General features: G+C 69.7%; 33 protein-coding genes and 1 other RNA gene. 8 read left to right on the top strand and 26 right to left on the bottom strand.

Annotated elements, in window-relative coordinates:
• The 3 genes from CS062_RS26270 to CS062_RS17995 all read left to right on the top strand — a co-directional run.
• A partial coding sequence (locus CS062_RS26270; protein WP_158238828.1) for an anti-sigma factor family protein occupies window positions 1-658 on the top strand: 658 nt, incomplete at its 5' end.
• 40 nt (window positions 659-698) lie between these two features.
• A complete protein-coding gene (locus tag CS062_RS18000) occupies window positions 699-2450 on the top strand; it encodes an ABC transporter ATP-binding protein (protein WP_099862957.1) in 1752 nt (583 codons plus the stop codon).
• A complete protein-coding gene (locus CS062_RS17995) occupies window positions 2437-4224 on the top strand; it encodes an ABC transporter ATP-binding protein (RefSeq protein ID WP_233218124.1) in 1788 nt (595 codons plus the stop codon). Before CS062_RS18000 ends, CS062_RS17995 begins: the two co-directional genes overlap by 14 nt.
• A 162-nt stretch (window positions 4225-4386) precedes the next feature.
• On the opposite strand, the gene CS062_RS17990 is transcribed toward CS062_RS17995, so the two are convergent.
• The 21 genes from CS062_RS17990 to CS062_RS17890 form a co-directional block, all read right to left on the bottom strand.
• Window positions 4387-4893, bottom strand: coding sequence for a type II toxin-antitoxin system PemK/MazF family toxin (locus tag CS062_RS17990; protein WP_158238827.1), 507 nt, complete (start codon window positions 4891-4893; stop codon window positions 4387-4389).
• Between the two features lie 129 nt (window positions 4894-5022).
• The gene (locus CS062_RS17985; RefSeq protein WP_099862954.1) at window positions 5023-7011 is read right to left on the bottom strand and encodes a S1 family peptidase; all 1989 of its coding nucleotides are present in this window, start codon (window positions 7009-7011) and stop codon (window positions 5023-5025) included.
• A 170-nt stretch (window positions 7012-7181) separates the two neighbouring features.
• The gene (locus CS062_RS17980; RefSeq protein ID WP_091725981.1) at window positions 7182-7367 is read right to left on the bottom strand and encodes a hypothetical protein; all 186 of its coding nucleotides are present in this window, start codon (window positions 7365-7367) and stop codon (window positions 7182-7184) included.
• Between the two features lie 19 nt (window positions 7368-7386).
• A complete protein-coding gene (gene lpxC / locus CS062_RS17975; RefSeq protein WP_099862953.1) occupies window positions 7387-8322 on the bottom strand; it encodes a UDP-3-O-acyl-N-acetylglucosamine deacetylase in 936 nt (311 codons plus the stop codon).
• 24 nt (window positions 8323-8346) lie between these two features.
• The gene (locus CS062_RS17970) at window positions 8347-10263 is read right to left on the bottom strand and encodes a sensor histidine kinase (protein ID WP_158238826.1); all 1917 of its coding nucleotides are present in this window, start codon (window positions 10261-10263) and stop codon (window positions 8347-8349) included.
• A gap of 532 nt (window positions 10264-10795) precedes the next feature.
• A complete protein-coding gene (gene ftsZ, locus CS062_RS17965) occupies window positions 10796-12031 on the bottom strand; it encodes a cell division protein FtsZ (protein WP_091725997.1) in 1236 nt (411 codons plus the stop codon).
• A 123-nt stretch (window positions 12032-12154) separates the two neighbouring features.
• On the bottom strand, window positions 12155-13384 hold the full coding sequence (gene ftsA / locus CS062_RS17960) for a cell division protein FtsA (RefSeq protein WP_099862951.1): 1230 nt from the start codon (window positions 13382-13384) through the stop codon (window positions 12155-12157).
• 8 nt (window positions 13385-13392) lie between these two features.
• Window positions 13393-14229, bottom strand: coding sequence for a cell division protein FtsQ/DivIB (locus CS062_RS17955; RefSeq protein ID WP_099862950.1), 837 nt, complete (start codon window positions 14227-14229; stop codon window positions 13393-13395).
• 45 nt (window positions 14230-14274) lie between these two features.
• Window positions 14275-15282: a D-alanine--D-alanine ligase gene (locus tag CS062_RS17950; RefSeq protein WP_099862949.1), complete on the bottom strand. Its 1008-nt coding sequence runs from the start codon at window positions 15280-15282 to the stop codon at window positions 14275-14277.
• A complete protein-coding gene (murC, locus tag CS062_RS17945; protein ID WP_099862948.1) occupies window positions 15279-16709 on the bottom strand; it encodes a UDP-N-acetylmuramate--L-alanine ligase in 1431 nt (476 codons plus the stop codon). Before murC ends, CS062_RS17950 begins: the two co-directional genes overlap by 4 nt.
• A complete protein-coding gene (murG, locus tag CS062_RS17940; protein WP_099862947.1) occupies window positions 16706-17824 on the bottom strand; it encodes an undecaprenyldiphospho-muramoylpentapeptide beta-N-acetylglucosaminyltransferase in 1119 nt (372 codons plus the stop codon). Before murG ends, murC begins: the two co-directional genes overlap by 4 nt.
• Entirely contained in the window at window positions 17821-19095 is a 1275-nt protein-coding gene (ftsW, locus tag CS062_RS17935) for a putative lipid II flippase FtsW (protein ID WP_099862946.1), read from the bottom strand. Before ftsW ends, murG begins: the two co-directional genes overlap by 4 nt.
• On the bottom strand, window positions 19092-20966 hold the full coding sequence (gene murD, locus CS062_RS17930; protein ID WP_233218123.1) for a UDP-N-acetylmuramoyl-L-alanine--D-glutamate ligase: 1875 nt from the start codon (window positions 20964-20966) through the stop codon (window positions 19092-19094). Before murD ends, ftsW begins: the two co-directional genes overlap by 4 nt.
• 16 nt (window positions 20967-20982) lie before the next feature.
• Window positions 20983-22161: a phospho-N-acetylmuramoyl-pentapeptide-transferase gene (gene mraY, locus CS062_RS17925; RefSeq protein ID WP_099862945.1), complete on the bottom strand. Its 1179-nt coding sequence runs from the start codon at window positions 22159-22161 to the stop codon at window positions 20983-20985.
• The gene (locus tag CS062_RS17920) at window positions 22151-23587 is read right to left on the bottom strand and encodes a UDP-N-acetylmuramoyl-tripeptide--D-alanyl-D-alanine ligase (protein ID WP_099862962.1); all 1437 of its coding nucleotides are present in this window, start codon (window positions 23585-23587) and stop codon (window positions 22151-22153) included. The genes mraY and CS062_RS17920 overlap by 11 nt, the downstream gene beginning before the upstream one ends.
• A gap of 56 nt (window positions 23588-23643) precedes the next feature.
• A complete protein-coding gene (locus CS062_RS17915) occupies window positions 23644-25155 on the bottom strand; it encodes a UDP-N-acetylmuramoyl-L-alanyl-D-glutamate--2,6-diaminopimelate ligase (RefSeq protein ID WP_099862944.1) in 1512 nt (503 codons plus the stop codon).
• Window positions 25156-25168: 13 nt separating this feature from the next.
• Window positions 25169-26953, bottom strand: a complete 1785-nt coding sequence (locus CS062_RS17910) for a peptidoglycan D,D-transpeptidase FtsI family protein (RefSeq protein WP_099862961.1) — start codon at window positions 26951-26953, stop codon at window positions 25169-25171.
• 20 nt (window positions 26954-26973) lie between these two features.
• Entirely contained in the window at window positions 26974-27294 is a 321-nt protein-coding gene (ftsL, locus tag CS062_RS17905) for a cell division protein FtsL (RefSeq protein WP_221211089.1), read from the bottom strand.
• Entirely contained in the window at window positions 27291-28298 is a 1008-nt protein-coding gene (gene rsmH, locus CS062_RS17900) for a 16S rRNA (cytosine(1402)-N(4))-methyltransferase RsmH (protein WP_099862943.1), read from the bottom strand. The genes ftsL and rsmH overlap by 4 nt, the downstream gene beginning before the upstream one ends.
• A 5-nt stretch (window positions 28299-28303) precedes the next feature.
• The gene (gene mraZ / locus CS062_RS17895) at window positions 28304-28744 is read right to left on the bottom strand and encodes a division/cell wall cluster transcriptional repressor MraZ (RefSeq protein ID WP_233218122.1); all 441 of its coding nucleotides are present in this window, start codon (window positions 28742-28744) and stop codon (window positions 28304-28306) included.
• 373 nt (window positions 28745-29117) lie between these two features.
• Window positions 29118-30356, bottom strand: a complete 1239-nt coding sequence (locus CS062_RS17890; RefSeq protein ID WP_233218121.1) for an MBL fold metallo-hydrolase — start codon at window positions 30354-30356, stop codon at window positions 29118-29120.
• Between the two features lie 167 nt (window positions 30357-30523).
• On the opposite strand from CS062_RS17890, the gene CS062_RS17885 reads away from it, so the two are divergent.
• Window positions 30524-31132, top strand: a complete 609-nt coding sequence (locus tag CS062_RS17885) for a TetR/AcrR family transcriptional regulator (protein WP_199174276.1) — start codon at window positions 30524-30526, stop codon at window positions 31130-31132.
• A 191-nt stretch (window positions 31133-31323) separates the two neighbouring features.
• Here the strand turns inward: CS062_RS17885 and CS062_RS27310 are convergent, their stop codons facing one another.
• The 3 genes from CS062_RS27310 to CS062_RS17870 all read right to left on the bottom strand — a co-directional run bounded on the left by CS062_RS27310 (window position 31324) and on the right by CS062_RS17870 (window position 35712).
• A complete protein-coding gene (locus CS062_RS27310) occupies window positions 31324-33144 on the bottom strand; it encodes a methyl-accepting chemotaxis protein (RefSeq protein WP_099862941.1) in 1821 nt (606 codons plus the stop codon).
• A gap of 253 nt (window positions 33145-33397) precedes the next feature.
• Complete coding sequence (locus CS062_RS17875) at window positions 33398-34363, bottom strand: carbonic anhydrase (RefSeq protein ID WP_099862940.1); 966 nt, start codon at window positions 34361-34363, stop codon at window positions 33398-33400.
• Window positions 34364-34494: 131 nt separating this feature from the next.
• Window positions 34495-35712 (bottom strand): multidrug effflux MFS transporter, encoded by a 1218-nt coding sequence (locus CS062_RS17870; protein WP_099862939.1) that lies wholly within the window; start codon window positions 35710-35712, stop codon window positions 34495-34497.
• Between the two features lie 234 nt (window positions 35713-35946).
• On the opposite strand from CS062_RS17870, the gene CS062_RS17865 reads away from it, so the two are divergent.
• From CS062_RS17865 to CS062_RS17850, 4 genes are all read left to right on the top strand, one after another.
• Complete coding sequence (locus tag CS062_RS17865; RefSeq protein ID WP_143742404.1) at window positions 35947-36918, top strand: Gfo/Idh/MocA family protein; 972 nt, start codon at window positions 35947-35949, stop codon at window positions 36916-36918.
• 27 nt (window positions 36919-36945) lie between these two features.
• Window positions 36946-37385, top strand: an RNA gene (gene rnpB / locus CS062_RS17860) — RNase P RNA component class A.
• Between the two features lie 87 nt (window positions 37386-37472).
• Entirely contained in the window at window positions 37473-37937 is a 465-nt protein-coding gene (locus CS062_RS17855; RefSeq protein WP_099862937.1) for a GNAT family N-acetyltransferase, read from the top strand.
• Between the two features lie 126 nt (window positions 37938-38063).
• On the top strand, window positions 38064-39161 hold the full coding sequence (locus CS062_RS17850; protein WP_099862936.1) for an acyltransferase family protein: 1098 nt from the start codon (window positions 38064-38066) through the stop codon (window positions 39159-39161).
• Window positions 39162-39227: 66 nt separating this feature from the next.
• On the opposite strand, the gene CS062_RS17845 is transcribed toward CS062_RS17850, so the two are convergent.
• Window positions 39228-40247: an FHA domain-containing protein gene (locus CS062_RS17845; protein WP_158238825.1), complete on the bottom strand. Its 1020-nt coding sequence runs from the start codon at window positions 40245-40247 to the stop codon at window positions 39228-39230.
• The coding region (locus CS062_RS17840) for a S1 family peptidase (RefSeq protein WP_099862934.1) at window positions 40235-41554 on the bottom strand (1320 nt) is incomplete at its 5' end. The genes CS062_RS17840 and CS062_RS17845, both read right to left, overlap by 13 nt.

The following is a 41554-nucleotide window of genomic DNA, read 5'->3' as shown; positions in this document are numbered from 1 at the left end:
CTTGCAACGTTGGCGCGCCTGGGCCGCCGGACTGCTGGTGGCGCTGGGCCTGGGCGCCGGCGCGGCCGGCGGCTGGGGGGGCCACCGCTGGTGGCAGGGCAAACAGCAAGCCGCCGAGCTGGCCGCCGCCCAGGCGGCGGCGCGCGCGGCGGGCCGCGATCCGACGGTGCCCGAGTACGTCCGCGATGCCGCCATCGCCCACGTCGTCTACCAGCCGGAGAAGCGCCATCCGGTCGAGGTCGGCGCCGATCAGGCCGATCACCTCGTCCAATGGCTGAGCAAGCGCCTGGGCGCGCAGCTGTACACGCCGGTGCTGCGCGACTACGGCTGGAAGCTGGTCGGCGGTCGACTGCTGCCGGCGAGCGACGACCCGTCCGTCGGCGACGCGCTGGCCCGTGCGCAGTTCATGTACGAGAACGACCTCGGCGAGCGCTTCACGCTGTACGTCAGCACTGGCGCGGCGTCGCCGCAGGCGCCGGTGGCCTTCCGCCTGACGCGGCGCACCGAGGGCGGTCGCACCACGCGCAGCCTGTACTGGATCGACGGCAAGCTCGCCTACGCGCTCAGCGGGGACTTCGACGAGAAGCGCCTGCGGGTGCTCGCCGACCTGGTCCATGCCCGCATGGGCATGATTGCCCGCGCGGCCTCATCGCCCTGACCTTTCGATGTGAAAAGTCCGGCGGGCACAATGCGCCGCCATGTCGCTCACACGCCTGATCGCCGGCCACATCCGTGGTCATTGGCGGCCCTATGCCGCCAGCGCGCTGATGCTCAGCACCATCGCCGTCCTGACGGTCTGGATCCCGCGGCAGGTCGGCCATGTCGTCGACGCGCTGGTCGCGCACCGCCTCGCCGGCTGGGACCTGATCGCGCAGCTGGGCCTGCTGGTGCTCGCCGGCCTGGCGATCTACCTGCTGCGCGTGGGCTGGCGCCTGGCGCTGTTCCGCACCGCCTATGAGCTCGGCCGGCAACTGCGCACCCGCCTCTATGCCCAGTTGACCCGCCAGGGTCCGGCCTTCTTCCACGCCCAGCGCACCGGCGACCTGATGGCGCTCGCGACCAACGACGTCGATGCCATCGAGATGGCCGCCGGCGAGGCGCTGCTCGCCGCCTTCGACGGCACGCTCACCCTGATCCTGGTGCTGGGGATGATGACCATCGGCGTCGACTGGCGCCTGGGCCTCGCCGCGCTGGTTCCCTTCCCCTTCATGGCCTATGCGTTCTGGCGCATCTCGACGCAGGTCCATGTCGCCTGGTCCGATTCGCTGTCCCGCTTCTCCGCGCTCAACCAGCAGGTGCAGGACAGCCTCGCCGGCGTGCGCACCGTGCGCGCGCTCGGCCTCGTGCGGCGCAGCCGGGCGCAGTTCGGCGAACTCGCACGCGACGCCGGCGCCGCCGCCTACCAGGCGCAGCGCTGGGAAGCGATGTTCGAGCCCGCCGTCGGCCTGTCGCTCGGCGCCGCCACGGTCATCGCGCTCGGCGTGGGCGCCTGGCTGGTCGGCACCGAGCTGATCACCATCGGCCAGCTGACCGCCTTCACGATGTATCTGGGACAGCTGATCTGGCCGATGTTCGCGGCGGGCTGGGTGCTGTCGCTGCTCGAGCGCGGCCGCGCCGCGTGGTCGCGGCTGCAGCCGGTGCTCGACGCCCCGGCCGGTCTCGTCGACACCGGCACGCGGGAGATGCCCGCGCATGCGGACATCGCCTGGGACCGCGTGTCCTTCCGCTATCCCGGCATGGCGCAGCCGGCGCTCGAGGAGATCGCGCTGACGCTGCCACCGGGCCGCACGCTGGGCATCGTCGGCGCGACCGGCTCGGGCAAGTCGACGCTGCTGCGGCTGCTGCTGCGGCAGTACGAACCCGATGCCGGCAGCGTGCGGCTGGGCGGCGTGCCGGCGCCGGAGATCCGGCTCGACGCGCTGCGGCGCGCGCTGGCCTGGGTGCCGCAGGAGCCCTTCCTGTTCTCGGCCTCGGTCGCCGACAACATCGCCCTGGCCCGACCGGACGCGACCCGCGAGCAGGTCATCGCCGTGGCCGAGCTGGCTGCGGTGCATGACGACATCGCGCGGCTGCCCCAGGGCTACGAGACCCTGGTCGGCGAGCGCGGCGTGACGCTGTCCGGCGGCCAGCGCCAGCGCGTGGCGATCGCGCGGGCGCTGTTGGCGCAGGCGCCGGTGCTGCTGCTGGACGACGCGCTGTCCGCCGTCGACAGCGGCACCGAGACGCAGATCCTGGACCACTGGCGCGCGCTGCGCCGGCGCCATCCGGAACGGAGCCTGGCGATCGTCAGCCACCGGCTGTCGGCGGTGATGGAAGCCGACGAGATCGTCGTGCTCAGGCAGGGCCGGATCGTCGAGCGCGGCCGGCACGAGGACCTCATCGCGCTGGGCGGCTGGTATGCCGGCCAATGGCGCTATCAACAACTGGAGGCCAGCCTTGACGCCGCCTGAGACCGCGTCCGTCAAGGACGGCAAGACGCAGCCCGAGTCGCATTCGCCGCGCGAGGCGCTGGCGCTGCTGGCGCAAGCCGCCGCGCCGGAACGCCGCGGCTTGACCAAGGGACTGGGCTGGCTGGTCGTGGCGGCCGCGCTGGAGGCCATCGGGCCGATCCTCGGCAAGCACTTCATCGATGCCCACGTGCTGCCGCGCGATTTCTCGCTCGCCCCGATGGCGCTGCTGCTGGGCGCGATGCTGCTGGCAGGCTGGACCGCGAGCCTGCTGCGTTACGCGCAGCTGCGACGCATGGCCGCGGTCGCGCAGCGCTCGGTGCTGCGCCTGCGCGAGCAGGTCTACGCCCATGTCCTGGCGCAGCCGATGGCCTTCTTCGACCGCAGCATCACCGGCCAATTGCTGAGCCGCATCACCAACGACACCGACGCGGTCAACAACCTGTACCGGCAGGTGCTGTTCGTGATGCTGGACTCCAGCATCGTCGTCGCCGGCGCGCTGGTCGCGATGGCCTGGCTGGACTGGCGGCTGATGCTGATCGTGCTGGCGCTGGTGCCGGCGAGCTCCGGGATCATCTGGCTCTACCAGCGCGCCAGCAGCGGCCCGGTGCAGAAGGCACGGGCGCTGCGGGCCGAACTCAACGCGCAGATGGCCGAGAGCATGGCCGGCATGGCGATGCTGCAGTCCGCGGGCGCCGCGCAGCGCTTCGCCTCGCGCTACGAGAGCGCCAACCGGGCGCAGCTGCAGGCGCGGGTGCAGGAGCTGCGCGCCAATGCCTGGCTGCTGCGACCGGCGCTGGACCTGCTCAACGTGCTGCTGATCGTCACGGTGATCTATGGCTTCGGGCAGCGTGAGTTGTCCGGCATGGAGGTCGGCCTGCTGTATGCGTTCCTGGCCTACATCGCGCGGGTCGTCGAGCCGCTGATCCAGATCACGATGCAGTTCAGCCAGCTGCAGCAGGCGCTGGTGGCGGCATCGCGGGTGCGTGCGCTGCTGCGCGAGCCGTCCGAGCCGCGGTCGCATCGACCGGACCTGGTCGTTGGCGCCGGCGCCATCCGCTTCGAGCACCTGAACTTCGCCTACAAGCCGGAGCAGCCGGTGCTGCGCGACCTGGACCTGGACATCCCGGCCGGCAGCTTCGTCGGCATCGCCGGCCACACCGGATCGGGCAAGTCGACGTTGCTGGCGCTGCTGCTGCGCTTCTACCCGCCGCAGCAGGGGCGCATCCTGATCGACGGCCAGCCGCTCGACCAGTTGCCCGACGAGACCTTCCACGAGGCGCTCGGTCTGGTCCCGCAGGAGCCCTACCTGATCGCCGGCAGCGTGCGCGACAACATCCGCATGGGCCGGGCGATCCCGGACGCGCAGGTCGAGGCGGCAGCCCGGGCGGCGCGGGCGCACGACTTCCTGAGCGCGCTGCCGCAGGGTTACGACAGCCGGCTCGGCGACGGCGGGCTGGCGGTGTCGACCGGCCAGAAGCAGCTGATCGCGCTGGCGCGCGCGCTCGCGGGCAATCCGCGCATCCTGCTGCTGGACGAGGCGACGGCCAACATCGACAGCGCGACCGAGGCACAGGTCGGCGAGGCCCTGCGGGCGCTGCGCGGCCGCGTGACGGTGATCGCGATCGCGCACCGGCTGTCGACGATCCGCGAGGCCGACCAGATCGTGGTGCTCAACCACGGCCGCCTGTCCGAACGCGGCACGCACGAGGCGCTGATGGCGATCGACGGCGGGATCTACCAGCGCCTGGTGCAGTTGCAGGCGCTGGAGGAATGAGCCGGCCTGTGCGGAGCCACGGCTGAAACGATAGAAGCCCGGTCTCTCGACCGGGCTTCCAAGGGCCTCGAAGGGCGGGTTTCCAGAAGGTTCCCCAAAGGGCTGGAAGCTAGGAATGGCCTCAAAGGGCAGGACGGATTCTGCGCTTGGCGCGGGTCGGCATCAAGACAGTGGTTCGAGTGGCTGCCTCGCATCGATGTGCAGGGCCTGTTCCCCTATCGGAACAAGCAGCGCACTGGCATTCAGCGCCTTGATCGCTGCGCGCTGGATGCGCCGGACCAGTGCCGAATCCACCACCCACTTCACCGCGCCTTTGGCGTCCGTTGGCAGATGCAGCCGGCGATTGCTGACGGTGTGAATGCAATCGGCCTTCGCCCATCGGCGACATGGCGTGAAGTAGTCGAGCGGACAGATCGCATCGGAAGCGACCTCGACATGAACGCCCGTGCAGGACTTCGACGGATCGTGTGAGCGCGAGAGCGGAACCACGATGCAGGATTGGCGGCTCAATCGGCCATTCAAGACGATGACCAGCCTGTTCTTCACCATCTCCGGCGGGATCCGCCGATTGAAGTCTGAATGTCCCGACGATTGCTCACCCGATCCACCGAATTGCCCGAAATGGCATTGGAGGACCTGACCGACCGTCGGCGAAAAGTTGATCGCCATGAGACCCTCTTCGGGCGTTGCAGTGGCGAGGCAGTGTTGCCAACGCCGCCACGGTCGGGAATCGGAGAGAAGAGGGATGTCGCATGTCATTCACAACCGTTTGGGGGTGATGTATGCATCCCCGCGGAATCAGTGCTCGGTGACCTGCGCCGCCTGCATCAGCAGGTCGAGCTTGGCCTTCATCTGGTCCTGCGGCGTGCCGGTCTCCGCCCGGTACTGGAAGGTGTAGAGCACCTCCGGCGCCGGCTGGGCGTCGGGGACGCCGGGGATCGCGCTGATGATCTGCCGGTCGTTCGCGCTCACCGCGACGCCGTCGTAGGGATGCGCGTGGCGCAGGCGCTTGCTCCACTCGCGCTTCACCGTCTCGCTGCCGGACTCGGCGGGCGTTCCATGCCGGAAGACATCGATCTCGGTCTTCTCGTCGGGGTTGTAGGCCACGACCCCGGCGATGCGGAGCTCATCCCCGGCGGGTTCGTGCAGGAAGGCCAGGTCCAGGCGCAGCCGACCACCCGGTTCGATCTTCTGCAGCTCGGGCCCGTAGGTGAACGCCAGACGGCGGTCGTCGAACGCGAAGCTGCGTCCGTAGTCGACCTTCAGCACCGGCGCCGCCAGCGGCTTCGGCAGCAAGGGCCCTTGCTGCAGGAAGCGGTTCCAGTCGGACAGCTTGCCTTCGTAGGAGGCCGCGAAGAAGCCGGTCATCCGCTTCATCCGGTCGATCTGCCCGGCCAGGCCCAGCGCTCCCGCGCGGGCCTCGAAACCGACCGAGCCATCGGGCACCGGCAGGTCGAAGGCCATCAGCCAGTCGCTGCCGAACCAGGTCGTGACGTGCCAGAGGCGCACCTGCCAGATCCGACCCCAGGCATCGGTGAAGCGGCTGTCCTTGACCGGGTCGCCCAGCGAGACGACCTTGACCGTCTCCGCATTGACGTGGATGGTGCCCGGCGACGCCTTGAGCACCAGGTCCCTGACCATGCGGGGATCGGCGTACCAGGTGGCCGGGTCGATGCCCTGCGGCCTGTGCCGGTGGAACACCAGGTAGCCCTTGAAGTCGGCCGAGTCCTGCCAGCCTTCGTGCCCGAGGTCGAGCCGCGTGTAGTGCGGCTGAGTGATCACCCAGTCGCCATTGCCGTTCTGCACGACCAGCCCGGGCGCGCTGCGCTCGTAGAAGCCGTGCAGCAACCGGTCGCTGCCGCTGCCGCGGGGGAAGGTCTCGCTGGCGTTCTCGGCGAGCAGCTCGCGCAGCTGGGTGGCGTTGAACTCGTCCGCCGCCTTCATGTAGGCATCCGACAACTCGGCGAAGCGCTTCGGGGTGGGGATGTCGGCCTTGAAGCGCGCCGACCGCGTCTTGTCGAAGACGACGAATCCGGTGGATCCGCGCGCGTTCACGCTGACCACGCCGTCGGGGGCGCTCCTCACGAGCGCGATGGGGACGGCGATGTTCAGCGTGTTCTCGGTGGTGCGCATCGCCCGCACGATGCCGATCACCCGGCCCGAGGCGTCGACCAGCGGCCCGCCGCTGTTGCCGCCCGAGATCGGCGCGGAAAAGCGCATCCAGGACCAGCGGCCGCTGTCTTCCTCCGGCGTGTCCGAGGTGTAGTTCCCCTCCCGCATGACGACGCCCTCGCCCAGCGCGTTGCCGACCGCATAGACCGTCCCGTTGAGGACCGGCTTCTCGTTGAGCGGCAGCGCGGCGACGTTGTCCGGCGGATTCGCGAGCGTGAACACGGCGAAGTCCTGGTCGACGGAGCCCTTGGTGACCTGCGCGATCGGGTAGAGCTTGCCAGCCGCGTCGCGCAGCATCGGCTCGCCGCGCGAATCGCCGAACGAGGCGATCAGCACATGCATGGCGGTGGCGTAGGTGTTGTCGCCGATCGCGAAGGCGGTGCCGACCGACACGTACTTGTCGGCGCGCATCTGATAGGGCAGCAGCTCGTGCCAGGACTTGTCGTAGCGGATGGACTCCTCGGCCGGCTTGGGCACGACGACCTCGAAGGTGGCCTCGCGCACCTGGCGCTGGATGTCGGGCTCCAGCGGCGCCGCGCTGGCGACGACGCACAGTTTCAGCCCCAGGATCGCCACGCCACCGATGCGGACCGCTGCCGCCAGTGCCTTCTGCATACGCCTCCCTCTGACGGCCGAAGCAAGCGCGGCCGCGGAAGGATGCTGGCGTCGAGAAGCTGCCCGGTGGTGTCGAGCGGGTGAAGAAGGATGAAGCGAACAGACCTGCGCGGCTTCCCGCTGTTCCGTGACGGCGCGGTGAGCGCGCAGAAACGCAGTCGCTCAGGCGCTCACACCAGCAGGATCAAGCGCTCCAGGATCAACACCGAGAACGCGCCGATGCCGGCGATCACGGTCCACTTGATCAGCAGGATCGCGCGGCGGCGCCAGACCGGGCGCTTGGTGGCGATGTAGAGCGCGAAACACAGCAGCCCCGCCACGAGCAGCAGGGCGATCACGGTGCGGACGATCAGCATGCGCGGAGGTCCGGTCTCGTCACCACGCCGGCGCCAGCTCGGCGAAGCCGGCAGGCGCGTCGCGCTCGTCCTCGAAGGTCACGATCTCGTAGGCCTCGGCATCCGCCAGCAGCTCGCGCAACAGCAGGTTGTTCAGCGCATGCCCGCCCTTGAACGAGGTATACGCCGCCAGCAGCGGGTGCCCGACGACCTGCATGTCGCCGATCGCGTCCAGGATCTTGTGCTTCACGAACTCGTCGTCGTAGCGCAGGCCCTCGGCATTGAGCACCCGGTAGTCGTCAACGACGATCGCATTGTCCATGCTGCCGCCCAAGGTCAGCCCGCGCGAGCGCATCAGCTCGATGTCCTTGGTCATGCCGAAGGTGCGCGCCCGCGCGATCTCACGCTTGTACTGGCCGCTGCCCATGTCGAAGACGTAATGCTGGCCCGTCGCCGACACCGCCGGGTTGTCGAACTCGATCTGGAAGCTCAGGGTGTAGCCGTGGTGCGGCACCAGCCGCGCCCACATCAGGCTCTTGCCCTCGCCCTTGCGCACCTCCACCGGCTTCTTCACCCGCAGGAACTGCTTGGGCGCGTTCTGCAGCTCGATGCCGGCGCTCTGCAGCAGGAAGACGTAGCTCGCCGCCGATCCGTCCAGCACGGGCACCTCGTCCGCGTTGATGTCGATCAGCAGGTTGTCGATGCCCAGGCCCGCGCAGGCCGACAGCAGATGCTCGATCGTCTGCACCTTGGGCTGGCCGGGATCGCCGCCGGGGCTGATCGTCGTGGCCATGCGGGTATCGCAGACGCTGTGCGTGTTGACCGGGATGTCGACCGGCTGGGCCAGGTCCACCCGACGGAACACGATGCCGGTGCCGGGCGCCGCGGGCCGCAGGGTGATCTCCACCTTCTGGCCGCTGTGGATGCCGACCCCGACCGCGCGGGTCAGCGATTTGATGGTGCGTTGCTTGAGCATGGGCGGCATTCTCCCAAATCGGGGTCAACCCTGCTGGACCACGGCCTCATGATCGGCGCGCGCCACCGGCAGCCGCAGCGTCACCACCGTGCCGTGCCCCGGGCTGCTGTCCACCCGCAACGAACCGCCCAGCACCTTGGCCCGGCGCTGCAGGCCGCGCAGGCCGCGTCCGTGGGCGATGGTGGCGACGTCGAAGCCCTCGCCGTCATCCTCGACGCGGATCTCCACCCGCCGGCCCAGGTCGCGCGTCACCACCCGCACCCGCGACGCCCGGGCATGCTTGAGCGCGTTGGTCAGGGCCTCCTGCATCAGGCGGAGCACATGCAGCGCATCGGGCGGCTCCAGCCATTCCAGCGGCGGCAGGTCGTGCACGTCCCATTCCAGCTTGAGGCCGCCGAGCTGCAGCCGCTTGCCCAGCCGGTAGCGCATCGTCGCCAGCAGCGACACCAGGTCGTGGCCGACCGGCTCCAGGGAATCGATGACCAGCCGCAGGTCGTCGACGCATTCGCGCAGCACGTCCACCACCTGCTCCTGGGGCATCGTGCCCTGCTCCACCGCGACCATCGCCGACAGCAGCGAGGATCCCAGCCCGTCGTGCATGTCCTGCATGATCCGCTGCCGCTCCAGCAGCAGGGCCTGCTGGCGCTCCACCTCGCGCAGCTTGTCGTGCTGGGCGCGCAGTTCGACGCTGCGCTCCTCCAGCCGCTGGGCCAGGTCCTCGTTGGCGCGCTCGACCTGACGCAGCGCCTCCACGTAGCGGAACTGCACCGCATAGAGGAAGCTGGCCAGGATCACCAGCGTCGCGAACGGCATCAGATAGACGTGCTCCGGCCACCACCAGCCCGCCAGCAGGCCCAGGTCGTGCACGCCGAGGGCGACGCCGATCACCAGCGCCGCGGCCATCACACGGAGTTCGCGCGTGCCCTGGCGCCAGGCGACGCTCGCCACGAAGGCGGTGCCCGCCAGCCCGACCACCGCATTGCAGATGTGCAGCAGCACCAGCGCGTCGAAGCCGCGTCCCCACAGCGGCATCGACGCCAGGCTGGACACCAGCACGAACAGGGCCATGCCGCGCTCGAAGCGCGCGAAGCGTTGCCGCGCGAAGCGCAGCGCGAAGAGGAAGGTCAGCAGCATCACCCACGACATCGAGGCGTGGGTCACCCACCAGAACCACTCGAGCGCGTCACGCGTGCGGGGCAGGTCCAGGTGGTAATGGAGATTGCGGACCAGCCAGGCGACGGTGGCCAGCGAGAACAGCAGGTAGGACGAATCCTCGCGACGCTTGAGCCAGAGCAGCAGCGCGAACAGGCCCAGCGTCACCAGCGTCAGCCCGGTGGCCTGCGGCACGCCGATCTGCAGCACCCAGCGGCGATCATGGCGTGGCTCCAGGTCCTCCCGCGCCCCCAGCCAGACGCTGGAGACGGAGTAATAGCCGGCCTGCATCACCGGCACGGCGATGACGACCTCGATCTCGCGGGCCTGCTGGATCTCGGTCAGCGCCGCCGGCAGCACCACCCACAGCGGGCGCACCCATTGCTCGCGCGCGCCGGACTGGTTGTCGAAGACCGGCCGCCAGCCGTCGTCGGTCTTCACCAGCACCGCGGCGGCCAGCGCCACCAGGCGCGGCATATAGAGTGCGACGCTGGTCGGCCAGCGGCCGTTCGGCGCGGCGTAGCGCAGGCGGTACCAGCGCATCTGGAAGCGCGCGTTGGCGCTTGTGCTCGTGGCTGCCTCGCGCTGCTGGAACTCTGGCAACTGGACGGTTTTCCAGGCCGCGGGATCCGACGGCGGCAGCAGCGCCTGGGGCAACGCGCCGTCCTGTCCGTCCATCACGCGCAGCGCCCGCCACCAGGCCTTGAGCTGATCCTGGGTCCAGTCGCTGGTCGCGACTTCGGCTTCGGTGGCGCGCTGGGCACCGGTGGCTGGTCCACTCTCGGGCACGGGCCGCGCCGGTCCCAAGGGCGACGCGCGGGCGACCTGTTTCGCGGCTGCCGCGTCGATGGCGGGGCCCTGAGCGGTGCCTTGCGCGCGGACCGGTTGAGGAATGAGCAATGGAAGCGCCAGCGTCAGCCAAACGGCCAATGCCAACAAGGCCGCGACCGACCGGGAGACCACTCCCGCACGCGCGCCTCCCGGTTTCCATAGCGTCATATCACCCATGCCTGGCCCATGAATCCGTTTCTTCTTGTGATCGGGCGCCAGTGTGCCGAACTTCACGAACCGACACGAGCCTTCAATTGCAACAACGGGGCGTCCGCCAAGGACCTGAAAACGAAGCGCTCGAATCCCGCAGGCGCCACGGCTGTGCGGTGGGATGCGTCGCTAGGCGCAAACCGCAGCCATAGCGGTGCTATGGCGAGGATTTGCAACAACGCGACGCGCCCACCGCACAGCCGTGGCGCCTGCGGGATTGAAAAAGGCCGTGTCCGGGGGGACACGGCCTGAAGGCTGATGGCGTTCGGTGCGGTCGGTCTCAGTCTGCCTGCTTGCGCAGGAAGGCCGGGATCTCGATCTCGTCCATGCCGTTGGACGACAGCGCCTCGACCTTCGCGGCGGCGGTGCGGCCATGGCGCCAGACGCTGGGCACGCTCATGCCGCCGAAGTCGGAGGCCGTCATCGGCGCGGCGGCCGGGGCGCCCTGTGCGGCGGCGCTGCCCGGCATCACCACCGGTTGCGTCAGCACCGGCATGTTGTCGGTGCCGGTGCGCAGCTGCGGCTGCTGCACGACGAGCTGCGGCTGCTGACGCGCGGCGGAACGCTGGCTCAGGCCGGTCGCGATCACGGTGACGCGCAACTGGTCGCCCAGCGATTCGTCATATGCGGTGCCATAGATGATGTGCGCGTCCTCAGCGGCATAGCGCTTGATCGCGGTCATCGCGTTGCGGCTCTCGGCCAGCTTGAAGTTGTTGCGGCTCGCCGCGATCAGCACCAGCACGCCGCGCGCGCCGGACAGATCGATGCCTTCCAGCAGCGGGCAGGCCACGGCGCCTTCGGCGGCCTTGGTCGCGCGGTCCGGACCGGCCGCGACGGCCGTGCCCATCATCGCCTTGCCCGGCTCGCTCATCACGGTCTTCACGTCTTCGAAGTCGACGTTGACCAGGCCCGGCATGTGGATGATGTCGGAGATGCCGCCGACCGCGTTCTTCAGCACGTCGTTGGCGTGCGCGAAGGCCTGGTCCTGGGTGACGTCGTCGCCCAGCACTTCCAGCAGCTTGTCGTTCAGCACGACGATCAGCGAATCGACATTCGCCTCGAGCTCCTGCAGGCCCAGGTCCGCGGCCTTGCCACGGCGGTTGCCTTCGAACTCGAACGGCTTGGTGACCACGCCGACGGTCAGGATGCCCATCTCCTTGGCCACCCGGGCGATCACCGGCGCCGCGCCGGTGCCGGTGCCGCCGCCCATGCCCGCCGTGATGAACAGCATGTGCGCGCCGGTGATGGATTCACGGATGCGGGCTTCCGCTTCCTCGGCGGCCGACTTGCCCACCTCGGGTTTCGCACCGGCGCCCAGGCCGGTATGGCCCAGTTGCAGGAGTTGATCGGCCTTGGAGCGATTCAGGGCTTGGGCATCCGTGTTGGCCACGATGAATTCCACGCCCTGGACACCTTGGCTGATCATGTGCTCGACCGCGTTGCCGCCGCCGCCGCCCACGCCGATCACCTTGATCTGGGTGCCCTGATCAAACTCTTCGATCATCTCGATCGCCATATCAAACCTCCTGTCCATATTGTGCAGTTGCCATCAGCAAAATAGAAGTGGGATCGGCCCTTTTTTAGGGGGCAAAACCCTCGAACGTCGTAAAGAAAGCGTGAGCCGATGAGTTCCGGCTTCTTAGAAATTCCCCAGGAACCAGTCCTTGGCACGGCCGAACAGGGTCTTCACCGAACCCGCCTGCTGCGCCGCCTTGAATCCCCGCGTGCGCGACAGCCGCGCTTCCTCCAACAATCCCATCACGGTCGCCGAACGGGGATTGGCGACCATGTCGAACAGCGCGCCGCTGTAAGTCGGATTCCCTCGGCGCACCGGTTTCAGGAAAATGTCCTCGGCCAGTTCGACCATGCCCGGCATGACCGACGAACCGCCCGACAGCACGATGCCCGAGGACAGCAGTTCCTCGTAGCCGGAATCCCGGATGACCTGGTGCACGAGCGAGAAGATTTCCTCCACGCGCGGTTCGATCACCCCGGCCAGCGCCTGTTTGGAAAGCATGCGGGGGGCGCGGTCGCCCAAACCCGGCACTTCCACCTGGTCGGCGGGATCGGCCAGCAATTGCTTGGCCACGCCATGCTCGACCTTGATTTCCTCCGCATCCTTGGTCGGGGTGCGCAGCGCCATCGCGATATCGCTGGTAATCAGGTCGCCGGCAATTGGAATCACCGCGGTATGGCGGATCGAGCCGCCGGTGAAGATCGCCACGTCGGTGGTCCCGGCGCCGATGTCGACCAGCGCCACGCCCAGGTCCCGCTCGTCGGAAGTGAGCGCAGCCAAACTGGAAGCGCTCGGATTCAGCACAAGTTGCTCGACCTCCAGGCCGCAGCGGCGGACGCACTTGACGATGTTTTCCGCCGCGCTCTGGGCGCCGGTCACGATATGGACCTTGACTTCCAGCCGGCCGCCGCTCATCCCGATCGGCTCCTTGACCTCGTGGCCGTCGATGACGAATTCCTGCGGTTCGACCAGCAGCAGCCGCTGATCGTTCGGGATATTGATGGCCTTGGCGGTTTCCACCACCCGGGCGACATCCACCGGCGTGACCTCCTTGTCGCGCACGATGACCATGCCCGTCGAGTTCTGGCCGCGGATATGGCTGCCGGTAATCCCGGTGTAAACCCTCGAAATCCGGCAGTCGGCCATCATTTCGGCCTCTTTCAGCGCCTGCTGGATGGACTGGACGGTGGCGTCGATATTCACCACGACGCCACGTTTCAGGCCATGGCTGGGCGCCACGCCCAGGCCGGCGATGCGCAATTGGCCGTCCCCCATCACCTCGGCCACCACCGCCATGATCTTGGCGGTGCCGATGTCCAACCCGACGACCAAATCCTTGTATTCCTTGGCCATGCCTGTCCTCAATTCTTCTTGGCGCCCTTGGGCGCAGTGGTAACCGTCGTCACGCCCGCGAGCCGGACCGCATATCCGGACTCGTGGCGGAGGTCCGCCGATACCAGCGAACTGCGGTATCTGGCGGTGATCTGGGGAATGCTGGCGATGAACTGGCCAAACCGGGCCACCACCTCGGCCTCGCTGCCGCGGCCAAGTTCGACCACCGCTCCCTTTTCCAGCGTGGCCTTCCAGGAGCCGCGACCCGACAAATCCAGCCGGGCCACCCCCTCGTCCAGTTTCCGGTGGGTCATCGGATCGAGCTGGCGCCACATCGCCAGCATGGCCGCCGACGATTTGGCCGGCCCGGCCAGCGTCGGCAGGTCCTCGTCCTCGACATCGCCCAGATTCGCCTCGAAGACCTCGCCGAAACTGTTGACCAGCCGGGTATCGACGACCGCCTCGCTGTCGGCGTCGGCGTTCTCGGCCTTGGTTTCCCAGTAGGCGGCGGGGCGGTGCTCCTCGAGCGCGACCACCAGGTGCAGCGGCCAGACGCGGCGCACCGTCGCATGACGCACCCAGGGCACCGCCTCGAAGGCGGCGCGCGCCTGCTGCAGGTTCATCGTCAGGAAGTTGCCGGACAGCCGGGGCAGCGCATTCGCCCGCAGCGAGGCGCTGCTGTTGCGGCTGACGTCGCCCTCGACCGTGATGGACTTGATCGAGAACGCCGGCTGCCGCGCCAGCCAATGCACGCCCACCGCCGCCGCGGCCAGCGCCACGGCGAGCAACAGCAGGCCAGCCACCCCGTTCATCACTCGGATGTCCGGCGGCAGCGGGCTGGCGGTGTGGGTGAAGGTGGCGCCCATTGGGATGGTCGTGGCGGTGGCTCGGGGTGTCCTGTCAGCAGGGATTCAGGCCTGGCTGTCCAGCCGTGCCTGCGACAGCAGGTACAGGCACAGCTTGGGATAGGAGATGCCGACGGCCGCGGCCGCCTTGGGCACCAGCGAGTGGGAGGTCATGCCCGGCGAGGTGTTGATCTCGAGCAGGAACAGCTGGCCGTCCGACTTGCGTCGCATCACGTCGACCCGCCCCCAGCCGCGCGCGCCGAGCGAGCGGTAGGCCGCCAGCACCAGCTGCTGCACCCGGGCCTGCTCCTCGGGCGGCAACTGGCCGACGAGGTATTGCGTGGTGTCGGTGAAGTACTTGTTCTGGTAGTCGTAGTTGCCGCCCTCGGCCCGGATCTCGATGACCGGCAGCGCGATGGCGCCGACGCCCTCGCCCAGCACCGGGCAGGTCAGCTCGGCGCCGTCGACGAACTCCTCGCACAGGACCTCGGCGTCGTACTTCGCGGCGAGCTCGACGGCCGCCTGCATGTCCGAATAGCCCATCACCTTGCTCGCGCCGATCGACGAGCCCTCGTGCGGCGGCTTGACGAAGACCGGCAGCCCGAGCTCGTCAGGGACGGTGCGCACGCGCTCGGGCTGCAGCTCATCGCGTCGGAGGCTGACCCAGCGGGGCGTGGACAGCTGGTCGGCCAGCCACACGCGCTTGGTCGTGATCTTGTCCATCGCGATGGCCGAGGCCATCACGCCGGAGCCGGTGTACGGGATGCCCATCAGCTCGAGCGCGCCCTGCACCGTGCCGTCCTCGCCGTGGCGGCCGTGCAGCGCGATGAACGCGCGCTGGAAGCCTTCGGCCTTGAGCTCGAGGAGGTTGCGCTGGCCCGGATCGAAGGCATGGGCGTCGACGCCCTCCGACTGCAGCGCGGCCAGCACGCCGCCGCCCGACATCAGCGAGACCTCGCGCTCGGCCGAGTCCCCGCCGAAGAGCACGGCGACCTTGCCGAGCGCCTTGGCATCGATGCGGCCGATGGCCAGTTGCTGATAGAGCGCCGAGGCGGTGTCGAGGTCTGCGGTCATGCGCGGCCTCCCTTCATCATGAGTTCAACGGTGCGCGCGGGGACGGCGGCGATCGAGCCGGCCCCCATCACGATCACCACATCGCCGGCGCGCGCCTGGTGGGCGATCGCCTGCGGCAGTCCCTGCCAGTCGCCGACGAAGCCGGCCGCGGTGCCGCGGTCCGACACCGCCCGCGCCAGGCTTTCGCCGCTGATGCCGGGCAGCGGGGACTCGCTGGCGGCATAGATCTCGGTGAGCAGCACGCCGTCGGCCTGGGACAGCACGTCGGCGAACTCCTCGAAGCAATCACGGGTGCGTGTGTAGCGGTGCGGCTGGAAGGCCAGCAGCAGACGGCGACCCGGATAGGCGCCGCGCGCGGCCTGCAGCACCGCCTGCATCTCGACCGGGTGATGTCCGTAGTCGTCGATCAACAGCGCGGTGCCGGTGACGCCATCGGCCGCCGTCACCGGCAGCTCGCCATAGGACTGGAAGCGCCGGCCCACGCCGCCGAAGGTCGCCAGCCCCTGCAGCAGCGCGGCATCGTCGAGGCGCAGTTCCATCGCCATCGCGATCACCGACAGCGCGTTCAACACGTTGTGCTGGCCATTCAGGCGCAGCTGCACGTCCAGCGCGGGCAGGTCGCGGCCCTCGCGGTCGCGGCGCTGGGCGGTGAAGCGCATGCCGCCACCGGACTCGGCGCGCACGTCGATGGCGCGCACCGCGTTGCCCTCGCCCAGTCCGTACAGGATCACCGGGCGCGACACCATCGGCACGATGCTGCGCACGCCGTCGTCGTCGCCGCACAGCACCGCGGCGCCCCAGAAGGGCATCAGGTGCAGGAAGTCGACGAAGGCCTGACGCAGACGGGCCATGTCGTGCCCGTAGGTGTCCATGTGGTCCGCGTCGATGTTGGTGACGATCGCCAGCTGCGGCAGCAGGTGCAGGAAGGAAGCGTCCGATTCGTCCGCCTCCACCACCATGTGCGGCCCGCTGCCCAGCGCCGCGTTCGCGCCCGCCGCCAGGAGCTGGCCGCCGATCGCGTAGCTCGGATCGAGCCCGGCCTGCAGCATCACCGTCGTCAGCAGCGAGGTCGTCGTCGTCTTGCCGTGCGTGCCGGCCACCGCGATGCCCAGGCGCGGACGCATCAGCTCGGCCAGCATCTGGGCGCGCAGCAGCACCGGGATGCCGTGCTGGTGGGCGGCCATCAGCTCGGGGTTGTCGGCCTTGATCGCGCTGGACTTGACCAGCACCTGCGCGTCGCCGACATGCTCGGCCGCATGGCCGATCTTCACCTCCACGCCCAGCGACCGCAGGCGGCGCGTGGTGTCGCTCTCGCCCTGGTCGGAGCCGCTGACGCGGTAGCCCTGCGCGGCGAGCAGCTCGGCGATGCCGCTCATGCCCGCACCGCCGATGCCGGTGAAATGGATGTGCTGGATGGCGTGCTTCATGCGCGCGCTCCGTTCCCGGCGCCGCCGGACTTGGCGTCCTTGGCGGCGACCAGCGCCTCGAGTTCGTCGGCCACGCGCGAGGCCGCCCGCGGCCGCGCCAGCGAGCGCGCCTTCGAGGCCATCGCCAGCCAGTGCTCGCGCGGTTGCTGCAGCAGGTCGAAGAGCGCCTGGGCGCTCAGCTCGCCCTGCGGCAGATGCGTGCCGGCGCCGTGCTGCGCCATGTACTGCGCGTTGTCGCGCTGGTGCGAGGTCGTGCTGACGACCAGCGGCACCAGGATGCTGGCGACGCCGGCGGCGCACAACTCGGACACCGTCACCGCGCCGGCACGGCAGATCACCACGTCGGCCTCGGCCAGACGCGCGGCCATGTCGTTGATGAAGGGCACGACCTCGGCCTGCACGCCGGCCTTGGCGTAAGCCGCCTGCACCAGCGGGAAGTTGGCTTCGCCGGTCTGGTGCGTGACCAGCGGCCGCTGGTGCTCGTCCCACAGGGCGAGCGTCTGCGGCAGCACGTCGTTGATCGCGCGCGCACCCAGCGAGCCACCCACCACCAGCACCTTCAGCGGTCCGTTGCGGTCGGCGAAGCGCAGCTCGGGCGCGGGCAGGTCCTCGATCTCGGCGCGCACCGGGTTGCCGGTGACGACGCTCTTCTTCTGCTGCGCCGCGGCCAGGCCGTCGAAACCGAAGGCGATCTTCCGGGCCACCGGTGCCAGCGCCTTGTTGGACAGCAGCAGCGCCGCATCCGCATTCACCAGCATCAGCGGACGACGCATCACCCAGGCCATCAGGCCGCCGGGGAAGCAGACGTAGCCGCCCATGCCGAGCACCGCGTCGGCCTGACGCGCGCTGAAGATGTGCGCGCTCTGGCCCAGCGCCTTGAACAGGCGCACCACGCCCAGCAGGGAATGCTTCAGGCCCTTGCCACGCAGGCCGGCGAAGGACAGCCGGTCCATCGGCAGGCCCGAGGGCGGCACCAGCTTGTTCTCCATGCCGGCCTCGGTGCCGAGCCAGGACACGGTCCAGCCGCGGCGCTGCATCTCGGCGGCCACGGCCAGTCCGGGAATGACATGGCCGCCGGTGCCGGCCGCCATCACGACGAGGTGGCGGGTGCTCATGCGCGCCCTCCCCGCATCAACTGTCGGTTCTCAATATCGATTCGCAAGCAGATCGCCAATGCAACGCAGTTCAGGACGGTGGCCGAGCCGCCGTAGCTCATCAGCGGCAGCGTCAGGCCCTTGGTCGGCAGCGCGCCGAGGTTCACGCCCATGTTGATGAAGGCCTGGCCACCCATCCAGATGCCGATGCCCTGCGCATAGAGCCCGGCGAAGACGCGGTCCAGCGCCACCGCCTGCCGGCCGATGTGGAACAGCCGGCGCGACAGCCAGAAGAACGCGAAGATCACGATCGCCACGCCGATGAAGCCGAGTTCCTCGCCGATGACGGCGAGCAGGAAGTCGGTGTGGGCCTCGGGCAGGTAGTGCAGCTTCTCCAGGCTGGATCCGAGGCCCTGGCCGAAGAACTCGCCGCGACCGAAGGCGATCAGCGAGTGCGTCAGCTGATAGGCCTTGCCTTGCGCGTACTTCTCGTCCCACGGGTTCAGGTAGGCAAAGATGCGCTCGCGGCGGAAATCGCTGAAGGTGATCATCAGCACGAAGGCGCCGATCAGCACCGCCACGCTGAGGAAGAACATCCGGCCGTTGACGCCGCCCAGGAACAGGATGCCCATCGCGATCGCCGCGATGACCATGAAGGCCCCCATGTCCGGCTCCGCCAGCAGCAGCATGCCGGTGAAGGCCAGCGCGGCGGCCATCGGCCACACGGCGCGCACGAAGTTCTCCTTGACCTCCATCTTGCGGACCATGTAGTTGGCCGCGTACATCGCGATGGCCAGCTTGGCCAGCTCCGATGGCTGGAAGTTCATGACGCCCAGCGGCAGCCAGCGGCGAGCGCCATTGACGCCCTTGCCGACGTGCGGGATCAACACGATCATCAGCAGCGCCAGCGCGACGACGAAGATCTTGGGCGCGTGGCGCTCCCAGAAGCTCACCGGCACCATCACCGTGATCCATCCCGCCAGCAGGCCGATCGCGATGAACAGGCTCTGGCGCACGAAGAAGTGCATCGGCGCGTACTTCGCGAACTTGGGGTTGTCCGGCAGCGCGATCGACGCCGAATAGACCATCAGCAGGCCCAGGGCCAGCAGCGCCAGCACGACCCAGATCAGCGTCAGGTCGAAGCCCAGGATGCGGGTGGGCTGGCCAGCGGAGGTGGACACCCAGTCGCGCACCGGCACATCGACGCCGCCAGCGCCAGCGGTGGCCGGGCGGCGCGACAGCAACCCGCGGATTCGCTCGTTGAGCTGCTCGAAGAGGGTCGCGGCGCTCATCCGACGAAGCCCTCGTCTTCAGCCAGCTCGCGCACGGTGGCGATGAACACCTCGGCGCGATGGGCATAGTTGCGGAACATGTCCAGGCTGGCGCAGGCCGGGCTCAGCAGCACGCTGTCGCCGGACTGCGCCTGGGCGAGCGCCCAGTGCGTCGCCGCCTCGAGCGACTCGTGGCGATGCATGACGACGCCGCTGTCCCGCAGTGCCGCCTCGATCTGCGGCGCGTCGCGCCCGATCAGCGCCACTGCGCGCGCATGCAGCGCGATCGGCGTGGCCAGCGGGGAGAAGTCCTGGCCCTTGCCGTCGCCGCCCAGGATCATCACCAGCTTGGCCGGCGCGCGGTCGGCGCCCAGGCCCATCACCGCCGCGACGGTCGCGCCGACGTTGGTGCCCTTGGAGTCGTCGTAGAAGTCGACGCCCTTGATGGCGGTGACGAATTCGACGCGATGCGGCTCGCCGCGGTATTCCCGCAGGCCGTGCAGCATCGGCGCCAGCGGGCAACCGATGGCGGATGCCAGCGCCAGCGCCGCCAGCGCGTTGGCCGCGTTGTGGCGGCCGCGCACGCGCAGCGCGTCGGCCGGCATCAGGCGCTGGATCAGCAGCTCGTCGCCGTCGTCCTTGCGGCGCTTGAGGCCCTTGAGCTCCTCTTCCTGCTCGCGGGCGCGGACCAGCCAGGCCATGCCGTTCTCGACCACCAGGCCGAAGTCGCCCGGGCGTCGCGGCGCGTCCAGGCCGAAGCGCACCACCTCGCGCTCGACGGTCTTGGCGGGTCGACCCCGGCCCTGCTTCACGACGACCGGCGCCGGCACCAGCGCTTCGACTTCGGGATCGTCGCGGTTGATCACCAGCACGCCGTGCTCGCCGAAGATGCGGCCCTTGGCGCGCGCATAGGCGGGCATGTCGCCATGCCAGTCCAGGTGGTCCTGGGTGATGTTGAGCACCGCGCCGGCGCTGGGCTCGAAGCCCTGAACGCCATCCAGCTGGAAACTCGACAGCTCCAGCACCCAGACCTGCGGCAGCACCTCGAACTCCGCCGGCCTGGGCGGCGGCGGCTTGATCGGCAGCGGCTGCTCGTCGAGCAGCTCGGCCACGGTCTCGAGCGCCGTGCGGTCGTCGACGGGTGCGGCCTCCTCGACCGCAGGCGCCTCCACGGGCGCCAACAGGACCTCGGCGGTGGGCGCCTCTTCGACCTCTGCCGGCTGAGCGATCGCCGTGCTGTCTTCCGTCGCGGGCGCGACCGCCTCGACGGCCACGTCCACGATCGCCTCTTCGGCGGGATCGACCTCGACTGCGGCATCCGCGACCGTCTCGTCCTTCGGAACCGGCATCGGCTCCTTGTCGAGCGCGTCGCTGAGCGTGCCCAGCAGCGTCGGGCCGATGTTGCCGGCCATCGCGACGCGGCGGCCGGCGCGCTCGACCAGCAGCGCGGTCATGCTGGTGGTGGTCGTCTTGCCGTTGGTGCCGGTGATCGCGAGCACGCCCGGCTCATAGCGGTAGAGCGCCTTGAGCTCGGCCAGCGCCTGCGCGAACAACTCCAGCTCGCCGCGCACGCGCAGGCCGATCTCCTCGGCGCGCGCCAGCAGCGGCTTCAGGCGCTCGTCCAGCGGCGACAGGCCGGGGCTCTTCAGCAGCACCCAGCGGTGGTCGATCGGGGCCAGCAACTCCGGCGTGAACTCGCCATGCACGAACGCGGCCTCCGGCAGGCGCGCCCGCAGCGCGGCCAGTTGCGGCGGCTGCTCGCGGCTGTCCCACACCGTCACGCGCGCGCCCAGGCGAGCGGCCCAGGCCGCCATCGCGAGCCCGGAGTCGCCCAGGCCGAGCACGAGCGCGTGCCGGTCCTGGTAGAGCGTGGGGAAGTGGATCGGGGTCATCGTCGTCGTGCCTCGATCAGCGCAGCTTCAGGCTGGCCAGGCCCACCAGGCACAGCAGCATCGTGATGATCCAGAACCGGATGACGACCTGCGTCTCCTTCCAGCCCGACTTCTCGAAGTGGTGGTGCAGCGGCGCCATCTTGAAGATGCGCCGGCCCTCGCCGTACTTCTTCTTCGTGTACTTGAACCAGGTCACCTGGAGCATCACCGACAGCACCTCGGCGACGAAGACGCCGCCCATGATGCCGAGCACGATCTCCTGGCGCGTGATGACCGCCAGCGTGCCCAGGCCGCCGCCCAGCGCCAGCGCGCCGACATCGCCCATGAACACCTGCGCCGGATGCGCGTTGAACCAGAGGAACGCCAGGCCGGCGCCGGCCAGCGCGGCGCAGAAGATCAGCAGCTCGCCCGCGCCGGGGATGTAGGGGAACAGCAGGTAGCGGCTGTAGACCGACGAGCCGGTGACGTAGGCGAAGACGCCCAGCGCCGAGCCCACCATCACCACCGGCATGATCGCCAGGCCGTCCAGGCCGTCGGTGAAGTTCACCGCGTTGCTGGTGCCGACGATGACCAGGTAGGACAGGCCGATGAAGCCGAACACGCCCAGCGGATAGCTGATCGACTTGAAGAACGGCAGCATCAGGTCGGCCTTGGGCGGCAGCTCGGTCGAGAAGCCGCTGGTCACCCAGCGGAAGAACAGCTGCACCACGCCGAGGAAGCTGGTCTCCGACACGCTGAAGGCCAGGTAGATCGCGGCGATCAGGCCGATGATCGACTGCCACAGGAACTTCTCGCGGCTGCGCATGCCCTCGGGGTCCTTGTTGACCACCTTGCGGTAATCGTCGACCCAGCCGATCAGGCCGAAGCCCATCGTCACCAGCATCACCACCCAGACGAAGCGGTTGGACCAGTCGAACCACAGCAGCGTCGAGATGCCGATGCCGATCAGCACCAGCACGCCGCCCATCGTCGGCGTGCCGCTCTTGGCCAGGTGCTGCTGCACGCCGTATTCGCGGATCGGCTGGCCGATCTTGAGTTCGGTCAGGCGGCGGATGACCCAGGGCCCGAAGGCCAGGCCGATCAGCAGCGCCGTCAGCGCCGCCATCACCGCGCGGAAGGTGATGTAGTTGAAGACGCGCAGAAACCCCAGTTCAGGGAAATAGGTCTGCAGCCACTGGGCCAGACTAAGCAGCATGGGGGTCTCCTGGGCCGCCGGACTGCAAGGCGGCCACGATCTGTTCCATCTTCATGAAGCGCGAACCCTTGACCAGGATGTTCTGCACTTGCGGCGCGTCCTTCAGCGCGCCGATCAGCTCGGCGACGCTGTCGAACGCGCGGGCGCCCGCGCCGTAGGCGGACGCGGCGTCCCGCGCGGCGGCGCCGGCGGTCCACAGGGCCGACAGGCCCTGGTCCGCCGCATGCGCGCCGACTTCCTGGTGGAAGGCCGGGCCCTGCTCGCCGACCTCGCCCATGTCGCCCAGGATCAGCCAGGACGCGCCCGGCAGTTCCGCCAGCACGTCGATGGCGGCGCGCACGCTGTCCGGGTTGGCGTTGTAGCTGTCGTCGATCAGCGTGACGCGCCGGCCTTGCCACACCGTCGTCTGCAGCGCCGAGCGACCCTTGACCGCCTTGAACGCCTGCAGGCCGTCGCGGATCGCCGCCAGCGGCGCGCCGGCCGCCAGCGTGCAGGCCGCCGCGGCCAGCGCGTTGCGCACGTTGTGCTGGCCGGCCATCGCCAGGGCCACCGGGACGGTGCCGGCCGGCGTCAGGATCTCTATCGCCCAATGGCCGGCAGCGCCGGCGGCAGCGCTCGCCTCGGTCGGCGCGACCCACTGCGCGCGGCCCATCACGTCGGCCTGGCCCTGCAGCGCGAAGGTCAGCGTGCCGCGGCCGGCGGCCTGTTCCTGCCACACCGGTGCGCAAGGGTCCTCGGCCGGGAACACCGCCACGCCGGCGGTGCCCAGCGCGCCGATCACCGCGCCGTTCTCGCGGGCGACGGCCTCGACCGTGTGCATGAACTCCTGGTGCTCGCGCTGGGCGTTGTTGACCAGCGCCACCGTGGGCTGCGTCATCGCGGCCAGCGGCGCGATCTCGCCCGGATGATTCATGCCGAGCTCGACGACCGCGGCGCGATGCCACACCGTCTCGTTCTGCCGCAGGCGCAGCAGGGTCAGCGGCACGCCGATCTCGTTGTTGAAGTTGCCCTCGGTGGCCAGCATCGCCGCGTCGCCGAGCCAGGCGCGCAGGATCGACGCGATCATCTGCGTCACCGTGGTCTTGCCGTTGCTGCCGGTGACCGCAATGACGGGCAGGTGCTGCTGCTCGCGCCAGGCCTGCGACAGCAGTCCCAGCGCCGCCTTCGTGTCGGGCACCAGCAGCCCGTCCAGGCCCGCCTCGGCCAGGCCGCGCTCGGCCAGGGCCGCGGCGGCGCCGCTGGCCTTGGCCTGGGCCAGGAAGTCGTTGGCATCGAAGCGCTCGCCCCGCAGCGCGACGAACAGGTCGCCCGCGCGCAGCGTGCGGGTGTCGGTGTGCACGCGCAGCAGCGGCGTCGCGGCATCGCCGACCAGCGTGGTCGCCGGCAGCAGCGGCGACAGCAGCTCGAAGGCGCGACCCAGCGTCATGAAAGGCACCGCCGGCGCGCCCGGCGCGGTGGAGGCGGTGGTCGTGGTGGCGTCGCTCACAGCCCCGCCCTTTCGATCAACGCGGCCCGCGCGGCCTGCACGTCGGAGAACGCACGGCGCTCGCCGTGGATCTCCTGGTAGTCCTCGTGACCCTTGCCGGCGATCAGCACGACGTCGCGCGCGCCGGCCTGGTCCACCGCGCGCACGATCGCCACGGCGCGGTCCGCGATCACCTCGCGCGCCGCTTCCGGCGGCAGGCCGGCCTCGATGTCGGCCAGGATCTTCAGCGGTTCCTCGCTGCGCGGGTTGTCGCTGGTCAGCACGACATGCGCGGCCAACCTTGCCGCGATCGCGCCCATCAGCGGGCGCTTGCCCGGATCGCGGTCACCGCCGCAGCCGAACACCACGCGCAGCTCGCCGCCGCGCGCCGCGGCCAGCGGCTGCAATGCGCCGAGCGCCTTCTCGAGCGCGTCCGGCGTGTGGGCATAGTCGACCACCACCTGCGGCAGCTCGCGGCCGCTGCCCACGCGCTGCATGCGGCCGGGCACCGGCGTGACCAGCGCCGCGACGCGGGCGATGTCCTCCAATCCATGACCCAGCGCGCGCAGGCCGGCGATGACGCCCAGCAGGTTGGACACGTTGTAGTCGCCGATCAGGCCGGTCTGCACCGGCACCGACGCGGCGCCCTCGCGCAGCGTGAAGGCCAGGCCGTGCGCGTCATGACGCAGGTCGGTGGCGCTCAGGCGCGCGTCGGCGCGGTCCAGGCCGTAGGTCCAGACGTCGAGCTGGCCGGCAGCGCTCAGCTCGGCGGCGAGTTCCGCGCCCTTGGCGTCATCCAGGTTCAGCACGGCAGCCTTCAAGCCCTGCCATGCGAAGAGCTTGCGCTTGGCCGCCCAGTAGGCGTCCATGCCGCCGTGGTAGTCCAGGTGGTCCTGGGTGAAGTTGGTGAACAGCGCGACCTGGATGCTGGTGCCGGTCAGCCGGTGTTCCTCGATGCCGATCGACGAGGCTTCGATCGCGCAGGCGCCGAAACCGTCGTCGGCCATGCGCTTGAAGGCTTCCTGCAGGCGCACCGGATCGGGCGTCGTCAGGCCGGTGGCCTCGATCGACGCGTTCGTCGTCGCGCCCGGTACCGGCGGCTGGCCGACACCCAAGGTGCCGATCACGCCGCAGCGCGCGCCCAGCAGCGTCAGCGCCTGCGCGATCCACCAGGCGCTGGAGGTCTTGCCGTTGGTGCCGGTCACGGCCAGCACGCTCAGCCGCCGGCTCGGTTCGCCGTAGAAGGCCGAGGCGATGCGGCCGCAGTTGATCTTCAGGTCCGGCAGCGAGGCGATGCGCGCGTCGGTGAAGCCGTACTCGGCGGCGCCGGCATGCTCGACCAGCGCGGTCGCCGCGCCCGCGGCCAGCGCGCCGGCGACGAACTGGCGCGCGTCCTTGGCGTAGCCGGGCCAGGCGATGAACGCATCGCCGGCGCCGACGGCGCGGCTGTCGGTGCGCAGCTGGCCGCTGGGCGTCCATTCGAGGAGCCAGCGGGCGGCGGCTTCGGGGGATTTCAGGTGCATCAACATGATTCGTGCCCGCTCAGAAACTCTCGTCGACGGCTTGCAGCCGTTGCTGCGCCACGATCTGCGGCTTGACGTCCAGGTCGGGCGGCTCGCCCAGCAGGCGCAGCGTCTGCGCCACCACCTGGCTGAACACCGGTCCGGCGACGGCGCCACCGAAGTACTGGCCGTTCTTCGGCTCGTCGACCATCACCGCCACGATGATGCGCGGCTTGGAAATCGGTGCGATGCCCACGAACCAGGAACGGTATTTGTGGCTCGCATAGCCCTTGCCTTCCTGCTTGTGGGCAGTGCCGGACTTGCCGCCGACGCTGTAGCCCTGGACCATCGCCTGCGGCGCGGTACCGCCCGGGCCGGCCGCCATCTGCAGCATGCCGCGGATCTCCGCGGCGACCTTGGGGCTGAAGACCTTGATGCCGACCACCGGCTGGTCGGCCGGATGCTTGGTCATCGTGATCGGGATGATGTCGCCGTCGCGGGCGAAGACGGTATAGGCGCGCGCCAGCTGCAGCAGCGAGGCCGACAGGCCGTAGCCGTAGCTCATCGTCGCCTGCTCGATCGGACGCCAGCTCTTCCAGGGGCGCAGCTTGCCGGTCACCGCGCCGGGGAAATCGATCTGCGGGCGCTGGCCCAGCCCGATCGCGGTGAACATCTCGTGCATCTCGCGCGGCTGCATCATCAGCGCCAGCCGAGCCGCGCCGATGTTGCTGGACTTCTGGATCACCTGCTGCACGGTCAGGTCGCCATGCGGGTGCGCGTCGGTGGGCGACCAGCCGGAGATCACCACGCTGCGCGGCCCAGTGCTCAGCAGCGTGTCGGGACGCACGCGGCCGGTCTCCAGCGCCAGGCCGGCGGTGAAGGGCTTCATCGTCGAGCCGGGCTCGAAGACATCGGTCAGCGCGCGGTTGCGCAGCTGCTCGCCGGAGAGGTTCTGGCGGTGGCCGGGGTCGTAGCTGGGGTAGTTGGCCAGCGCCAGGATCTCGCCGGTGTGCACGTCCAGCACCACCACCGAGCCGGCCTTGGCGTTGTTCTCGGCCACCGCGTCACGCACGCGCTGGTAGGCGAAGAACTGCACCTTGGCGTCGATCGACAGCTCGATGTCCTTGCCGTTGGTCTCGGGCACGCGCTCGCCGATGTCCTCGACGACCCGGCCCAGCCGGTCGCGCACGACCGAGCGCGAGCCGTCGCGGCCCTGCAGGTCCTTCTGGAAGGCGAGCTCGATGCCCTCCTGCCCCTGCTCCTCGATGTTGGTGAAGCCGACGATGTGCGCGGCCGCCTCGCCCTCGGGGTATTGGCGCTTGTACTCGCGGTCCTGGAACACGCCCTTGAGGCCGAGCTCCTTGATCTTGCGCGCGGTCTCGTCGTCGGCCTGGCGACGCAGGAAGACGAAGCGGTTGTTGGGGTCCAGGCGCTTGTCGAGTTCGGCGCGCGACATGTCCAGGATCTTGGCGAGCTGGCGGCGCTTCTCGGGATCGGTGTCGACCTCCTTGGGGAAGGCCCAGATCGACGGCACGGCGACGCTGGCGGCGAGCACCTGTCCGCTGCGATCGCTGATCTTGCCGCGGCTGGCCGGCAGCTCCATCTTGTGGGCGTAGCGGGCCTCGCCCTGGCGCTGGAAGAAGTCCTCGCCGATCAGCTGGATGTAGGCGGCGCGCGCCAGCAGTCCGGTGAAGGCCAGGCCCACCAGCGCCACCAGGAAGCGCGAACGCCACGGCGGCGTCTTGGACGCCAGCAGCGGGCTGCTGGAATAGCTGACACCGCGCGTGGGTGCGTTGCGTGCCGCGCCGCGCGCGCCCTTGCCCAGCTTCTTGCCCAGTCTGCCGATCACCGCGCCGCTCCTTGCGGGGCGCGCACGCCGCGCACACCACTGGCCTCGATCGCCGGGGCGTCCGGATTGAAAGTGATCGCGGGCGAGATCGGCCGCATCTTCAGTCGCTCCCGCGCGACCTGCTCCACGCGCAGGTTGGTCGCTTGCGCCTGGCGATCGGCCATCAGCTTCTGATAGTCGGCCTCCAGCCGGCGACCCTCGGTCTGCGCGCGGTCCAGCTCGGTGAACAGACGGCGCGACTCGTAGGCGCTGCGCACCATGTAGATGCCGGAGACCATCACCGCGACGAGCAGCAGCAGGTTCAGGCGGCCGATCATCGACGGCCTCCCTTCTTCTGCTTGCCGGTCGACTCGGGCACCGGCGCGGGGATCGGCGCCTCGGTGCGCTCGGCCACGCGCAGGATCGCGGAGCGCGCGCGCGGGTTGCCCTGCACCTCGGCCTCGCTGGGCATGACGCGGGCGACGGCGCGCAGCGGTTGCGGCCTGGGCGCGGCGAACGGGGCGCGGCGGTCGAACTCCTCCTTGCTGTGCGAGGCGATGAAGTTCTTGACGATGCGGTCTTCCAGCGAATGGAAGCTGATCACCGCCAGCCGGCCGCCCGGCTTGAGCCGCGCGAGTGCCGCGTTCAATCCCTGCTGCAGCTCCTCAAGCTCGGCGTTGACGAATATCCGTAGAGCCTGAAATGTGCGCGTTGAAGGGTCCTTGCCCGGCTCGCGGGTTTTGACCGCACCAGCCACGACTTGGGAAAGCTCGGCGGTTGTCCGGACAGGACGCCCACCTTCCCGGCGAGCCACAAGCGCCTTTGCAATCGGGAGAGCAAACCGTTCTTCGCCATAGTCGCGGATCACCTGTGCGAGTTGGGACACCTCCGCCCGCGCGATGAAGTCCGCGGCGCTTTCGCCCCGCGTCGTGTCCATGCGCATGTCGAGGGGGCCGTCGAAGCGGAAGCTGAAGCCGCGCTCCGGGTTGTCGATCTGCGGGCTGGAGACGCCCAGGTCGAGCAGGATGCCGTCGACCAGGCCGACGCCCAGCGCGTCGAGTTGCGCGGCCATGTCGGCGAACGCGCTGTGGCAAATGTGGAAACGCGGGTCGTCGACCCGCGTCTGTCCGGACGTCGCGGCCGCGACCGCCTCGGGGTCGCGGTCGATCGCGATCAACCGTCCCTTCTCCCCGAGCCGCGACAGCAGCAGCCGCGAATGGCCGCCGCGTCCGAAGGTGCCGTCGACATAGATGCCGTCGGGCGTCGTGAACGCACCATCGACCGTCTCGTGCAGCAGCACGGTCGTGTGGGTGAAGGCGGCGGGGATGGACTGCTCGCTCATGAGGCTCAGAAGCTGAAGTCCTGGAGCACGGCCGGCATCTCGGACTGCATGATGGCGGCCTCGTGCGCGGCATAGGCCTGGGCGTCCCAGAGCTCGAAGTGGCTGCCCATGCCCAGCAGCATCGTGTCCTTCTGCAGGCCGGCCGAGGCGCGCAGTTCCGGCGCGATCAGCACGCGGGCGGCGGCATCGATCTCGACGTCCTGCGCGTTGCCGAGGAAGACGCGCTTCCAGCCGGCGGCGGACATCGGCAGCGCGGCGACCTTGTCGCGGAACTGCTCCCAGGCCGGGCGGGGGAAGACCATGAGGCAGCCTTCCGGGTGCTTGGTCAGCGTCAGCTGGCCGCCGCACAGCGCCTGCAGGACCTCGCGGTGCCGCGCAGGGACGGTCAAGCGCCCCTTGGCGTCCAACGCCAAGGCACTCGCCCCCTGAAACACGACATTCGCCACTTTGCCCCACCGAATTGCACTTTCTCCCACTTTAATGGCGAGACCGGTCCCGGTCAAGGAAATTTGGCGTTTTTCCCAATCAAATCAATTACTTAGGCCGCATTCTCACGCGATTGCGCAAAATAAAAGTCCTTCTAAATGAAGGACTTAACAAACGGTGTGGAAGTGATGGATCAACTGAAATCGCGATTCGTACCCGCTTGAAACCGCAGCTTCGACCTGGGTCGGAACAGCTCCAGGCGCCCCCAACCGGTGGGTGACGGCTTCTTTCAAGGGGCTTGGCGGCCGTCCGAAGGGGGACAAAGTGGGGGAAACGAAAAAGCCCGGCGTCGCCGGGCTTGCGTTCGATTGGAAGGCGACGTGGCGCCGGTGATCACGGCATTGCCGATGACGCAGCGGGGGGCGGGGCCTGGTTTTCGACCGGGGCCGCAGCCACTGCATCGGCCGTACCGCCCTGCCACCACGCCGGTGTCGGCCCCGGCTCCTCGATCGCAAGCGGCGCGCCGATCACCGGCGTCACCAGCTCGACCTTGCGCAGCCGGGCCAACGCGCTGATGCGCTCGAACGGGTCCTGCCAGCGGTGCATCGCCAGGTCGAAGGTGCCGTTGTGGATCGGCAGCAGGCGCCGGCCGCGCAGGTCCACGTGCGCCTGCATCGTCTGCTCCGGCTGCATGTGCACATAGGGCCAGCGGGGGTCATAGGCGCCGGTCTCCATCAAGGTGAGGTCGAACGGGCCGAAGCGCTCGCCGATCGTCTTGAAACCATCGAAGTAGCCGGTGTCGCCGCTGAAGAACACGCGCAGGTCGCCGTCGATCAACACCCACGACGCCCACAGCGTCGAGTTGCGGTCGCTCAGCCCGCGCCCGGAGAAGTGCTGCGCCGGGGTGGCCGTCAACTGCACGCCGGCGATCGACGTCCCCTGCCACCAATCGAACTGCTGCACCTTGGCCGCCGGCACGCCCCAGTCGATCAGGCGCTGTCCCACGCCCAGCGGCGTCAGGAAGCGGCGGACCTTGGGCGCCAGCGCCAGCACCGTGTCGTGGTCGAGGTGGTCGTAGTGATCGTGGGACAGGATCACCGCTTCGATCTCGGGCAGCTCATCGAGGGCGATGGGCGGCGCGTGGAAGCGCTTGGGGCCCATCCACGAGAAGGGGGACGCGCGCTCCGAGAACACCGGGTCGGTCAGCCAGAAGCGGCCGCGCAGTTTCAGCAGCACCGTCGAATGGCCCAGCCGGAACAGCGTCCGGTCCGGCGCGGCGAGCAACTGGTCCCGGGTCAGCGCCTGCACCTCGATCGGCCGGTCCGGCGCGGTGCCGGCGGGCTTGTGGAACATGAAGTCCCAGAAGATCCCGACGGTCTTCCAGAAGCCCTGCTCGGGCTCGACGGCCGGATTGCGGAACTTACCCTCCGCCCATTGGGGCGACTGCTCGATGGAGGGTTGGACACCTTCCGAGGTGGGGGTGGGCGACCCATTGGAGGATCCCTGGGTGGGGGTGGACATCACGCGGGAAGCGGTCATGGCAAGGGCTCCAACAATCAGGACGGCGGCGATACCACCCAGCGCGGTCAGCGACAGCGGCAGCAGCGAACGGAGGGCGGTGGTGAGGTTCATCTGAAACTTGCACTACACAGTGTAGTTTCGGCGAGTGTAGGCAGTGGCGCCAGAAAAGTAAACTCCCCGGTGTAAGATCGCAGCCCATGACTTCCGACGCGCCCCGCCCTGCCCCCGGTCCTGCCGAGGAGCCGCTTGCCGATGAGGCGGGCGGCGACAGCGAGCGGATGCGCCTGACCGACCGCAAGCGCCAGTCGATCGTCGACGCGGCGATCGCCGAGTTCCGCGAGCACGGTTTCGAGGTCGCGAACATGGACCGCATCGCCGCGCGGGCGCAGGTGTCCAAGCGCACCGTCTACAACCACTTCAGCGGCAAGGACGCGCTGTTCGACGCGATCCTGGAGCGCCTCTGGGCCGCGACCGAGGCGCAGGTGAAGCTGGCCTATCGCGCCGACCGCCCGCTGCGGGAGCAGCTGCTGGCGCTGATCGATCAGAAGCTCGCGATGAGCGACGACCCGCAGTTCCTCGATCTGGCGCGGGTGTTGATCGCCGAGGCGATCCACGCGCCGCAGCGGGCGCGGGACATGTTGTGCCGGCTCGGAGGCCGCGAGGAGGGCCTGACGGTCTGGATCCGCGCGGCGATGGCCGACGGACGCCTGAAGGCCGGCGACGCGGCCTTCGCGGCGGCGCAGCTGCAGGCGCTGGTCAAGGGCTTCGCGTTCTGGCCCCAGATCACGATGGGGCAGCCGCCGCTGGATGCCGCGCAGCGGCGTCAGGTCGCGGATTCGGCGGCCGACATGTTTCTCTGCTTCCACGCGGTGGAAGCAGCGGGCTGAACCACCCACTTCTTGGGCGTTCGCCGGGGAGACCCCTCACCCCCGCCCTCGCCCCACGCAGCGGGCAGAGGGAGTTGATGGGGGGAGGCTGCGCCCTGTGCCCTGTTGGCCTGTTGGCGTGGAGCCTGGGGTCTAGGGCGACGCGGCGGGACGACGCGTCGGCCGGCGTCCGCGGGACGCCGCCAAGCAGGTCAGAAGTCCGAGGATCCGGACTGACCGCCGCTCAGTCGGAAGGTGCCGACCACCTCGGCCAGCTTCTGCGCCTGGTCCTTGAGACTCTCGGCGGCAGCGGCCGATTCCTCCACCAGTGAAGCGTTCTGCTGCGTGACCTGGTCGAGCTGCGCGACGGCGACGTTCACCTGCCCGATCCCGTGGCTCTGCTCCTGCGCGGTGTGGCTGATCTCGCCGATCATCTGCGCCACGCGCTGCACGCTGCCCACCACTTCGTTCATCGTCTCGCCGGCCGTCGACACCTGGCGGGTGCCGGTCTCGACGCGCTCGACGCTGGCGGTGATCAGCGACTTGATTTCCTTGGCGGCGCCCGCCGAGCGCTGCGCCAGCGCGCGCACCTCGCCGGCCACGACGGCAAAGCCGCGGCCCTGCTCGCCGGCGCGCGCCGCCTCCACCGCCGCGTTCAGCGCCAGGATGTTGGTCTGGAAGGCGATGCCGTCGATGACGCCGATGATGTCGCCGATCTGGCGCGAGCTCGTGCTGATCTCCTGCATCGTCGAGACTACCTGCCCCATCGCCTCGCCGCCCTGGCGCGCGACGCGGCTGGCGGTGTCGGCCAGTTGCCGCGCCTGGTCGGCATTGGCGGCGCTGTTGGCGACGGTGCTGTTGAGCTCCTCCATCGAACTCGCCGTCTCCTGCAGGTTGCTGGCCGTCTCCTCGGTGCGCTGGCTCAGGTCGTGATTGCCGGCGGCGATCTGGCGCGAGGCGACCGCGATCGACTGGCTGGTCTCGCGCACCTGCAGCATCACCTGCTCGATCTTGTGGACGAACTGGTTGAAGCCGCGCGAGATGTCGGCGATCTCGTCCTCGCCGCGCACCTGCAGGCGCTGGCTGAGGTCGCCCTCGCCGGCGCCGATGTCGTTCATCGCGCGCTTGATGCCGGCCAGGCCACGCAGCAGCGCGCCAACGGCCGCGGCCGCCACCAGCGCCGCCACCACCGTCACCACCAGCATCGTCAGGCCGGCATTGCGCAGCACGTCCGACAGCGCGGCCAGCGCCTCGTTGCGCTCGGCGGCGGCGACCAGCACCCAGTCGGTGCCGGGCACGTCCACCGCCTTCAGGAAGAAGCGATGCTCGCCGACCTCGGCCAGCGTCGGCTCGTCGCCATGCGCGGTCGTCAGCAGCGCGCCGTCGATCGCCGTCGACAGGTCCTTCACCGGCTTGAGCGTCAGGGCCGGGTCCGGGTGGGCGATCACGGTGCCCTGCTTGTCCAGCAGCATCGCGAAGCCGCTGGCGGTCGGCTTGATCGACTTCATCGTCGCCACGATGTCATCCAGCGCCACGTCCGTGCCGGTCACCGCCTTGAGCTCGCCGCCCGCGCGCACCGCGCTGGCGAAGGTCACGACCAGCTTCTTGCTGGACGCCGCCACGTAGGGCGCGGTGATCACCGGCTGGTCGGTCGCGGAGGCCTGCTTGTACCAGCCGCGGCCGGTGGGGTCGTAGTCCGCCGGACGCTGGCGGTCGGGGATCGAGATCATCCGCTTGTCGGCACCGCCGACGTAGGCCAGGTCCAGCCGCCCGGACTGCAGCGCCTGCGTGAGCACCGGGCGCGGATCCTCGAGCTGCGCGGCCGGCGCCATCGCGGCGACCACGTCCTTTTGCGTCTTCACCCAGGCGGCGACGCCATTGGCGTTGGCGGTGGCGAGATCGGTCAACTGGGCCTGCACCTGGCGGCGGGCGTGATCGCGCACGGCCCAGTAGCTGGCGAAGGTGGCGAGCGCGACAGCGGCGACGACGATCAGGATGGTGATCGCGATCAGGCGCGACTTGATGGTCTTCATCACGGCGAGGGTGTCCTGGGGGAGAAGGGGCCCCTCCACGGTGGGAAAGGGCAATCGAGGTTCCGCTGCGCTGTCCATGATCGACATCAAGGAGAGACGACCATTGGAGCGAGGCGGCCGGCATTGTGCGATGAGCGCCACCGGGAACCAAGGGTTTCCACCAAGAAGAAGGCCGACGCCGTGACGATCGTCACGACGCCGGCCCAAGCGGGAGACGACGCTCCCACGGCTCAGCCATCGAGGGGACGGGCCCTCAGTTCGATTCCTTGATGAGACGACCGGACTGCGCCTGCAGCGGCCGGGCGTTCATCGGGTACAGGTGAGAAAACACCGAGATCTGCTGGCTCGACAGCTGCACCGGCTGGCGCAGCACCAGCCACAGCACGCCCTCGGTGCAGGGCGGCGTGGTCAGCGAGCCCATGTAGGAGAAGTAGCCCCGCTCCGCGGGCAGCAGCTGGTTGAGATCGATCGGCACCGGCGCGTTGTAGGTGTCCCCGCGCTCCAGCGGCAGGTGGTTCCAGACGGTCTGGATCAGTGCCTGGTCCTGCCCGCGCTCCAGCAGCACCGCCAGGACGGCGAGCCGGCCTTCGGCATCCTTGTGGACGAGGTGGGCCACCATGTCGTACTGGCGGCCGTTGATGCGTTCCTCGCTGGGGCGATGGAAGTGGAACTGCTGCAGCTCGTAGCGCCGGCCCATGATCTGCAGCGAGTTGCCCGGCGCCACGTTCACCTGGACCGTGTGGCCGTTGTCCACGACCGAGAAGGCGCTGGACTTGTAGTCGAACCCGATGCGCTCCTGGTCGACCTTGATCGTGTCGCGCAGATCGATGGGGCTTTGCCGGGTGCCGATCGCGCATTGGCGGAATTCGGGCTCGAGTTGACCCCAGCGGTCGGGCGCGCCCTCGCCGGTGTAGGCCCAATGGGTGGCCGGTCGGGCCGCCGAAGCCGCCGCTGCCGGTTTGGCGGCCGCGCGACGCGCGCGCTGGTCGACCGGGTTGTTGGTCCGGACGTCGGTCGGCGCCTTCTTCGGATTCAGCTTCAGGGTGGCGGCATCGTCCTTGAGGCGCTCCGCGAGGCGGTCGCGCAGGGGCTCGCCCGAGTCGCCGGACGGGGCCACCTTGGGCGCGGGCGCGTCGGCGGCCAGGGCCGGGCCGCCGGACAGCAGGGACAGACACAGGACGGCCGGCAGCCAGGTGCCGAGGCCGGGACGGTGGGACATGGATCGCTCCGCAGGACTTCGTGGTGCCCGCCGTCGGCGGGATGCGCGACGGCGTCCGGACGCGGGTCCGGGGACACATTCCCTATTTCGGAGGATGGCCGGCCTTCTTAAGGGTGACCGGCGGGCGGACGTCACGCCGCGGGCGTGGACACCTCGCGCTTGACCCAGGTCCAGGCGACCAGGCCGATGCACATCATCCCGGCCGAGGCGATGGCCAGGGTCAGCATGGAATGCATCACCAGCGGCACCAGCACGCCGGCGACCAGGCCGTTGGCGGCGCTGCCGATGCAGGCCTGCAGGGAGGACGCCATGCCGCGGCGCTCGGGCGCCTGGTCCAGCACCAGCAGCGTCACCACCGGCACCATCAGCGCCCAGCCGAAGGCGAAGCTGCTGATCAGCGGGAAGGCCCAGAACACGCTGTGCGGCAGGGTCAGGTTGCAGACGATGTTGGCGATGGACGTGAAGCCCATGATGAAGAAGCCGCGCCGGATCTGCTTGCGCGGCGCGATCCGCCCGGCCAGGCGGCCGCTGAGCCAGGCGCCGCCCATGATGCCGCCGATGCTGAACAGGAAGAACCAGAAGAACTGCGTCGGTGCCAGGCCCAGGTGCTCGCCCAGGAACACCGGCGCGGCCAGCACGTACAGGAACATGCCGTTGAACGGGATGCCGCTGGCCAGCGCCAGCAGCAGGAAGCGGCGGCTGCCCACCAGCGAGCGATAGCCGCGCAGCAGCGAGCCGACGTGGAAGGGCTGGCGGTGGTCGCGATGCAGCGTCTCTGGCATCAGGCGCCAGGTGACGGCGAACAGCAGCGCGCCGACGAACACCAGGAACCAGAAGATCGCGTGCCAGTCGGCATGCACGTACAGGAAGCCGCCGATCATCGGCGCGATCGCCGGCGCCAGGCCGAAGAAGATCGTCACCTGCGACATCACCCGCTGCGCCTCGGAAGGCGGGAACATGTCGCGGATGATGGCGCGCGAGACCACCACGCCCGCGCCCGCGGACAGGCCCTGCACGGTGCGCCAGAACACCAGCTGGCCGATGCTGCCGGCCAGCGCGCAGCTCATCGACGACAGCGCGAACACCGCCATCCCCCACAGCACCACCGGACGCCGGCCGAAGCTGTCGGACAGCGCGCCGTGGAACAGGTTCATCACCGCGAAACCCAGCAGGTAGCCGGACAGCGTCTGCTGCATCTCCACCGGCGTGGCGTCGAGCGCCTTGGCGATGCCGGCGAAGGCCGGGATGTAGGTGTCGATCGAGAACGGCCCCACCGTGGCCAGCGCGGCCAGCAGGATGGCGAGGGCCCAGCGTGGCGCGCGCCACAGTTGGCTGGCTTCGGGGTTCATGCGTGCGATGCGGGCGTGCGAGGAAACGTGGCGACCGAGGGTCGGAACCGGAGCCGCCGACGATAACGCCCGCTGGGGCGCCGGACGGCTGTCACGGGCTGCCGCCGGCACCGGTCCGCGCGCTCGCGTGCGCGGGTCGCCCGGCCGTTCCGGGCGGCGACCGGCAGTGTAGCGGCCCCCCTACACTGCGGGGCTTTGCGGAACTTCGGGCGGAGAGCGGTGGTGCCAGGTGTGTTGAGCATTGGGGTAGTCGGGCTGGGGGTGATGGGGCAGCGCATGCTGGCCCGCCTGGCCGGACATGCGCGCCTGCGGGTCACCGGCGTGTGGGACGAGAACCCCGCCGTCATGTCCCAGGCGCTGGCGCAGGACCCGATGCTGCGCGCGGCCACCAGCGCCGAGGCGCTGATCCGCGAGCCGGGCCTGCACGGCCTGTACATCGCCACGCCGCCGGGACCGCACATCGCGCTGTCGGAGCTGGCCTTCGACGCCGGCCTCGCGGTGCTGTGCGAGAAACCGCTGACCACCGACTTCGACGCCGCGCGCGCCTGCATCGAGCGCATCGAGCGCGAGCGGCGGCGGGCCGCGGTCAACTATTCGCTGGCGTCGTCGACCGGACTGGCGCAGCTGCAGCTGGCCTTCGGCGCGGCGTCGCGGCGACCGCTGGGAGCGCTGAACAGCGTCAGCATCGAGCTGCGCTTCGCCGCCTGGCCGCGCCCCTGGCAGGCGAACGCCGGCGCGTGGCTGTCGCGGCGCGCCGAAGGCGGCTTCTCGCGCGAGGTGCTCTCGCATTTCATCTTCGTGCTGCAGCGGGTGCTGGGACCGGCGGACGTCGTGCGCAGCCGCGTCGTGTATCCGGAGGACGGCATCGGGTCCGAGCAGTCGCTGGAGGCCGAGCTGGTCGCCGCCGGCGTGCCGGTCACGATCCAGGCGAGCCTGGGCGGGGACCGCGCCGACGACAACCGCATGCTCTGGCGCGCCAGCGAGGGCGAGATCGAGTTGCGCGACTGGTTCGGCGTGACGCAGCAGCGCCAGGGCGAGCGGGTCCAGAGCCTGGGCGATGCCGAGACGCTGCGCATGAACGGCATGACCGACCAGCTGGGCCACTGGGCCGCGATGCTGGAGGGCCGCTCCCACAGCCTGCCGGGTTTCGCGGAGGCGTTGGCGGTGCAGAAGACCATCGAGCGGCTGCTCGTCGGCCAGGGCTGACGGCGGTCGGCTAAACTTCCGCCCCGTGAAGCAAGCCAGACCGCCGTTGGTGCGATCGTGGAAACACGGCACTGGAGGAAGGTCCGGACTGCATAGAGCGGCGTAGCAGCTAACGGCTGCCCGGCGAAAGCCGAGGATCAGAGCAACAGAGACGAGTCGGACCGAGTGCGGTTCGGGTGTTCTGTGCGAACGGGGCGCAAGCCCCAACCCGCGATGCGGAAGCATCGTGGGCGACGCGAAAGCGTCGATGCGCATAGCCACCCGGGCCGAACTACGCTCGGCCCGGGTGAAACGGGCAATCTCTACGCGCAGCAACACCAAGTAGGCCAGCGTCGATGCGGCTCGCAGAGCTGGCGGGTAGGTGGCACCGAGCCGGGCAGTGATGCCCGGCCCAGATGAATGGCGGTCACGCGGCGAATCGCAAGAGGAGTCGCGCACAGAATCCGGCCTATCGGCTTGCTTCACCTTTATGACGATTTGCAAGCGAACGTTGGCTTGCAAGCCCTTTGGGGGATTTCCCGCGCGCTGGGCACATCGGTTGCTACCTTCGGGGCATGCAGATCGAACCCCTGGACCCCCACAGCCCCGCCGCGATGTCCCTGCTGGCGCAGTCGGACGCGTACATGGCGGCCCTCTACCCCAGCGACAGCAACCACCTCGAGGATCCGCAGGCGCTGGCCCAGCCCCAGGTGCGTTTCATTGGCGTCTGGCTCGCGGAATGGCTGGCCGGTTGCGCCGCGGTGAAGGTCGTCGACGATGCCGACGGTCCGTACGGCGAGATCAAGCGAGTGTTCGTCCAGCCGCATTTCCGGGGACGCGGGATCTCCAAGGTGCTGATGGAAGAGCTCGAGTCCCATCTCAGGGCAAGAGGCATCGGACTGGCGCGCCTGGAGACCGGCGTGCACCAGCCCGAGGCGCTCAAGCTCTACGAGCGCCTGGGCTATGACCGCCGCGCGCCCTTCGGCGACTACACCGACGACCCGCTGTCCGTGTTCATGGAAAAGCGCCTGTCGGCCTGAGGTCCCTCCCCCTAGAACCTAGTCCCCTCGACGAGTTCCCCCGCCCTGGGGGACGGACGACGGTCACGCGAGCCGACCTCGGCTTACCGTGCGGGCTGCCCTGTTTGCGCGCAGCGCCGCCGCCCGATGGCTCCGACCGACCGCCACGCTCCCAAGCTCGCCTCCATCGAGGCCGCCCGCGCGATCGCCGCGCTGGCGGTCGTGCTGATGCACGCCACCCACCTGATGCGGGTGCCACAGTTCTCGGGCCATGTCGCGCTCGGCGGCCTGTTCGACTTCGGCTATGCCGGCGTCGACTTCTTCTTCGTCCTGAGTGGCTTCATCATCACCTTCGTCCACCACGCGGAACTCGGCGGCGGCGCGGCCCGCTGCCCGGGCTACCTGTGGAAGCGCTTCGTGCGCGTGTTCCCGATCTACTGGATGGTGCTGGCGATGACGGCCGGCCCGTCGATCCTGTCGCGCCTGGCGACCGGCCGCACGCCGGTCTCGGAACTGGCGGCCGAGGACGTCCCGGGCACGCTGCTGCTGTGGATCGGCGGCGGCCCGCCGGAGTACGTCGGCGTGGCCTGGTCGCTGCAGTACGAGGTGCTCTTCTACCTGAGCTTCTGCGTGCTGCTGCTGCACCGGCGCGGCGGCCTGGCGCTCTACGCGCTGTGGGCCGCGCTGGTGATCGCGCAGGCCTTCGGCCAGTTGCCGGGCGCCCTGCCCTGGAAGCTCGGCGATCCGCACTGCCTGCAGTTCCTGATGGGCGTCGCCACCGGACTGATCGCGCGTCGCGCGACGCTGCCGCTGATGCGGGGTCAGTGGCTGCTGGCGGGCGCGGCCTTCGTCGCCGCGGTGCTCTACGAGCGGCTCGGGCCGCAGGGGCCGCATGCCTTCGGCGGTCGCGTGGCGCTGGGACTGGCCTCGGCCCTGGTGCTGGCGACGCTCGTCGCGATGGAGCGACGCCGACCGGTGCCTGTGCCGGCGCTGCTCGCCCAGCTCGGCGCGGCCTCGTATTCGCTGTACCTGGCGCACTGCCTGCTGATCAACATCGTGCTCGCGCTGCTGGCCAAGGCCGGGGTCTATCGCGCGCTGCCGGAGGCGCTCACCTTCTCGATCGCGGTCACGGCGGCCGTTGCCGGGGGCTGGCTGATCGGGCGCTGGCTCGAACTGCCGGTGGTCGCGTGGCTGCGGCGGCGCCGCTCGCCGCCGGCGGTGCATGCGCCGGCAGTCGCGGCCTGAGCAACGCCTCCCGGGGCGCCGCTCGCGCCGCCGGGCTTCACGTCGCCACGAGCCGCCCGCCCCGCCTCACTCCTCGTTGTCGCCGCTGCCGCCCGCCTGGTCGTTGCGCTTCGCGGCCTGCTTCAGCAGCGGGGCCTCGAGCCGGGCCATGCCGTCGATGAAGCTGTCCACCGGCTGCGGCGTCGCGATGCGCAACGCCGGCGGCGGCAAGGTGGCCATGTAGTTCGGGCCGAGCCAGTACTGCTGCTCGGTGCGCCGGCCGACGGTCAGCACCAGGCCGACGACGCACATCGCGCCGATGCCCACCGCCAGCCGCCGCGACGCGCGCGGCCACACCACCGTCGCATGCCACCACAGCAGCAGCGCGGCGCCGACCGACATCACCAGCGTCTCCAGCGCCAGCAGGCGCGGCAGGTTGAACATGTAGGCCATCAACGGCAGCAGCAGGTCGAAAAGCTGCATCGCCACCGTCGCGACCAGCGCCCGCCACAGGTGTGCGCCGAAGGCGAACCAGTGCCGGAAGAGCTGCGTCACCAGCGCCCACAGCGCGGCCCAGATCAGCGCCACGCCGACCGGCGCCAGCAGCGCGCTGACCGTGTCGACCCAGGTCGCGCTGCCGTCATTGGCGGCCCAGTTCGAGCCCCACAGCAGCAACGCCCAGACCGCGAGCAGCGCCGGCAGCGCCCAGGACGGCCGGGCATCGCGCCGGACCGGTTCGTCGGCGCGGTTCATCGGCTTCTCCGCCGGCAGCGGATCCAACGAGGTGCGCAGCCGCAGCCGGGTCGTGCCCAGTTGCAGCAGGGCCGACGACGGCCAGGCCGCGCGGCTGCCGGCGGCGATCCGATGGCCGTCGAGCCAGCCGCCGTTGTGGCTGGGCAGCAGCTCCAGCACCGGGCCGGTCGCGGCCTGCGCCGTGTCCGTCCCGGCGTCGTCCCAGTGCAGCAGCGCATGGGCGCCGGCCAGGTGCGGATCGGCCAGCACCAGGTCGCAGTCGGGCGAGCGCCCGATGCGCAGCGGCCAGGCGCGCACCTTGTGGGTTTCCCGGCAATGACCGTCCCGGTCGACGATCTCGATCACCGCGTCCATGCGAATCCTTGCAGGTAATGACGCGTCAGCTGGGTGGCATTCGCGAAGCTGACGCCACGGGCGTCGAAGCGGCCCAGCGCGCCCTCGGTGGCGGCGTCGACGTTGGTGACCAGCACCGTCAGGTCGAACAGCCCGTCGAGCTTGCGATAGGCCCGCAGGCAGGCGACCGCGCGCAGCGGCGGGCCGTCCTTCTGCTGGACGAAGTCCTCGCGGCAATAAGGCGCGGTGCGGTCGCGGTCCGGGCCGCCCAGGCGCTCGTTGCGGAAGCTGGACGAATAGATCGCCGCGAAGCGGATCGCGCCGAGCTTGGAGCCGTCGTAGACCTCCTCGGTCACGCCGAAGTAGCCGGTCTGCAGCGATTCGCTGATGAACAGCGCATGCTCCATCCGGCATTGGGTGCGCTGCATCTGCAGGCCCTGCGCGTCGGCGGAGGTGCCGCTGCCCCAGCAGCGCATGTACTGCTCCTGCGGGATCGGGAAGCGGTAGCGGGGATGTGTCAGCGTGCGCCAGGGCTGGGCCAGGAAATTGCGCGACAGCTCCTCCTGGTAGGCCATCAACTGCTCGCGCAGCTTGGGCCAGGCCGCGCCCTTCATCGGCGTGGCATCACGGCTGCGCGCCAGCAGCGCGGCGGCGTGCTGCGCCGGCACCAGGAAGCTCATCTGCTGGGCGAAGATCATCGTCGACACGTTGATGCCGACGATCTCTCCGTCCTCGTCCAGCACCGGGCCGCCGCTCATGCCGGGGTTGATCGAGCCGGAGTAGTAGATCAGCGGATCGAAGCTGCGCTCGACCAGGCCGTTGTAGGTGCCCTCGACGACGGCGAAGGCGACGTCGTGCGGGTTGCCCATCGAATAGATGCGCTCGCCCTTGGCCAGCGGCTGATCGGCCTTGCGGAAGGCCAGCGGCGTGGCCGTCATGCGCGCGACGACGCCCTTGGGATCGGCCTTGGCATCGCCGCCCTTGGCGACGATGCGCAGCAGCGCCAGGTCGCGGCGGGCGTCGAAGTCGAGCAGGACGATGTCGCCGCCGTCGCCTTCCGGCGTCTGGTACTGCAGGCGGTAGCGCTCGGGCTCGAGCGCGTGCTGGCTGATCACGTGGTAATTCGTGATGACATGGCCCTGCGCGCTGACGACGAAGCCGGACCCCACCGAGGCCTGGCTGCCATTGAAGAGCGTGCGGATCTGCAGCAGCTGCGCACGGCTGCGGTCATAGAGCCGGCGAGCGCTGGCGGAGACCGGCGCCGAGGCCATCGGCTGGCTCGCCGCGACCGCGCCCGGCATCGGGGCGCTGGCCGGCGGCGCGGACAG

It is taken from the genome of Roseateles chitinivorans, assembly GCF_002761755.1.
Lineage (GTDB): Bacteria > Pseudomonadota > Gammaproteobacteria > Burkholderiales > Burkholderiaceae_C > Roseateles > Roseateles chitinivorans.
The sequence above is the reverse complement of the archived record's forward strand: the minus strand, read 5'-3'. Positions and strand labels throughout refer to the sequence as shown.

What these genes read in the sequence shown, in the direction of transcription:
- CS062_RS18000 (WP_099862957.1), top strand. Translation starts at nt 699, where the DNA reads ATGTCGCTCACACGCCTGATCGCCGGCCACATCCGTGGTCATTGGCGG.
- CS062_RS17990 (WP_158238827.1), bottom strand. Translation starts at nt 4,893, where the DNA reads ATGGCGATCAACTTTTCGCCGACGGTCGGTCAGGTCCTCCAATGCCAT.
- CS062_RS17985 (WP_099862954.1), bottom strand. Translation starts at nt 7,011, where the DNA reads ATGCAGAAGGCACTGGCGGCAGCGGTCCGCATCGGTGGCGTGGCGATC.
- CS062_RS17980 (WP_091725981.1), bottom strand. Translation starts at nt 7,367, where the DNA reads ATGCTGATCGTCCGCACCGTGATCGCCCTGCTGCTCGTGGCGGGGCTG.
- lpxC (WP_099862953.1), bottom strand. Translation starts at nt 8,322, where the DNA reads ATGCTCAAGCAACGCACCATCAAATCGCTGACCCGCGCGGTCGGGGTC.
- ftsZ (WP_091725997.1), bottom strand. Translation starts at nt 12,031, where the DNA reads ATGGCGATCGAGATGATCGAAGAGTTTGATCAGGGCACCCAGATCAAG.
- ftsA (WP_099862951.1), bottom strand. Translation starts at nt 13,384, where the DNA reads ATGGCCAAGGAATACAAGGATTTGGTCGTCGGGTTGGACATCGGCACC.
- CS062_RS17955 (WP_099862950.1), bottom strand. Translation starts at nt 14,229, where the DNA reads ATGGGCGCCACCTTCACCCACACCGCCAGCCCGCTGCCGCCGGACATC.
- CS062_RS17950 (WP_099862949.1), bottom strand. Translation starts at nt 15,282, where the DNA reads ATGACCGCAGACCTCGACACCGCCTCGGCGCTCTATCAGCAACTGGCC.
- murC (WP_099862948.1), bottom strand. Translation starts at nt 16,709, where the DNA reads ATGAAGCACGCCATCCAGCACATCCATTTCACCGGCATCGGCGGTGCG.
- murG (WP_099862947.1), bottom strand. Translation starts at nt 17,824, where the DNA reads ATGAGCACCCGCCACCTCGTCGTGATGGCGGCCGGCACCGGCGGCCAT.
- ftsW (WP_099862946.1), bottom strand. Translation starts at nt 19,095, where the DNA reads ATGAGCGCCGCGACCCTCTTCGAGCAGCTCAACGAGCGAATCCGCGGG.
- murD (WP_233218123.1), bottom strand. Translation starts at nt 20,966, where the DNA reads ATGACCCCGATCCACTTCCCCACGCTCTACCAGGACCGGCACGCGCTC.
- mraY (WP_099862945.1), bottom strand. Translation starts at nt 22,161, where the DNA reads ATGCTGCTTAGTCTGGCCCAGTGGCTGCAGACCTATTTCCCTGAACTG.
- CS062_RS17920 (WP_099862962.1), bottom strand. Translation starts at nt 23,587, where the DNA reads ATGACGCTGGGTCGCGCCTTCGAGCTGCTGTCGCCGCTGCTGCCGGCG.
- CS062_RS17915 (WP_099862944.1), bottom strand. Translation starts at nt 25,155, where the DNA reads ATGTTGATGCACCTGAAATCCCCCGAAGCCGCCGCCCGCTGGCTCCTC.
- ftsL (WP_221211089.1), bottom strand. Translation starts at nt 27,294, where the DNA reads ATGATCGGCCGCCTGAACCTGCTGCTGCTCGTCGCGGTGATGGTCTCC.
- rsmH (WP_099862943.1), bottom strand. Translation starts at nt 28,298, where the DNA reads ATGAGCGAGCAGTCCATCCCCGCCGCCTTCACCCACACGACCGTGCTG.
- CS062_RS17890 (WP_233218121.1), bottom strand. Translation starts at nt 30,356, where the DNA reads ATGAACCTCACCACCGCCCTCCGTTCGCTGCTGCCGCTGTCGCTGACC.
- CS062_RS17885 (WP_199174276.1), top strand. Translation starts at nt 30,524, where the DNA reads ATGCGCCTGACCGACCGCAAGCGCCAGTCGATCGTCGACGCGGCGATC.
- CS062_RS27310 (WP_099862941.1), bottom strand. Translation starts at nt 33,144, where the DNA reads ATGAAGACCATCAAGTCGCGCCTGATCGCGATCACCATCCTGATCGTC.
- CS062_RS17875 (WP_099862940.1), bottom strand. Translation starts at nt 34,363, where the DNA reads ATGTCCCACCGTCCCGGCCTCGGCACCTGGCTGCCGGCCGTCCTGTGT.
- CS062_RS17870 (WP_099862939.1), bottom strand. Translation starts at nt 35,712, where the DNA reads ATGAACCCCGAAGCCAGCCAACTGTGGCGCGCGCCACGCTGGGCCCTC.
- CS062_RS17855 (WP_099862937.1), top strand. Translation starts at nt 37,473, where the DNA reads ATGCAGATCGAACCCCTGGACCCCCACAGCCCCGCCGCGATGTCCCTG.
- CS062_RS17850 (WP_099862936.1), top strand. Translation starts at nt 38,064, where the DNA reads ATGGCTCCGACCGACCGCCACGCTCCCAAGCTCGCCTCCATCGAGGCC.
- CS062_RS17845 (WP_158238825.1), bottom strand. Translation starts at nt 40,247, where the DNA reads ATGGACGCGGTGATCGAGATCGTCGACCGGGACGGTCATTGCCGGGAA.